The following is a 57,671-nucleotide window of genomic DNA, read 5'->3' on the forward strand; positions in this document are numbered from 1 at the left end:
GCCAGCTTGCGTCGTATTGCTCATTACGACTATTGGCAAGAAAAAGTACGTCGTAGCGTATTATTTGACGCTAAAGGCGATATTTTAATTTATGGTAATGCCGAACGCCCGTTAGTTGAAGTAGCGCATCGTATCGCTGCGGGTGAAACCATGGATACCATACAAGATGTGAGAGGCACGGCGGTTATTCGTAAAGAGCCTTTACCCGGTTGGCGTGGCAGTGATTCAACAGCCATTGATAAAATTGGTAAAATAGACCCTATTCCTAATCCTTATGGTGCGGATGATGTTGGTTGTGCTAAATCAGAATTTAAGCAAGCGGGTATTGATTTAAAAGCCGAAGCTGCAAAACCAATTACCATTCAGCCTGCGCGCCCTAAGCCATGGGAAAAAACTTACGTTAAGTTACCCGCTTTTGAGCAGGTCAGTGTTAATAAACCATTGTATGCTCATGCATCGCGTATTTTGCACCAAGAAACCAACCCTGGTTGTGCAAGAGCGTTGTTTCAGCGTCATGGCGATCGCTCTATCTGGGTGAACCCGCCAGCTTATCCACTTGAAACCCAAGAAATGGATGATGTTTTTGGTTTACCGTATCAGCGTATTCCGCACCCAAGTTATGGCGATAATAAAATTCCTGCTTACGATATGATTAAAACGTCGGTAAATATAATGCGCGGTTGTTTTGGCGGCTGTTCGTTTTGTTCTATTACCGAGCATGAAGGGCGAATAATTCAAAGCCGATCTCAAGAATCAATTATTGAAGAGATTGAGCAAATTAGAGATAAAGTGCTAGGCTTTACTGGGGTTATTTCTGATTTAGGCGGACCAACCGCAAATATGTACAAACTGCGTTGTACCAGTAAAAAAGCAGAGAGTACCTGTCGCCGCTTGTCGTGTGTGTATCCTGATATTTGTAAGCATATGGATACTGATCATACCCCGACTATCGATTTATATAAAAAGGCGCGTGAGGTTAAAGGGATCAAAAAGATCTTAATTGCTTCAGGTGTGCGTTATGACCTTGCCGTACGTGATCCTCGTTACGTTAAAGAGTTAGTAACTCATCATGTTGGTGGGTATTTAAAAATTGCACCAGAGCACACTGAAGATGGCCCATTATCTAAGATGATGAAGCCGGGTATGGGTGCTTACGATGAATTTAAAGCGCTATTTGATAAGTACTCTAAAGAAGCGGGTAAAAAGCAGTATTTAATTCCATACTTTATTTCTGCTCACCCAGGGACTAAAGACGAAGACATGGTTAATATGGCTTTGTGGCTGAAATCGAATGACTTTAAGCTTGATCAAGTGCAAAACTTTTATCCGTCACCGATGGCTAATGCGACCACCATTTATCATACTGAAATGAACTCGCTACGCAATATTAAAAATAATACTGAGCAAGTTGCGGTGCCAAAGGGCGCGCGCCAGCGTCGTTTGCATAAAGCGATTTTGCGTTACCATGATCCTGCCGGTTGGCCAATGATCCGTGAAGCCCTGCGTAATATGGGCAAAGCTAAACTCATTGGTAAAGGTCCAAATTGTTTAGTGCCAGAAGAAGGCAGAGATGAAAGGCAAAGCAAAGGCGGTAAAGGCAATAAGGGCGGTCGTCCTGCGCTTACTCGTCATACTGGCTTTAGTCAGTTTAAAAAAGCCAACACTAAACCTAAGGTAGGCGGTAATCGCCAGCGCGCTAAGTAGCCTTAACTTATGTAAAGTAATTATCGGCTTAAACAAAAAACACCGCGTATTGACGCGGTGTTTTTGTTTATAAAAAGATTGAAGCCTAAATCAATAACCAAGTTGCAGTGCCTAAAAAGGCAAATATACCAACAATATCAGTTACTGTGGTTAGTACCACACTGCCTGCAAGTGCTGGATCTATTTTCATTTTTTTAAGCAATAGTGGGATACTAGCACCCGCAATACCTGCTGCAACTAAATTCATAAACATAGCAAACGCTAAAACACCACCGAGTTTGAAATCCCATTGCCAAAGCGCAACGACACCGGCAATTAGGATAGACCAAACCATACCGTTTATCGCGCCGATAGCGAGTTCTTTTAATAATAAAAAACGTTGGTTAGTTTGGTTAATATGACCTACCGCAATACCGCGAATAACCAAAGTTAAAGTTTGGCTGCCTGCAACCCCACCCATTGACGGGACAATGCCATTGAGCACAGCAAGAATTGGTAATATAGCTAAGGTGTTTTCAAAAAAGCTCGCCACAATTGCAGCCAGCAATGCAGTTAGTAAGTTTACACCTAGCCAAATTGAGCGCTTTTTAGAGCTTTTTAAGACCGGCGCAAAGGTATCTTCTTCATCATCAAGACCCGCTAAGCTTAATAAGCTATGCTCTGCATCTTCACGGATAACATCAACGATATCATCAATAGTAATACGACCAAGCAAATGCGCGTTGTCATCGACAACTGGTGCCGATATCCAGTTATGCCGTTCAAATAGTTGCGCTACTTCGCTTTCATCCATTGAAATAGGAATAGATTCACACTCTTCATCCATTAAATCCTGAACAATTTTCTCTGGAGGATTAGTTAATAAAGTGCTTAGCGATAAGGCGCCTAAAAAACAGTTATGTTTATCTACAACGTATAAGTCATCGGTGCCTTCTGGTAGCTCACCGCGTAAGCGAATATAACGTAGTACAACATCTAGAGTTACATCTGGGCGAATAGTTACGGTATCGATATTCATCAAGGCGCCAGCAGAGCGCTCCTGATAGGATAGAGCTTGTGTTGCACGTTCTCTATCTTGAATATCCATAGCGCTGACAACGTCTTTATAAACGGTGTCAGGCAGGCTACGTAGTACTTCCCCTAAATCATCATGGCCCATGTCTTCTGTTGCAGCCGCAATGTGCTCAGGTGCCATTTGCGCAATAATACCCAAACGTACGTCTTCAGAGAGCTCTTCAAGTACATCGCCCTGTACATCAGGATCAACCAGTTGCCAGAGCATGCGACGAATTTTATGGGGAGATGATTCTAAAAGAAGTGCGGTATCACAAGGTGCCGTTTTTGCTAGCATGCGCCTAACTTGAACAAATTGACCACTATTTAGTGACTTAGTCACCTGTTTTAGTTGTTGTAGTGGAATATCTTGTTCTAAAGCTTCAGGCATTGGCGTCCTTAATTAAATTTTATTACATAGTGGAAGGGTTATGAATGCTATTCAATTTTAGTTTATCTTACTTTATATGAGCAAACTACCTCAACCACTATTAACCTTAGCTTAGGATGATGATTTAATGATGAACTATTTTATTCTTGCTCATTAAATCGTTGGTCAATGAGCTCACCAATTGCATTAAGTGCAGGTTCTGCGTCAGGGCCTTCACATACTACCTTCACTTCTTTGCCTTGACTGCTCTCTAGTAACATAAGTGCTAATACACTATCGCCAGCGGCTTGTTTATCGTCTTGAAATAAAGTGATTGAGGCATCAAATTGCACAGAAAGCTGTGCCAGTACTGTTGCCGCTCTGGCATGCAGGCCTAATTTGTTTTTTATTAAAAATGTGTTTTCTAACCGCATTACTATTCTCTTTGATGTTATTCTTGTTCTCTGTGACGAATTTTTACATTAGGATGACTCATTGCAAAACTTTCACCTATAGTTTGCGCTAAGTAAACAGAACGGTGTTGCCCACCAGTACAACCAATGGCTATGGTCAAATAGCTGCGGTTATTTCTTTCTAAATGCGGCAACCATGTTTGTACAAAGGTTTGAATTTGCCATGTAAATTTTTGTACTATGCTGTGGCTGGCTAGGTAGTCTTTTACCGGTTGATCTAGCCCTGTGAGTGGCTTAAGTTCAGGCTCCCAATGCGGGTTTGGTAAAAATCGGGCATCGAATACGTAATCTGCTTCTTTGGGTATACCGTGCTTAAAACCAAATGACTCAAAGGTAATGATCAGTTGTTTGTCTTTTTTACCGAGTATTTTTTCACGGATAGACTCAGCCAGCTGATGCACACTTAAATCAGTGGTATCAATCATATGATCAGCATGATTGATCAAAACATCCAGTAGTTGTTTTTCTTTTTTTATTGCTAAATCAAGCGGTAGAGAATCAATAGAAAGAGGGTGAAGACGCCTAGTTTCCGAAAAGCGTTTAATTAATGTTTGATCGTCACTGTCTAAATAAAACACCGTTGGTTTAGTGAAACCAGGTAAATATTCAATGATTTCATTAAACTGTTGCTGCTCTTTAGGTAAGTTACGCACATCAACACTTACGGCAATTTTGTTGTAGCTGTCGGAAACACTTCGAACAAGAGATGGTAATAAATTTAAAGGAATATTATCTACACAATAATAACCTAAATCCTCAACAACCCGTAACGCAACAGATTTACCAGAACCTGAGCGACCACTTATTATTATTAATTCCATTTATCACCCTTTATTGTTACTACGGTTGACTGACAATGACTTGATACAGCTCATTGTCGGATTTTGCCGCCCGTAATTGCTTACAAAATTCTTTATCGTTGAGCTTATCTGCAATGGTAGCTAAGGTCTTTAAATGCTGTTGATTGTCACCGTCTGGGACAATTAAGGCAACAAAAATGTCGACCGGTCGGTTATCTATCGCATCAAAATTAATAGCCGTTTCGCTCACCAGTATAAGTGCAAGAGGCTCTTGTGCACCACTCATACGACCATGTGGAATTGCAATTCCTCGGCCTATACCTGTACTCCCTAGTTTTTCTCTGGCGGTTAACGCGTTAAGAATATCTTGTTGTGTTAAATAGGGCAGTTTATTGTGAGCCAATTCACTGATAAATTCTAAAATTCTTTTTTTACTATTAAAAAGGACCGCAGCTTTACTGCAGTCCTGACAGATAAGTGAGCTTAGTTTCATAGTGTTAGTGTCGAGCAAGTTTCTCTTTGTGTTTAATTACTTGACGATCTAGCTTGTCAATCAGCGAGTCTATAGCGGCATACATATCTTGGTGTTCAGTAGAAGCAAAAATCTCAGCGCCACTAACATGAACGGTTGCTTCGGCTTTTTGGTTTAGTTTTTCTACATCGAGAATAACGTGCACATTCGTTATGTGATCAGTGTGCCTCTGCAGCTTTGCAAATTTACTATTTACGTAGTCTCTAAGCGAGTCAGTAATATCTACATGGCGACCAGTTAAGTTCAGTTGCATAAACATTTTCCTCTTTGTTGTACGCCTTAAATCAAACTTTTTCGTTGATTCGACGGGGGAATAGCTAGAGATTCGCGATATTTTGCAATAGTTCTCCTTGCTACTTTAATTCCTTGCTCTGCCAATATATCTGCAATTTTACTATCACTCAATGGTTTAGCTGAGTTTTCTGCAGCGATTAATTTTTTAATTAATGCGCGTATTGCTGTAGATGAACATTCGCCACCATTTTCAGTGCTTACATGGCTTGAAAAGAAATATTTAAGCTCAAAAATACCGCGTGGTGTGTGCATGTATTTTTGCGTAGTAACACGTGAAATAGTCGATTCGTGCATTTCTACCATTTCGGCCACGTCATTAAGTACCATAGGCTTCATCGCCTCAGGACCATGTTCAAAAAAGGCCTGTTGTTGCTGCACAATACAGTTAGTTACTTTAAGTAGCGTGTCGTTTCTACTTTCTAGACTTTTTATAAACCATTTTGCTTCTTGCAAGTGTGAGCGAATAAACTGGCTATCACCACTTGATTTAACAGTACGTGACATAGCCGCATATTGGCTGTTTACCCTAATTTTAGGCATGCTATCAGGGTTTAGTTCAACCACCCAACGCCCTTTAATTTTTTTAACCGACACATCAGGAATAACATACTCTGACTCTTCTCTGACAATAGTGTCCGCCGGTTTTGGGCTAAGGGTATGAATTAACGTCATGATCTCTTTAAGCTCATCTTCTTTGAGCTTAGTTTTTTTCATTAACGTGCGATAATCACGTGCAGCCAGCAAATCAATATGATCGGTTAAGATCATTTTTGTTTCGTTTAAAAAAGGCGTGTCTTTATCAAACTGATTAAGTTGAATACACAAGCACTCTTGTAAACTACGCGCGGCTATTCCTACCGGATCAAATAATTGAATACGCTTTAATACCGCTTCTATTTCATCAAGTTCAACTTCATCTTCGTCATCGTTTTCTTGATTAAAGCTCTCTAAAATTTCTTCACAGCTAAGGGTTAAAATACCTGAGTCGTCCACGGCTTCTACTATTGCAATCGCAATGGCTTCATCTGTAGGACTAAATGGCGTCAGTTGCAATTGCCACATTAAATATTCATGCAGCGTTTCAGTTGAAGAGCCTTGATAAATTGATTCATCTTCAGGCATCGGTCCCGATGAAGAGACAGGTGCTGCGCTCATGTATTCATCCCATGTAACATCCATTGCCATATCATCGCTAATGGTGTCTTTGCTCATGGCTTCGCCGCTGTCTTGCTCATACTCGCTAGGTTTTTCGTCAGCTGAAGCACTTAGCGTTGATTCATTGTTATCGGCTTTTTGTTCGTTTTTACCCGCAGCATCTTCGCTGTAATCTTGTTCTTCAACTTCAAGCAAGGGATTGCTATCGAGCGCTTCTTGAATTTCTTGCTGGAGATCCAATGTACTGAGCTGCAATAAGCGAATTGCTTGTTGCAACTGTGGAGTCATTGTAAGTTGCTGGCCCATGCGCAGCTGTAATGATTGCCTCATTTATCTCTAACAATCCTTTTAAATTACGGTCTGTTGACCTTTACGGATTAAAATTCGTTCAAACTAGGGGCGGTTTAATCGCGGCGCGAGGTTTGTAACCTAGTGGGCTAAGTCAAAACCGAGCAACAAAAAGTAAATCGTCCCTAGGCAGAACCCGAAGGGCAGCGCCTGTTTGGCATTGATGCTGCGTTATCGCCTATTTATGGGGAATACCACATCACATAGGCTCTGCCTTGCCTAAATACCAAACAGACTGCTGCAAATTCAACCTTGAAAGGTCAACAGACCTAAGTATAATTAATCTTAGCAGATGCTTAGTGGAATAACACACATATTAGAGCTTGAACTGCTCGCCCAAATAAACATCGCGTACTGTTTTATCGTTTAATACATATTCTGGAGTGCCTGATGCAATTAACTCCCCATGAGAAACTATGTAGGCTTTTTCACAAACATCAAGTGTTTCGCGTACGTTGTGATCTGTGATCAATACGCCAATCCCTCGATTCTTAAGGTGCTCTATAATCTTTTTAATATCTAATACAGAGATAGGATCAACCCCTGCAAAGGGTTCGTCTAATAGTATAAATTTAGGGTTTGCTGCTAATGCCCGGGCAATTTCAACGCGGCGACGTTCACCGCCTGATAGGGCCATACCTTGGCTTTCACGAATATGCTGAATGCTAAATTCATCAAGTAAATTATTTAAGGTATCTTCACGTTGTTGTTTATTAAGCTCTTTACGTGTTTCTAAAATAGCCATTAAGTTTTGGTAAACCGTCAGCTTTCTAAAAATCGATGATTCTTGTGGTAAGTAACCAATCCCTAGGCGAGCTCGGCTATGCATAGGTAATAAAGTGATATCTTGATCATCTATTGATATTTTACCTTTATCGCTCGGTACAAGACCTACAATCATGTAAAAGGTCGTGGTTTTACCTGCGCCATTGGGGCCAAGTAAACCGACAATACTGCCAGCTTCAACTTCTAGGCCAACATTTTTCACCACTTCACGGCCTTTATAGCTTTTTGCTAATAGCTCTGCTTTTAATGTGCTCATGGTTGGCCTTTATCGTCTTCTTTTTTGTTTTCAACAGGCACCAAAATGGTGTGTACACGATCGGTTGAATTTTCATCTTTTTCTGCGCTAATCAACTGCTGCTCTATATCGTAGGTGATACTTTTAGCGGTAATTTTTTGACCTGCTTGAGCGATACTGGCATCACCGATTAAGGTTAAAAAACGTTGCGATACATCATAGCGAACTTCATTGGCACTGGCGCTCATGATGGTGCCATCAGCTTGTGTTTCTTCAAAGTAAGCAGGGCTACCTGTGGCAATTAAAAGTTGCTTATTCTCGCCTAAGTCATCACGTTTATGTACTTCTAAACGATCGGCGGTAATGCGGCGATTACCATGAATAATTTCAACATTTTTCTCAAAAATGCCCACGTTTTCTTTTAATTGACCTTCCTGTCTGTCAGCACTAATTGAAATTTGATTAGCCGCAGGGGCTTCAACGGCCTCCTCTGCATGGCTTTGAAATGCAATCAGTAGTGAAGGAACAATTAAAATTTTAAATAGGTTATTGGTCATAATATAGGGTTCGCGTATGGTTAATAAGTTTAATCACTTCGGTTTTTAAATCGGCTTCAAGGCCTTTACCGATGATTTTTAAATTCGGTCCTGTAATAACGACTGGCTGCTGTGACTGCATAGTCAGTAGTTTTATATCTACATTGATGCTATCGGCTGTGATCGTATCGATCATTGCGTTATCGACTAAATTTAGCGCTTTCACATTACCCTCTAACACCAGTTGCCGATCGTCGTAGAGGGTGGCTTCATCAGCGTTAATACGCCATGTTTGCTGTTCGTTATATAACGTAAATATAGGTTTTTCAAAAAAGGTAAAACCGAGTTGTTGATATAACTCCATTTTTACCGCAGTCACTTTATGGCTTACTTTACCTTGATCATTGTAAGCGGTTTGTTTTAGCTCAATCGCGGTATAATCGGGTTTAGCAATAACTTGAGTTTGTTCATCCGCAACAATATCTACCTGAGTAAAGTAAGGATACCAAAGCCAAACCATACAGCTTATGAATAAAACGCTCAGTATAATGCGCGCCACATTCATGAACTGGTTCCTTGGCTGGTAAGTGGCTTATTGTTTTCAAGCATTAGTAAGTCTGTTAGTTCTCTCACTGCGCCAAAGCCGCCAGGCAGCTGAGTAACATAATGCGATAAACGTTTAATCAGCGGGTGGGCGTCGTTCACGGCTACTGCAAACCCGACTTTTTCCATTACTGGCATATCAGGGCCATCGTCGCCTATGTAGGCAATTTGCTCATCGCTAAGCGCTAATTTTTGTTTTAATTCTTGATAGGCGATGAGTTTGTCTTCTTGGCCTTGGTATATATGTTGTACGGTTAAACTACTCATACGTTGTTGAACTATTTGTGAGTGACGACCTGTGATCACGGCAACTTCAAAACCACTATTAATAAGGGCTTTAATGCCAAATCCGTCTTTGGTATTAAATGCTTTGAGCTCTTCACCTTGGTTACCAAGATAAATACGCCCATCAGAAAACACACCATCAATGTCGCAAATTAATAATTTTATTTTTTTGGCGCGCGCTTTTGCATCATCACTTAACGGTTGGTAAAGATCTTCAAACTGCATTTATAGCACTCCCGCTTTTAGTAAGTCTTGCATATTTAGTGCGCCAATGGGCTGATTATGCTCATTAATCACAATTAAACCATTAATACGTTTTTGTTCCATAATGTTCAGTGCTTCAGCCGCGAGCATGTCTTGTGTGGCTGTTGTGCATGATTTAGTCATCACAACATTAATTTCTGTGCTGTGTATATCAACACGTTGCTCTAAAATACGGCGTAAATCACCATCGGTAAACAAACCAGATAATTGTTGGTTACCATCTATAATAGCGGTCATGCCGAGTCCTTTGGCTGACATTTCAATTAGGGCGTCTTTAATGGTTTGCGTTTCATTAATAATAGGCGTGTGAATACCGCTATGCATTACATCTTTTAAGGTTAACAGTAAGCGTTTGCCTAAACTGCCACCTGGATGCGACAGAGCAAAATCATCTGCGGTAAAGCCACGGGCTTCTAATAATGCTACCGCCATTGCATCACCCATAGCGAGTGTTGCCGTGGTACTTGCCGTTGGCGCTAGGCCTAATGAGCAGGCTTCTTGTTCAACTTTAATACACACATGCACATTTGCCAATGTTGCCATAGTTGACGTTTCGTTACCTGTCATAGCAATCATTTTAGCGCCAATGCGTTTTAATACCGGAATAATATTAAGCACTTCACTGGTTTCGCCAGAGTTAGAAATAAGCATAACTACATCACTGGCAGTGATCATACCTAAATCACCATGACTCGCTTCACCAGGGTGAACAAAAAATGCGGGGCTACCAGTACTCGCTAAAGTGGCTGCTATTTTATTACCGATATGGCCCGATTTACCCATGCCAATAACAATAATACGGCCTGAGCAGTCATACATTAATTGACACGCTTGGTTAAAGCTTTCATTAACGTATTGTGCGATATCGTTGAGTGCTTGGCGTTCTATATCAAGGACGCGTAAGCCTTGTTGAATAAAATTTAGCGTTGCCATGGATCACCCTACTTGACTAAAAATATAACCTTGGTAAATCATAAATGCGACGATGAGCAAGCCACCTTCTAGTCTATTGATACGTCTTTGACCTCTAAAGTTCAATGACATAGCAATAAGTGCCAAGGTTGCACCTATCATAATGATAACATCACGGTTAGCTACTGATGCGTCAATAACTGATGGGTTAATTAATCCTGCCAGCGGTAATACCGCTAAAATATTAAAGATATTTGAGCCAACAATGTTACCCAGTGCTAGGTCATCTTCATTTTTAAGAACACCCGCAATAGAGGCTGCAAGTTCAGGTAAGCTGGTACCTATGGCTATTATGGTTAAACCAATTACTAAGTCACTTAAGCCAAAGTATTTAGCAATATCGACGGCTGAGCCAACTAAAAAGTGTGAGCTAACCGGCAGTAAAATCATACCCACTACCAACCAAAAAACGGCTTTTTTGGTTGGTACGTTGTCAGGTACTTCATCACAGGCTTCGCTAACAAAGGGGTCGTCTTGGTTTTTTGCTCGCAGTGATACAAAAATAAGCCCACCAATAAAAACAACAAAACCAAACAGTAAGGCTGCGCCTTCAAAAAACGAAAAGTAGTTATCTGAAAAAATATACCAAGTGGCGATAGACACCAGTAATACCAGTGGAATTTCTCGTTTTAATGTACTTGAAGAAACTGAAAGTGGTCTTAAAAGCGCTGTAATACCTAATACTAATAGTATGTTAGTTATATTTGAACCTACCGCATTACCAACCGCCGTATCGGTTTTATTAGCCAAAGCAGCTGAAGCGGATACCATCATTTCAGGCGCCGATGAGCCCATAGCTACCACGGTTAAACCTACTATTAATGTTGGTACGCCAAAGTTTTTAGCCAGTGCAGCTGCACCATAAACAAACCTGTCTGCACTCCATACGAGAGCTGCAAAACCGAGAATTAAAATGACAAACGAGGTAACCATTGTGATAAGCCAGCTAGTGTAAATTCAGATAGCGCGAATAGTAACAAAAGCCACCATAAAAGTATAAGTAAAAGAGTAAGCTGTAATACATTAGACGGTTATTAAAATAATTTTTTACTAAGTTGATTTGGTTGTTTAAGCGTCGGTTAAGTCAATTTATCGCAGTCTTATAACTGTTTTGGCGGCGCTATTACAAAATCTTACGAATTGTTTTTTCCATCTTGACTAAAAAACCCTTAAAATAGAAATATGAGAGAATATTGTTATGGAGAGCGACTTGTCGCAATCAATAGTAGAAGTAAAGGATGTTACCTTTTCTAGAGGCGATAGGGTCATATATAAAAATATGAGCTTTGATGTCCCAGAGGGTAAAATTACTGCCATTATGGGGCCAAGCGGAATTGGCAAAACCACGATGCTGCGCTTAATTGGTGGCCAGCTCAAACCTGACTCCGGTGATATTTTATTTAAAAAAGACAGCATAGTCGCCATGTCGCGTAAAGAACTCTACGCGGCACGTAAACGCATGAGCATGTTATTTCAAAGCGGTGCTTTATTTACCGATATGTCGGTGTTTGACAATATCGCATTTCCTATCCGCGAGCACACACAACTCAGTGAAGACTTAATCCGTCTAGTGGTTTTAATGAAACTTCAAGCCGTTGGCTTACGTGGTGCTAAAGATTTAATGCCTTCAGAGTTATCTGGTGGTATGGCACGTCGTGCAGCTTTGGCTCGCTCTATAGCGCTTGATCCTGAACTTATTATGTATGATGAGCCTTTTGCAGGACAAGATCCCATTTCAATGGGAGTGTTGGTTAAGCTGATTAAGTCATTAAATGAAGTGCTTGGTTTATCTTCTTTGATCGTTACACATGATGTGAATGAAGTAATGAGCATTGCCGACCATGTTATTATTATTGCCGAGCAAGGTGTGATTGGAAGCGGCACGCCAGATGAAATGCGTCAGCATGAATCACCACTGGTGCAACAATTTTTAAAAGGGTTATCAGATGGGCCTGTACCATTTCATTATCCAGCACAAACCTATGCAGATGAACTGTTAGGAGAGCCGCAGTAATGTTGGATTTACTACAAAAAATAGGCCATAAAACACTGGGTCGTTTTGCTGCACTAGGGCGTTCAACGCAAATGTTGGCAAGTGCATTATGGCATTTACCCAATTTAAAAAAAGGTACGCCTCTGCTAGTGCGCCAACTCTATATGGTTGGCTCACAGTCATTATTGATCATTGTGGTGTCAGGATTGTTTATCGGCATGGTTTTAGCTCTGCAAGGTTATACCGTTTTAGTTGATTATGGTGCAGAAGACAGCCTTGGACCTCTAGTGGCGCTTAGCTTGTTACGTGAGCTGGGGCCTGTGGTTACTGCATTATTATTTGCAGGCAGGGCAGGCAGTGCGTTAACGGCTGAAATCGGTTTAATGAAAGCCACCGAGCAGTTATCGTCGCTAGAGATGATGGCTATCGACCCGCTTAGACGTATTATCGCGCCGCGATTTTGGGCTGGCTTAATTAGTATGCCGTTACTGGCGTTAATTTTTTCAGCGGTCGCTATTATTGGTGCTCACTTGGTGGGTGTTGATTGGCTAGGCGTTGATACCGGAAGCTTTTGGTCAATAATGCAAGCTCAGGTGTCGTTTGAAAAAGATATACTAAACGGTTTAATTAAAAGTATCGTATTTGCGATTGTTGTGACTTGGATTGCGCTTTATAAAGGGTATGACTGTATTCCTACATCAGAAGGGATCAGCAAGGCAACAACAGAAACAGTGGTGCACTCATCACTGGCGGTATTAGGTTTTGACTTTATTTTGACAGCGGTAATGTTTACTAGCTAATAGGGTATTAAATAATGAATTCACGGAAATTAGAAATTTTAGTTGGTTTTTTTGTCGCACTAGGTATTTTGGCGTTTTCAATGCTAGCGCTTAAAGTGGCCAATTCAGGTATTAGCGGCTCAGGTGAAACCTACACATTAAACGCCAAGTTTGAAAATATAGGCTCATTAAAAACTCGCGCGCCTATTAAAGTAGGGGGAGTTGTTATTGGTCGTGTCGAGTCAATTTATGTGCACCCGCAAGAGTTTTTACCTGTGGTGAACATGAGTATTGATGCGCAGTATTTATGTCGTTTTTCAGACACCAGTTCTATCTCAATTTTAACCTCGGGTATTTTAGGCGAGCAATATTTAGGTATTAACCCTGTGATCGCCTCAGATTCAGCTAAACAACGTTGTTTAGGCGAAGATGTTGCAAACAGTGCGCAAGACCAAGCTATTGACGATTTATTTGGGGTGCAAAGCAAAGCATTAGCAAGTGGCGATTCAATCACTGATACTAAGTCGGCATTGGTACTTGAAGAATTAATTGGCCAGTTTTTATTCAACCAAGGTAGTGAGTAATTATTATGTTGAAAACATTTTTAGCAAATGTCGCATTGGTAAGTTTAATGCTAGTACAAAGCGTGCATGCCGATGAAGTTAAATTGGTTGATCCGAATAAAATGGTGCGTCAGGTTGCTGATAATACTTTTGAGCGTATTACCAAAGACCAGCCATTAATATCTACCAACAAAGAACATTTAAGGGTCATCGTTGAAGAAGAGCTGATGCCTTACATTGACTACAAATATGCGGCACTAAGAGTGTTAGGTAGTGAAGTGTCAAAGGTACGCGCGATTACCGATAAAGCAGAAAAAGCTAAAGCAATTAAAGATATTCAGCGTTTTATTGGTGCGTTTAGAGAGTACCTAGTTGCCACTTATGCAGGTGTGTTTACCCAGTACACTAATCAACAAGTTGAATTTGCTGCTGAGCAACCTTTTAAAGGTAAAGATGTGGTGGTGGTAAAAACCAAAATTGTAGAAGCCGGTAAACCCGACATTAAAATTGATTTTAAAGTACGTGAAGACCGAAGCGGTGAATGGCGCGCTTACGATATGATTGCTGAAGGTATTAGTTTACTTGATGCAAAGCAAAGCGAGCTACAAGGTATTTTACGCCAACAAGGTATTGACCATGTTAGCGACTTACTAGAGCAAAAAAGTAAGTTACCGGTTCAGTTTAGAGGCAGCGACACAAATGAGTAAATTGGCAATCAGCCAAGTCGATGAGCAGCACTTAAGAGTCAGTGGTGAATTGACTCATAATTCAATTGGCAATGAACGGCTTCTGAACACCAAGCGACAAACTAAGCATAAAACCCTTTATTTTGACCTAAGTGAGGTCACAAGGGTTGACACAGCCGGCTTAGCTTGGTTAATTCACTCTTTTACAGAATTTAAGCAGCAAGGCATTCGCCTTGAATTGCAAAACCCACCTGAACAACTGCAAAACCTTATGCAGTTGGGTCAGGTTACAACCCTATTTGAGTGAGAGTTATGGAAACGAGTCAAGTCGAAACATTATTACGCGACGAACTTCAGTTAGCTGAAGTACATGTAAAAGCCAATGGCAGTCATTATGAAGTAATTGCAGTTGGTGAATGCTTTGACGGATTAAGTCGTGTTAAAAAGCAACAGTTAGTGTATGGCCCATTAATGAATACTATTTCAGATGGTACCATTCATGCTGTTTCTATCCGCGCTTTTACTCCGACTGAGTGGAAACGTGAGCAAAAATTCATTTTACCGCAATAAATAAGGCCCCTTAGATGGATCAATTTGTAATTCAAGGTGGCACTTCGCTGGCTGGTGAAGTAACTATTTCTGGCGCTAAAAATGCGGCACTGCCTATTTTATTTGCAGCCTTATTGCCCGAGGGTAAAAGTACCTTTACTAATGTACCGCGCCTTCGCGATATTATTACTACAGAAGCTTTATTAAAAACCTTAGGCGCTGATGTTCAGTGGCAAGGTGATTCACTGATTATTGATGGTGCAACAGTAAATAGTACGTTAGCGCCTTATGACTTAGTAAAGCAAATGCGTGCGTCAGTGCTTGCACTTGGCCCTTTAGTCGCTCGCTTTGGTGAGGCACAAGTATCGTTACCTGGTGGCTGTGCTATTGGTGCTCGCCCAGTCGATATTCATATCCAAGGTTTAGAGCGCATGGGCGCGCAAATAACGGTGGAGAATGGTTATATTAATGCCAAAGTAGATGGACGCTTAAAAGGCGCTGAAATTTTCATGGAAATGATCAGTGTCGGCGCGACTGAAAACTTACTGATGGCGGCAACGCTTGCAGATGGCAAAACCGTTTTAGAAAATGCAGCGCGCGAGCCTGAAATCATCGACTTAGCTAATTGCTTAATTGCAATGGGCGCTAAAATCACCGGTGCAGGCTCTAGCCGTATTGAGATTGAAGGGGTTGAGCGTTTATCGGGTTGTGAACACCGCATATTACCGGATCGTATTGAAACCGGCACTTTTTTAGTGGCCGCCGCGATGGCCGGTGGTGAAGTACTATGTAAAATGACCGACTTTCATTCACTTGAGCCGGTAATAGAAAAGTTACGTGCAACCAATGCATTACTAGAAGTACATGATGACAGTATTTATCTTGATATGCGTGGCCGAGAGCTTAAAGCGGTTAATATTAAAACTATGCCGCATCCAGGTTTTCCAACCGACATGCAAGCTCAATTTACCGCTTTAAATGTAGTAGCTAATGGCAGTGCGACCATTACCGAAACTATTTTTGAAAATCGTTTTATGCATGTACCTGAGCTACAGCGTATGGGTGCTAATATTCGTCTTGAAGGCAATACGGCTTTTTGTGGTGAAACACAAAGCTTATCGGGTGCGCAGGTTATGGCAACCGATTTACGAGCATCTGCGAGCCTAATTTTAACGGGAATTGTGGCTCAAGGTGAAACGGTTGTTGATCGTATTTATCATGTAGATAGAGGTTATCAGCGTATTGAAGATAAACTCAGTGCGTTAGGTGCTAACATCAAACGCAAAAGCAATTAGTTAGTCAAAGACATAAAAAACGCGATGATCTATCGCGTTTTTTTATGTCTAATGCCAAAGTATAAATAAGCGCTTTATAGCTTGGTTTCTAGTTCAGCAACCGTCACCATTATTTTTTGTATTTTACCGTTACGGTATAGCTCAAACTCAATCTCTTTACCTGGCTCGGTACTGCCTATCTTTTTTAATACATTTTGTGGATTAGCCACAGAAAGTCCGGCAATTTTAATCACAATATCTTGTTCTTCAATGCCCGCTTGCCATGCTGGACCTAAAGGGTCTAAGTTGGTAATACGCATGCCTGCAACGGGTGTTAGGCTATCATTGACCTCTTTACCTGTACTATCTACTGCGGTACCTTCAAAGCCTAAATAACCGCGTACAACTCGTCCATGGCGAATAAGTTTACCCATAACTTCTTTAGCAAGGGTGTAAGGTACAGCAAAAAATATTCCCTGAATGTTTAAGTTCTCGCGGGTTTTAAATTGGGCAGAAGTGATCCCCACTAAGTCGCCATTAGAATTTACCAGTGCCCCCCCTGAGTTGCCCACGTTAATGGCAGCATCCATTTGCAATAAATTATTGTAGGGGCTGTCAGTAATTTTTTGCTTACCGGTGGCGCTAATGATCCCCTGAGTAATCGTTTGCCCTAAATTTAATGGGTTGCCAATTGCTAACACCAAATCACCGACACTTGTGGTGTAGTTGTCATTAACAGGGATAACGGGGAGGTGGTTGGCATTTATTTTTAATAATGCTAAATCGGTAATGGTATCAAAACCAATAAGTTGCACATCAAAAAAGCGCCTACCATCGGTAAGAATGACCAGTATTTGATCGGCATTATTGATCACATGGTAGTTAGTTAATATATAGCCATCGGGTGACATGATCACGCCAGAACCGAGCTCTTGCACGGTATTTTGGCGCTTATAGCGTGGCTCTTTAGAAATACTCTCTGAAAAAATAGTGACAACCGATGGTGCCGCGCGTTTAACCGCATCCGAAAAGCTTAAATGGCTTGTGGTCATTGCGCTTGGCAGGGGAACATTAGGTAGTAATGCAGTACGCATGTTAGGGCTGAAAAAAACCACTAAAAAAGCAATGCCTAAACCGGCAAACAAAGGAGGAAGTACAAATTTTAGAAGTTTTAGCACGATATTCTTATTGTTAGTGAGCAATCCCTTTATGATGGCACAAAAAAAATAACAGCGGCAAGTGCCGCTGTTACTTTTATTGTATTATTACTGAATTAATACAAAGATAGACTCGCGTCCGCGTTTAACACCTAACACAATATTACCTTGAATATCGTCGATAATTTGGTTCATATCGCGAATGCTTTCTACCCGTTGACGGTTTACTTGCACAATAACATCGCCTTCTTCAAGGCCAACTCGTGCTGATGGTGAACGAGGATCGACAGAGGTTACCTCAATCCCTTTCATTTTGTTTTTCTTTACGTTTTCAAGTGTTGCACCTTGGAATGCTGGGTGTAACTCTTCACCTGCAGCGGTAATTCCTGATGCGCCATCTAGGGTAACTTCAACGTTTTTAACTTTACCGTCACGGTAAATTCCTAGCTGCACTTCACGGCCTTCACCTAAGGTGGCTATTTTGCTTCGCAGTTCATGGAAGCCACTAATTTCACTGCCATTAATGCTAATAATCACATCGCCTGCTTTAATACCGGCTTTGCTGGCAGCTGTATCATCGAGTACCTGCATAACGTAAGCACCTTGTTTAACATCAAGCTGCTGTGCTTTGGCAAGGCCTGCATCAAGAGGGCGGCCTGAAATACCTAGCGAGCCACGGCGTACTTCACCATGTTCTACAATTTGATCAACAAGGTTTTTCATCATATTTGATGGAATAGCAAAACCAATCCCCACATTACCACCCGATGCACCTAAAATAGCGGTATTAATACCAATTAACTCACCGTTTAAATTAACTAAAGCGCCACCTGAGTTGCCTTGGTTAATCGCGGCATCGGTTTGAATGAAATCTTCGTAACCTTCAATATTTAAACCACTACGGCCTAGTGCGCTAACAATACCTGAGGTAACTGTGTGGCTTAAACCAAAAGGGTTACCAATAGCTACAGCAAAATCACCGACACGTAAGTCATCTGAGTTAGCAAGTTTTACCGCGGTTAATTCATCTGCGTCTATTTGTAGTAGCGCAATATCAGACTCTTTATCGCTGCCAATTTTTGTTGCATCATATTCGCGACCATCTTCGAGGGTAACTACCATTTTTTCGGCGTCTTGTACTACATGGTTGTTGGTAACCACATAGCCTTTGTCGGCATCAATAATAACTCCAGAGCCTAAACCACTAAACTGTCGCTTTTGGCTACGTGGCTGCGGGTTACCAAAAAAGAAATCGAGTGGGTCACCGCGTCGACGCACTTCTTTAGAGCCTGAAACCTGAATACTCACTACACCCGGGGTGATTTGCTCAAGCATAGGGGCAAGTGTTGGTAATTGTTGACCATTAACGGCAACCGGCAACTTAGCAAACGAGGCGGTTGGACTTAATAATAAGCTAGTAGATAAAATAGCAGCACTGATAAGTGATAATTTCATTTTCATAGTCAGGGTTTACTCCACTTAAAAAGCAAAAGGCTGCAATAAGCAGCCTCAAAAAAGTATATCAGTAAGATAAAACAACAAAGCTGTTATATCTAAAGACTATGGGGTCAAAAAAAAGTTCATCAAGATGCTTTAGAAGTATTCACATCACCTGCAAATAATCCTGATTTACCCGACACATAATCAGCTGGTTGAGCATCGGCGTTTGAGCGGTCAGAACTACGTTCTTTTAATGACGCTTGTAATTGCTCTGTGGTTTCTTTAGAGAAAAACGGCTCAGCAGGGGCTTTATTTCTGTCTTCAAGTAACAGTTGATTGGTTTCTTCAACATGACTTAATAACTGATCGTAGTTTTCTTTCATTTTGTTTACTAACTTACCAGTATTCGCTAAATGATCAGCAACATCTTGACGATACTGCTCAAGCGAATGCTTAGCTTGCTCTGCTTGTTGCTCTAACTCATCTTGCTTAAACTGTTTTTTAGTGACAAAGGCACCAACGAAAAATGCAGCAATAGCAACTACTACCACTAATCCTACCCATGTAAATGTACCCATAAATTCACCTCTATGCGAAAATAACTAAAAAATTAAAATGCTACTAAGTCTAATATACCCTGAGTATTGATGCGTGTTAATATGCTTTACAAATTAAACTGTGTTTTAACTGTAAATAGATATGACTCCTTGGCAAACATACCAGCAAGACCTTCAACGCGATGACTTTGTACATGACGCAGCACAAGAAAATGCAGTTCGTCATTTACAGCGTTTATACGACGATTTAACACAAGCCAAACCACAATCTAAAGGTTTTTTTGCAAAGCTTTTTAATAAAGCAGAGCCAGCTCCTATTAAAGGTTTATACTTTTGGGGTGGCGTAGGCCGTGGTAAAACTTACCTTGTTGATACGTTTTACGAAGCGCTACCGAGTGATAGAAAAATGCGAGTGCATTTTCACCGCTTTATGCACCGAGTACACGATGAACTTAAAAAGTTAAATAACACTGCCAACCCTTTAGAAACAGTAGCAGATATTTTTAAAGCAGAGACAGACATTATCTGTTTTGATGAATTTTTTGTTCAAGACATTACCGATGCCATGTTGCTCGGTGGTTTAATGGAAGCATTATTCGCTCGCGGTATTGTACTGGTTGCCACGTCAAATATTATACCTGACGACTTATATCGCAATGGTTTACAGCGTGCCCGTTTTTTACCAGCTATTGCCTTAGTGAATAAGCATACTGAAATAGTTAATGTAGATTCAGGCGTTGATTACCGATTACGTACTCTTGAGCAAGCAGAAATTTTTCATAGCCCGCTTGATGAACAAGCCGATAAAAACCTATTCGAATATTTTGACAAGCTCTCGCCAGAAGTCGGTAAACTAGATACCCCAATAGAAATAGAAGGGCGGATGATCAACACTCGCAAAGTATCTGACTGCATCGTTATGTTTGAATTTAGCGAACTGTGTGAAACTGCCCGTAGCCAAGTTGATTACATGGAAATAAGCCGGTTATATAACACGGTGATTTTATCTAATGTAAAACAGCTAGGGCAAAATAATGATGACGCAGCAAGGCGCTTTATTGCGTTAGTAGATGAATTTTATGAGCGTAATGTAACGTTAATTATCTCTGCAGAAAAACCCATTACCGAGCTGTATACACAAGGCAATTTAAACTTTGAATTTAAACGCTGTATTAGTCGTCTGCAAGAAATGCAATCGTTAGAGTATTTAGCCCGAGAGCATTTAGCTTAAAATACGAAGGTTAGAGTTAACGGGCTACGAGTTGAAATTACGTAGCAGCGGGTTTACCCCGCGTAAATTTGGTCTTTTCTCGAACCCGGAGGCTTTATCCTGCGCAAGATTTTCTTCTCTGTGTAGCGTGCAGCGCCTCGGTGCACTCTGTGGTGCAAAAAATTAAAACATCATTTACCACAGAGGTCACAGAGTCCACAGAGGAAGAGATTAAAGGCAAAGGTTTTAGGCAGAGATTAAGCCAAGCACAGTGTTTGGCTTAAACGGCGGGGCTTTACGCCGCGCACATGTAGCAGCGGATTTATTCCGCGTCTTTTTTAAAGGTCAAAGCGAAAGGTAAAGAGCGACGGGCAACGGGTCTCTAGCAAAACATCTAACTTCTAAATAAAAAAACCTTGCGATGTTAACCGCAAGGTTTTTTTATTTCTCGAACCTCGAACCTCGAACCTCGAACCTCGAACCTCGAACCTCGAACCTCGAACCTCGAACCTCGAACCTCGAACTTACCTCATGGTAACAAACTCTTCAGACCCGGTTGGGTGTAGTGCAACCACGGCGTCAAAATCGGCTTTAGTGGCGCCCATTTTCATGGCGACTGCAAAACCCTGAATCATTTCATCAACGGTAAAACCAATACCGTGTAAGCCCACAACTTTTTCATCATCGCCTACACACACAAGCATCATGTTACATGCTTGGCGGTGCTGAGTAACTGCGGTGTACATAGCTGCAAAGCTCGATTTATATACTTTTACATTTTCGCCGCCGTACTGAGAAATAGCTTCTTGCTCAGTTAAGCCAATTGTGCCGATAGGTGGATGGCTAAATACTACGGTTGGTACTAGGCTGTAGTCCATTTTTAAATCGTTCGGCAATTCTTTATTAAATAAACGCTCCGATAGAGTACGACCCGCTTTAACAGCAACCGGTGTAAGCTCAATACCATTTTCGATAATATCACCCACAGCGTATACATTTTCAGCTGTGGTGTTTTGGTATTCATCTACTTTTACATAACCGCTTTCGTTTACTTCTACGCCTGCTGCAGCAAGGTTAATTTTATCGGTTGTTGGCGTGCGGCCTATAGCCCAAATAACCTGATCAACATTTTCGCTGTAACCATTCTCGAAATGAATCGTTAAGCTGCCATCAGCCTCTTTTACCACTTCTTTTGGTGAACACTCAGTGTGCAGTGTTGGGCCTTCTTTTGCCATAATATCAACCAGTGTGTCGATAATGTATGGGTCAAAGGTACGCAGTGGCTTGCTCTTACGAACAAATAAGTGAGTTTGTGTACCTAAGCTGTGCAGCACACCGGCAATTTCTACGGCAATATAACCGGCACCAACAACAGCAACGCGTTTAGGTTGTTCGTTCAGCTCAAAAAAGCCGTTTGAATCAATACCGTGTTCAGCACCTGGAATATTAGGGATAGTAGGGCGGCCACCAACGGCAACTAAAATGTGATCGGCAGTATAGTGCTCGCCATCTACTTCAACGGTCTTACTATCAACAAATTTTGCAAAACCTTTAATCACGGTAACGCCATTTTTAGCTAAACCGTTATCATAGCCTTTATGAATACGACCAATATAAGCTTCACGACTTTCTACTAGTTTTGACCAGTCAAAGCCTTTTACTTCTACATCAAAACCGTAATCAGGAGCATAAAGATTAATTGCTTCAGCAACTTGAGCACCGTGCCACATTACTTTTTTAGGAACACACCCTACGTTTACGCAGGTGCCACCCATGTGTTTTGCTTCAATAAGTGCTACTTTTGCGCCACGCATTGCTGCACGGTTAGCTGATGCAATACCACCACTACCGCCACCAATTGCAATGTAATCAAAATGCTGAGCCATGTTTAATCCTCTAAATGTGTTTAACAATGTTTTACCGATAATATCATATGCGATGAACAAGTCACTTGTTCAGGTTTGCTAAAATCTCTACCATCAAACGAAAATCAAGCTAGTTAAGATCAAGGTATTAGTAGTCGAGCGTATATTAAGCTAAGAGCTGAACACTTCCCCTTGTATTTACGTATTTTGCCCCAACTTCATTTTTATATTTGCATAAACTGAGAATGACTATGAGCAATGCACAAACAAATCCCCTTATTGGGCTTGAAGGACTTCCTCCTTTTTCAAAAATAAAGCCTGAGCATGTAGTACCGGCATTAAAAAAAGGTATCGAGCACTGTCGCAGTGCGATTGAAAGCGTATTAGCAAAGCAATCTTTCACCTGGAATGATTTAGTACTACCGCTTGAAGAAGCCGACGATAAACTATCGCGATTATTTTCACCGGTATCACATTTAAACTCAGTAATGAACAACGATGAACTTCGCGAAGCTTACGAGCAGTGTTTACCGCTTATTTCTGAATATTCTACTTTTGTTGGCCAACACCAAGGTTTATATGAGGCTTACAGCGCGCTTTATAATAGCGATGAATTTAAAACTCTCACCACCGCCCAGCAAAAAACCATTACTAATGCGTTGCGAGATTTTAAGCTATCAGGTATTGCGTTAAATCCTGAGCAACAAAAACGCTATGGCGAAATCAGTGCGCGTTTATCAGAGCTTGCCTCAAAATTTGGTAATAATGTGATGGATGCAACACTTGCATGGCATAAGCATATTACCGATGAAAGCCAATTGGCTGGTTTACCAGAATCAGCACTGGCATTAGCGGCCGATACAGCAAAAAGTAAAGAGCTAGAAGGCTGGGTATTTACTCTCGATTTTCCATCTTACTTACCTATAATGACTTACGCAGACGACCGTGAGCTACGCAAAGAAACATACACCGCGTTTTCTACTCGTGCATCCGATCAAGGCCCTAATGCAGGTGAGTTCGATAACTCGGCGATAATGAGTGAAGAGCTGGCACTGCGTCATGAGTTAGCACAATTACTTGGCTTTAATAATTACGCCGAAAAATCGTTAGCGACAAAAATGGCAGAATCACCTGCACAGGTATTTTCATTTTTAGAAGATTTAGCCGCTAAATCTAAGCCACAAGCAGAGCAAGAGCTTAAAGAGTTGCAACAATATGCAGAGCAACAGTACGGTATTAGTGAACTACAGGCATGGGACTTTGGTTATTACAGCGAAAAGCTAAAGCAAGAAAAGTACGCGATTTCAGATGAAGTATTACGCCCATACTTCCCTGCCGATAAAGTGCTCAGTGGTTTGTTTGAAACCGTTAACCGTTTGTTTGGTATTACTGTTAAAGAGCAAAAAGACATTGATACTTACCATAAAGATGTGCGCTTTTTTGAAATTTACGATAGCAACAATATTTTACGTGGTCGTTTCTACTTAGATTTGTACGCCCGCGACCACAAGCGTGGTGGTGCGTGGATGGATGACTGTATGGGTCGTAAAGTGCGTGCTAATGGTGAACTTCAAACACCAGTTGCTTACTTAGTGTGTAACTTTAATAAAGCGATTGGCGATAAGCCTGCTTTGTTTACCCATAATGAAGTAACCACACTGTTCCATGAGTTTGGTCACGGCATTCACCACATGTTAACTCAAGTAGATGCAGCGCCTGTTGCTGGTATTAATGGTGTGGCATGGGATGCCGTTGAATTGCCAAGTCAGTTTTTAGAAAACTGGTGTTACGAGGAAGAAGCCCTAAGCTTTATTTCAGGCCACTTCGAAACCGGTGAGCCATTACCAAAAGAGCTACTAGATAAACTATTGGCCGCTAAAAATTACAACTCAGGTATGCAAATGCTAAGACAACTTGAGTTCTCGTTATTCGATTTTAAAATTCACCATGACTACGTGGCAGACAAACCATGTAACATTCAAGCTGTACTTGATGATGTACGCAGTCGTACCTCAGTCATTAAGCCGCCAGCGTTTAACCGTTTTCAGCATGGCTTTAGTCATATTTTTGCGGGCGGTTATAGCGCGGGGTATTACTCGTATAAATGGGCTGAAGTACTTTCGGCAGACGCCTACTCTAAATTTGAAGAAGAGGGGATTTTTAATCCACAAACGGGTCAAGCGTTTATGCAGCATATTCTTGAAAAAGGCGGCAGCGAAGAGCCAATGGCATTGTTTAAAAACTTCCGTGGTCGTGAGCCAAGTGTAGATGCACTACTGCGCCACAGCGGAATCGCCGCTTAGGGTCTGTTGACCTTTGCGGATTAAAATATAATTAAAAAAGCGCCCCAGAGGCGCTTTTTTATTGCCTAAAACACAGTGCTGTTAAAGAATATTTTGAATAAATTTTAGTAGTTTTAACATCGCGTACTATGCTTTGAACAAAGTACTAAAAGGGACTAACGCATGGCAAAGTTAATACTGGCAATTGATGACGATAAATTAATGCACCATATTATTGAAGAATCTTTAGCTGGGTTTTGCAAAGTGATCCATGCCAAAAATGGTGAAGATGGCATAAGACAAGCGATAAAATATAACCCCGATATTATTTTGCTTGATGTTGAAATGCCAGGCATGTCTGGTTATGAGGTTTGCCAAACTATTAAACAAAATAAAGCCACAACAGATATTCCGGTAATGTTTTTATCATCCAGAGTGGGGCAAGCTGAACGTATTAAAGGGTTTAGTGTTGGCGGGGCTGACTACATTTTGAAGCCTTTTAACGCACAGGAGTTGATGGCACGGATTAAAATTCTTTACCAGTATCGCAAGCAGTGTGCAACACTGCAGTATGATATAGCAAAGGCCAATAAAACAGCTGAAATGGCGATGATTGAAACCGGTGACATGGGGCGCATTATGCGTTTTGTTTGTCAAAGCTATCATGCAGATAATTTAGAATTATTAAGTGAATACTTTTTAGGTTTTTTTACTCCATTACACCTCAATGTCGTGGTTGTTTTTTGGCAGAATAACCAGGGAATGTTTTATAGCCAAGAAACAGGTGTATGCCCATTAGAGCAAGAGCTACTCATACAGCATAAAAATGCAGAACGCTTTGTTGATATTGGTCATAGTACTATTATAAATTACCCTAATATTTCACTATTAATTAAAAATATGCCTGTAGATACGCCATCACTTTATGGCCGCTATAAAGATTTATTTCCGCATATTTTAGAAGTAACTAACGAAAAAGTAGTGACTATACAGCAGCACCAATATCGACTAATGCGCGATAATGAGCTAACCCTTGCTTTTCAAGATATTGTTGCCCAGCTTAAAAATCAAAACGCCATGCAAACGAGTGCAATTAGCCAGCTTACAGAGCAGCTTGAGCAACTCCAATCGCTAATACAAACACTCAACGAGATACCAGCTTCGCAATTTAATCAGCAAATAACTCAGCTTAGTCATACATCACAGCAGCTGGTTGCAACCACTAATGATTTAGCCTTTATTAAGCACCAACTAAAAACAACCACTCAACAGCGTGATGACTTAATTACTCAAACACAACTAAGTAAACAACAAACGCAGCCAGAACCTGAGAGCGAAAATAACGATATTGAGTTGTTTTAAACTAGAGATCGTATATTGGCTTTGTTTGGGTATAATAACGGTGAAATTTATCATCGGAGTGTGAAGTGGTTATACAGTGTGCGTTTAAAGAGTGTCGACCTTATTTAAATGAGTTAGAAGCACGCTTTAGGCTTGCTCAATGGGCAGAGCAAAGCAGTGGTTTTAGCTTGCATTACGATGATAAAGGACTAAGCCTGTATAAAACTGACGAGCCAAAATTAGGTGCTATTAACGTAGACTTTGTAACTGGTGCCGTTGCACATAGGCGTAAATTTGGTGGTGGTAAAGGGCAATCAATTGCCAAAGCGGTTGGCCTTAATAAGGGCGCAACGCCAGTGGTACTCGATGCCACAGCAGGCCTTGGACGCGACGGTTTTGTGTTAGCCTCGCTAGGCTGTAAAGTAATTCTACATGAGCGCCATCCCGTGGTTGCTGCACTGTTATATGATGGCTTACAACGTGCTTATAACGATAGTGAAATTGGCCCATGGATGCAGCAAAATATGAGCCTTATCTTTGGCTCAAGCCATACCTTACTTGCCCAATGTGACAGCATGCCCGATGTGGTTTACCTTGATCCTATGTTTCCGCACCGTGAAAAATCAGCACTGGTTAAAAAAGAAATGCGGGTATTCCAAGAGTTAGTGGGTGGCGATACCGACGCCGATGATTTACTCGATTTTGCTTACCCCCTTGCCAGTAAGCGTGTAGTAGTGAAACGCCCCGATTACGCACCATTTTTAAATGATAAAACTCCAAGCATGCAAATCAAAACCAAGAAGAACCGCTTTGATGTATATGTAAAAGCCGCGATGGTTTAGGTTAAAGAACAGTTTTTAGTCTTCAGCTGTCAGTTGCCAGCAAAAGATTAAGCCAAGTACGGTGTTTGGGTTAAACGTAGGCGGAGCTTTACGCCGCGCAGGTAGTTTGACATGTTGTGAAAGTGCGCGAGGTAAACTCTCGCCTATAATATAAAAACTGGGCTTGCATAAGGCTCGGTGTTTAATTTTACTACCTGACCGCTGACCGCTGACCGCTGACCGCTGACCGCTGACCGCTGACCGCTGACCGCTGACCGCTGACCGCTGACCGCTGACCGCTGACCGCTGACCGCTGACCGCTGACCGCTGACCGCTGACCGCTGACCGCTGACCGCTGACCGCGAACTGATCTTTTAGATCTCGACTATTGAATATAGGATCTCAGCGCGTTTTCATGCTAGAATTTGCGCAATTTTTTTGTACTCGATAAGTAGCACTGTAATGATCTTAGATGATATCCGCATCGTTTTAGTTAATACCTCACATTCTGGTAATATTGGTTCTGCGGCACGCGCCATGAAAACCATGGGATTATCAAAGTTATACCTTGTAGATCCTGCCTGTGAAATAGATAGCCATGCCAGCGCACTGGCTGCAGGTGCTACTGATGTTCTCGGAAATGCGGTTATTGTTGATACGGTTGCCGATGCCATTGCTGATTGTGCATTAACTATTGGTACTAGCGCTCGCTCGCGTACATTGTCGTGGCCTATGGTTGAGCCGCGTGAATGTGGTGAAAAGCTTGTTGGCGAAGCTGTAAATGGCCCTGTAGCACTTGTATTTGGTCGTGAAAACAGTGGCTTAACAAACGAAGAATTACAACTGTGTAATTACCATGTGTGTATTCCTGCTAACCCAGAATACAGCTCGCTAAATTTAGCCATGGCAGTACAAACCTTATGTTATGAAACGCGTATGGCATTTCTAAATCAACAGCCTAAAGCGGAACAAGAAGAAGACGAAACCCTATATCCATCGTCTAAACAAACAGAGCTGTTTTACGAACATCTTGAAGATACCTTGTTTAAAACAGGCTTCATCATTAAGCAGCACCCAGGCATGGTAATGACTAAGCTACGTCGCTTGTTTAATCGTGCTCGCCCTGAAGATGCTGAAATGAACATATTGCGAGGTATTCTTACCTCAATTAATAAGTCTATAAAATAGCAATTAGTTATAAATAGCGCCCTTTATTACTCCACTAATACTTGACTAAATTACTCAGGTAATTACAATAGACCCAATACTTGACCAAAACAGTCGGGTATTACAAGTTTATCGGTGGCCGTTTGAGGCTAGCCAATCAGGATAATACTTGACTAATCTACTCTGGTAATTAAAATTTGCACTCTTTTGTGCGGGGGGCGTTATGAAGTTAACATCAAAAGGCAGATATGCCGTTACAGCCATGCTGGATGTTGCACTACATGCAAATATAGGCCCTGTAGCGCTTGCAGATATTTCGCAGCGCCAAGAAATTTCTTTGTCTTATCTTGAGCAGTTATTTGCCCGTTTACGTAAGAATGGGCTAGTGAGTTCTGTTCGAGGTCCTGGTGGGGGCTATTTACTAGGACGTGAGGCCGATGTGATTTCAGTTGGCGATGTTATCAATGCGGTAGATGAATCTGTTGACGCTACTCGGTGTCAGCGAAGCAATACTGGTTGTCAAAGTGGTATGCGTTGTTTAACCCATACATTATGGTCAGACTTAAGCGCACGAATTGAAGAATTTTTAAATAATATTACCTTAGCTGAACTGGTTGAAAAGTCGGACGTTAAAGCGGTCGCTCTTCGCCAAGAAAACAGCGTTAATGATGCAATTAAGCAGTTGGAAAATATTCAAGTAAGCTGTCAACTTTAAGGTTGACCTGCAGCGGAGAGAGAAATGAAGTTACCGATTTATTTAGATTACGCAGCAACTACGCCCGTTGACGAACGAGTTGCCAAAGAAATGATGCAGTGCCTGACTATGGACGGTAATTTTGGTAATCCAGCATCGCGTTCACACCGTTTTGGTTGGCAAGCTGAAGAAGTCGTTGACCAAGCACGCACTGACATTGCTGATTTAATTAATGCAGACCCACGTGAAATCGTATTCACATCGGGTGCAACAGAATCAAATAACCTTGCTATTAAAGGTGCGGCTCAGTTTTACAAGAAAAAAGGTAAGCATGTTATTACCGCTAAAACTGAACACAAAGCAGTTATCGACACATGTCGTGAGCTTGAGCGTCAAGGGTTTGAAGTAACTTATATGGACGTTGAAGAAAACGGCCTACTTGATCTGCAAAAATTAGCAGATACGATGCGTGACGACACTGTGCTTGTAAGCATTATGCATGTAAATAACGAGCTAGGTGTAATCCAAGACATCAACACTATTGGTGAAATGTGTCGCGAACGTAAAATTATGTTCCACGTAGATGCAGCACAAAGCGCAGGTAAAGTTTTAATCGATGTGCAACAAACCAAAGTAGATTTCATGTCATTCTCGGCGCACAAAGTATACGGCCCTAAAGGCGTAGGTGCTTTGTATGTTCGCCGTAAACCACGTGCACGTTTAGAAGCACAAATGCACGGTGGCGGCCATGAGCGTGGTATGCGTTCTGGTACATTAGCAACCCATCAGTTAGTAGGTATGGGCGCAGCATTTAGAATTGCAAAACAAGATTTTGAAAAAGATCACGCACACATCAGTGCGTTACGTAAACGCCTAATCGACGGCATTTTAACAGATATGGACGAAGTGTACTTTAACGGCACACAAGACCAATCAGTACCTGGTATTGTTAATATCAGCTTTAACTTTGTTGAAGGTGAGTCGTTACTAATGGCCGTTAAAGATATTGCGGTATCGTCAGGTTCAGCCTGTACATCTGCAAGTTTAGAACCTTCTTACGTATTACGTGCATTAGGCCGCAACGACGAATTAGCACATAGTTCAATTCGTTTTAGTATTGGCCGTTTTACCACAGAAGAAGAGATTGATTACACCGTTGAGCTAATGAAAAACTCGATTGGCCGTTTACGTGAAATGTCTCCTCTTTGGGAAATGCACCAAGAAGGTGTTGATTTAGATTCAGTTGAATGGGCACACCACTAATTAGTGGAGCCCATACCTAGCAGGTAGTGAGGATAGAATTATGGCTTACAGTGATAAAGTAATCGACCACGTAGAAAACCCACGTAACGTAGGTGCTCTAGATAAAAACGATCCGTCAGTGGCAACGGGTATGGTAGGCGCACCAGCATGTGGTGACGTAATGAAACTGCAAATTAAAGTGTCTGCAGAAGGCGTGATTGAAGATGCAAAATTCAAAACGTACGGCTGTGGTAGTGCAATTGCTTCATCTTCACTGGTAACAGAGTGGGTTAAAGGCAAAACACTAGACGAAGCGTCTACTATCAAAAATACCGATATCAGCGCAGAGCTAGAATTACCACCAGTGAAAATTCACTGTTCAATTTTAGCAGAAGATGCAATTCAAGCAGCAATTGCAGATTACAAAAGCAAACATACAAACTAAGAGATATTCATGGCAGTGACATTGACAGATGCGGCAGCAAACCGCGTACAATCATTTTTAGCAAACCGTGGTAAAGGCATTGGCCTGCGAGTTGGCATTAAAACGACGGGCTGTTCAGGTCTTGCTTATGTATTAGAGTTTGTTGATGAGCTAAACGATGACGATGAAACATTTGCGGCTAAAGGCGTTACCTTAATTGTTGACGCTAAAAGCTTAGTTTATATCGACGGCACTGAGCTCGACTACACTAAAGAAGGCTTAAATGAAGGGTTTAAATTTAATAACCCTAATCAAGCTGATGAGTGTGGTTGTGGTGAAAGCTTTACCGTTTAAGCTCAAACTTGTTTTGAATACCTAAGCTACTTGGGTATAACTAAGCCCTGCCAATTAATGTAGGGCTTTGTCATTTGTGAGAAGTTATGCGTTATTTTGAGTTATTTGCAATTCCCGTTGACTACAATATTGATTTAGCAACGATCAACAAGCACTACTTAGAACTTCAACGTGCTGTTCATCCTGATCGCCATGCTAATGCCAGCAGCCGTGATAAATTAATGGCCGTGCAAAGTACTGCCGAAATTAATGATGCACTGCAAACACTCAAGCACCCCGTTAAACGTGCAGAATATATGCTGAGTGAGCTGGGCGTTGATATTCGCGCTGAGCAGCAAACATTGCAAGATCCCATGTTTTTAATGCAGCAAATGGAGCTTCGCGAAGAACTTGAAGAGTTAGCGACCACAAGCGATCCTGATTCTGCTATTGCTCATTTTGAAAAACAAATAAAGCAGCTTGATCAGCAATATAGTGCGCAATTGGCAGAGCAGTTAGCAAGTAACGATGAGCAGCAATATCAACAAGCAGCAGACAGCATTCGTAAGCTAAAGTTTGTCTATAAGTTACGCGACGAACTAGAACGCATAGAAGACAGTTTATTTGATCAGTAATACCAATAGCATTTAATAATTGGTTAATAATTCACTTGCTGCAAAGCGAGCAACACGAGTTTAAAGAGCATTATGGCATTATTGCAAATTGCTGAGCCGGGGCAGAGCGCGGCACCACATGAACATAAATTAGCAATTGGAATTGACTTAGGTACCACAAATTCATTGGTTGCGACCGTACAAAGCGGTGAAGCACGCACAATTACTGATGAATCAGGCGAAGCAATGTTGCCGTCTGTAGTGCGTTACCAAGCTGGTGGTATAACCGTGGGTGCAGACGCAATGCAAGCAGCTACACTCGATCCGGTTAATACACTCATTTCAGTTAAGCGCTTTTTAGGTAAAACCCAAGCCGAAATAGAACAAAGCTATGGCCAACTACCTTATCAATTTTGCGATGATAACGGTGCACTGGCTATAGTAACTGAAGCCGGGAAAATCAGCCCAGTAAAAGCATCAAGTCATATTTTAGGTGCCTTAAAAGCACGTGCAGAACAAAGCTTTGGTAATCAAGATATTTTAGGCGCGGTTATCACCGTACCGGCCTATTTCGATGATGCACAGCGCCAAAGCACTAAAGATGCGGCTGAACTTGCCGGCATTAATGTACTGCGTTTATTAAACGAGCCAACCGCGGCTGCCGTTGCTTATGGTTTAGATTCAGGCCAAGAAGGCATAATTGCTGTTTATGACTTAGGTGGCGGAACATTTGATATTTCTATACTGCGCTTAAATAAAGGCGTGTTTGAAGTATTGGCCACTGGTGGCGATTCAAGCCTAGGCGGCGACGACTTTGACTCATTATTAGTTGACTACCTCAAACAAGAAACTGGCGTGACGGGCTTATCTCCTTCGGTATTACGTTTATTTATAAATAAAGCCAAAGCCTGTAAAGAAGCACTCAGCCAATACGAAAAAGTAAATGTTGGCCTTGAGTTTGACGATGAAAAATACATGGTTGAAGTAACGCGAGAGAAGTTTAACGAGCTGGCTATGCCACTGGTTAAAAAAACGCTCCGCTCATGTCGTCGTGCAGTAAAAGATGCCGGTATTGAAAACCAAGAAGTATTACAAGTGGTGATGGTTGGCGGTTCAACCCGCATGCCGTTGGTACGTACTCAAGTTGGCGAGTTTTTTGATAAACAACCACTCACTTCAATTGACCCTGATCGTGTTGTTGCTCTGGGTGCCGCATTACAAGCAGACGTATTAATTGGTAACAAGCCAGATTCAGACATGTTACTGCTGGATGTGTTACCGTTGTCGCTAGGCCTTGAGACTATGGGTGGCTTGGTTGAAAAAATCATTCCACGCAATACCACTATTCCAGTTGCACGTGCGCAAGAATTTACTACGTTTAAAGATGGTCAAACGGCCATGTCGTTGCATGTATTACAAGGCGAACGTGAACTGGTTGACGATTGTCGATCGCTGGCAAAATTCAGCTTAAAAGGCATTCCTCCTATGGCGGCGGGGGCGGCGCATATTCGCGTTACCTTTAAAGTAGACGCTGATGGTTTACTAAGCGTATCGGCTATGGAAAAATCAACTGGCGTTCAAGCAGAAATACAAGTAAAACCGTCGTTTGGTTTGTCTGACGACCAAGTTGCTAATATGCTTAAAGAGTCGATGAGTAACGCTAAAGGCGACATGCAAGCGCGTATGCTTAAAGAGCAACAAGTTGAAGCGCTTCGTGTAATAGAAGCAATGGAAGCCTCTTTAGCAGCTGATGGCGATTTACTTGAGCCTGAGCAACTAGCGGCGCTAAAAGTGGAAATAAACGAACTTGCAAAAGTACGCGAGAGTGCACAAGAGCCAAGCGAAATTAAAGCAGCCATTGAAAAAATGGACAATGCGAGTAGTGATTTTGCCGCGCGTAGAATGGATGCATCAATTAAAAAAGCCTTAACAGGCCAGTCAGTAGACAATATATAAGAGAGATTAGAATGCCACAAATTGTTTTTCTTCCCCATCCGGAGTTGTGTCCTGACGGTGCTGCAATAGAAGCGCCCGCTGGCGAAACGGTACTTGATATCGCGCTTAAAAATGGCATTAGCATTCCTCATGCCTGTGAAAAATCATGTGCATGTACAACCTGTCACTTAGTGATCCGTGAAGGTTTTGACTCATTAGATGAAAGTGACGATCTAGAAGACGACATGCTAGATAAAGCCTGGGGTTTAGAACCAGAGTCACGTTTAGGTTGCCAAGCAATTATTAGAGATGAAGACTTAGTGGTTGAAATACCTAAGTACAATCTCAATATCGTTAATGAAGAACACTAGTTTTTAATTAACGACTATTATATTAAAAGCCGCTGTTTAATACCGCGGCTTTTTTGTTTGTATTAAGTAGCAGCGGGTTTATCCCGCGTCTTTTTAAAGGTTAAAGGTTACGAGCGGCGGGCTGCGAGACGCGGGTAAGCCAAAAGCTCTATAAGTGCGTTAGGTAAACTCCCGACTAAAAGGTGGCGAACATTGTTTTGTAGGCGAGGCTTTTCGCCGCGCAAGTTTTTCTTCTCTGTGTAGCGCGCAGCGCCTCGGTGCACTCTGTGGTGCAAAAAATTAAAACACTATTTACCACAGAGGCCACAGAGAATGAGATTAAAGACAAAGGTTTTAGGTTAAAGGTTAAAGGCAAAAGGTTACGAGCGACGGGCTGCGAGGCGCGGGTAAATTAAAATAGCCTGTAGGCAGGGCTTTACGCCGCGCACATGTAGCAGCGGATTTATTCCGCGTCTCGAAACCCGAAGCCCGAAACCCGAAACCCGAAACCCGAAGCTCGAAGCTCGAAGCCCGAAACCCGAAACCCGAAACTTATTCCGGAGGTATATTTTGAGTGATCTTATTTTTTCAGACTCGTTTATAAACGGTGAATTTTATAAAACTAGCACACGCTTTAGTGTTAATGATCCCGCCACCGAACAAAGTATTGTTGAAGTAAGCGATATTGACGAGCAAGGTGTAAATACTGCTATTAATGCGGCAAAAGATGCATTTGTAAAATTAAAAGCCACCAATGCAACCGAGCGAAGTGACACTTTGATGCGCTGGTATGAGTTGGTGATAAAACATAAACAAACGTTAGCTACACTTATGACCAAAGAGCAGGGAAAACCGCTTAAAGAATCTCTCGGTGAAATAGATTATGGCGCCGGCTTTATTAAGTGGTTTGCTGAGCAAGCTAAACGTAGCTATGGGGATGTGATCCCTGCAACCGACAATCAGCATCGCTTAACCAGTTATAAACAACCTATTGGCGTGGTTGCCGGTATAACACCATGGAACTTTCCTGTGGCTATGGTAACGCGAAAAGTAGCCCCTGCTTATGCTGCTGGCTGTAGTTTCATTTTAAAACCTTCTGAACATACACCACTATGTGCTATTGCTTTAGCGTATTTAGCTGATCAGGCTGGCTTTGTAAAAGGTGCATTTAATGTATTGGTATCACAAAACGCTAAAGACGTTGGTAAAATGTTGACTGACTCAGAGGTGGTACGTAAGTTTACCTTTACTGGCTCTACAGGTGTAGGTAAGCAGTTACTATCACAGTGTGCACAGACAATTAAAAAAACATCAATGGAATTAGGTGGCAATGCGCCGTTCATTATTTTTGATAATGCCGATATTGATGACGCTATTGATGGCCTAATGGCAGCTAAATTTAGAAACAGTGGCCAAGCGTGTGTAGCGGCAAACCGTATATTCATCCAGCGCAGTATATTAAATGAAGTGCTTGAAAAAATTACACCCAAAGTCGCTGCGCTCAACGTTGCAAACGGTTTTGATGAAAATGCCGACATAGGCCCGCTTATTTATCCCAAAGCAAAAGAGAAAGTGCAACAACTGATTAAAGATGCTCTCGATAAAGGCGCTACGCTAATTGGAGATAACAGTAATTTAGGTGGCAGCTTTCAAAACCCATTAATAGTTACTAATGTCACTACACAAATGGATATTTATCACGAAGAAGTGTTTGGCCCTGTATTAACGGTGATCCCATTTGATGAAGAAAGCGAAGTCCTTGCACTTGCTAATGATGTCCCTTATGGATTAGCTGCGTATTTTTATAGCCAAAACATTAAACAAATCTATCGTATAAGCGAAGGGTTAGAGTTTGGCATGATAGGTGTAAATGAGGGGGTTATATCAAACCCTGTAGCACCGTTCGGTGGGGTAAAACAATCAGGTCTTGGAAGAGAGGGGGGTCACCAAGGTTTAGATGAATACCTAGAAGAAAAATACGTATGTATTAGAGTTTAACTCTATAAACTGTTCCGATGAGTTAACCGTTTAGCGTTTTAAGTTGCTTGAAACGGGTGTAAATGCTACCTTTCAAAAAAATGTTTAAGTAAACAAAAAGTAAAAAATTTCTATAAGTAGAAATACCCCCGTGTGTAAATGCCACCAATTGGTGGCATTTTTTTATTCTTATTTTTGGCTGATTTTTTGGCGTCCTTTATCTTTAAAGTCTAAACTATCCTTAGCTCAGTCATATTTTGCTAAAATCTTATTTTAAAACCGAGCTTTTCGTAATTATAATTCTTTATTGTATATGTGTTTTTTTGTAACTGTATATTTTTAAATGTATATTTTTAGTATGTAAATGAGTAAAGTGAAGTTTCAGTAGTTTCAAAACCATTAACATATAGTAAGAATGTATAATTGTGTTTTGTACATTTATAAATTAACATCTCGAAAATTCACCCATTAAAAAATAATGAAGCACCCACTATGAGTAGAAGAAATCAAGCAACGGTAGACCAGGAAGTTTCGTTTGGCATTGACGAAGAGTTAGTTTCTACAACAGATTTACGAGGGGTTATCACCTATGCAAATGATAGCTTTTGTAAAGTTTCAGGGTATACCATTAATGAGTTAAAAGGGAAAAACCATAACATGGTTCGCCACCCAGACATGCCTCCTGCGGCATTTGGTGATATGTGGTCTAATTTAAAAGGCGATACCGCATGGCGAGGAGCGGTAAAAAATAGATGTAAAGACGGGCGTTATTATTGGGTTGATGCATTTGTTACCCCTATTTATGAAAACGGTAAAAAAGTAGGTTATCAATCAGTTCGTCAACAACTCCTTCCAGAATATAAACACCGCGCAGAAAAGCTTTACCAACGTTTAAACAACGGTCAATCAATTACGCCTTTAAGTGAAAAATTAGCCGCATTTAAATTGCCTCTATTTATTGGGTGTGCTGCTTTAATTGCTTGGTTAACAAGTTACATGTTCTGGTTATGCTTGCTGTTTGTTCCTCTGCCTTTTGTTATTTTTTATGAAGAGTTAATTCGTTCGCCAAGCAAAATCAAAAAAAACAAAGCAGGCCCAGATAGCGTATCTCGCCATATTTATTCTGGTAGCGATAGCCTCAGCTATAGTGATTTTCAGATTAAATTACTTGAGGGTAAAGTAACGACCATTGTTGGGCGTATTATTGATGGCACTTTAAGCCTTAGCAAAGGAGCTGATTCGCTTAAAGTTTGTGCTGAAGCTGCGCAGGCTGGCGTTGAAAAAGAAGCGTCTGAATTACATCAGGTATCGTCTGCGGTCGAAGAAATGGTGCATTCAATTGATGAGGTCGCTAAAAATACCTTAGTAACCAACCAACGTGTTCAACAAGCTCATCAAGACTGCGAAAATGCAACGCAAGCTATGTCAGGCACCATGCGTGAAGTATCGTTACTCGCAACAGAAGTTGATAACTCAGCAAGTTCAGCGAGCGAGCTAGCAACAGAGGCTGAAAAAATTGGTGGTATAATGCAAGAGATACAAGGGATTGCCGACCAAACAAATTTACTTGCACTTAATGCGGCTATAGAAGCTGCGCGTGCCGGTGAGCACGGTAGAGGGTTCTCAGTTGTTGCTGACGAAGTACGTGCGCTTTCAAGCAGAACACATACCGCTACAGAGCAAATCCAAATATCTATATCTGAAATGCAATCTACGCTTTTAAATTGGTCAAAAACCATGGAAGCGGGTAAAAATGCGGCAGAGAGTTGTGTGAAAGAAACCCGTAATACCCAAGATATCGTCTCCAAAGTATACGCTGCAATTACTGATATTTCTGATTTAGCAACGCAAATATCAACCGCTGCAGAAGAACAAAGTATGGTATCGCAAGAAATTAGCCGTAATATTTCAAATATTAGCAGCGCATCGTCAGAAAACCTAGCGCAAGCGCATTGTGTAGGTGCTGAGTCTGATGCAATCGAAAAGCACTCTAAAGCATTAGCGTCTCTAGGTCTTTCTTTTAAAGTAGGTTAATAACGTGAGCAAGGATAGCAAACATTCCGATATAGGCGCAGCCTATAATGCACCGTATTCTCAATGCGCAAACCTAAGTGCGCAATTGAGTGCCTTGCAGCAAGAAATAAAAGCCGATTACTTATTTATTGCCTCTGTTGATGAAGATAAATTAGCCACTACGCAGTTAGTTTTATGCAATGCCGAGGTGGCTGAAAACTTTTCTTACAGCCTTGAAGGTTCGCCCTGTGAGCCACTTTTAACCCAAAGTGTATGTTTTGTTACCCATGATTTACAGCAAAGTTACCCTGAAAATAGGCTGTTGCAGGCAATCAATGCCAATACCTATATTGGGGCTGCTATTTTAAATGATGATGGCTTACTAACAGGTGTATTAGTGGGCCTGTATTTTAATGCGCATCAAAATTTAGAATCTTATAAATCAACCCTGTTAAGTTTTGCTAACTATACTAGTGTTTATTTACAAAAATGTTTCTTTGAAAATAAATCAAGTTCGCAAAAGCTGCTGACTGATGCAGTTGAAAGTATGGCAAAAGTGGGGAGTTGGCAATATACAGTTTTAACTGATGAATTATATTTTTCGCCTGAGGTTTATAAAATATATGCACTTGCTGCTAATACTAAAATAAATACGACTCAAGCCATCGCTCACTATGCGGGTGAAAAAGAACAAGCGCGTATAAACCAGTTGTTTAAGCGACTACAAACACTAGGGCTTCCTTATTGTGAGGACTTTGAGTTTGTAGATGCAAAAGGGCGAAAAAAATGGGTGCGTACTAGCGGGCAACCTGTTTTTGATATTAATAATGACTTAACTGCCGTTCAAGGTGCTTTTGAGGATGTTACCTTAGAGTACGAATTAAAAGCTAAAGTTGAAGATAAAAATAACCGCCTTGAAGCCATTTTAGATAATCTCAACGACGCTGTTATTACCATTAATCAAAAAGGCGTTATTGTTCATTGTAATAAAACAGCACTGACTATGTTTGGTTACGATGACAATGAAATGCTGGGTTTATCAATCAATAACTTAATGCCAGAACCCTATGCCTCAAAACATCACTCTTATATGCGAAATTATGAGCAAACAGGGGAAGCTAAAATTATTGGTGTTGGTCGGCAACTACCTGCTCGTAAATGCGACGGTACTATTTTTCAAATAGAGTTGTCGCTTACTAAAGCGGTAAATGACTCATCCATTGAATATATTGGCGTAGTAAGAGATATAAGCGAAAAACTGAAAGCACAAGATACTATTTATAATTTAGCTTATTCAGATCCCATCACCGGTTTAAAAAATAAACGCTGGTTTGAACGTGAATGTAGAAGTTTACTGCAAAGTGCCAGTTTAAATAGCAGTTATATTTATGCTGCGTTGCTAGATATGGATAAATTATCTCAGTTTAATTTTAAGTATGGGATTGAAGCAGGAAATGAAGCACTTATTTTAACGGCAAAAAAACTATCTAAAGCCGTTGAAGGAGAGTACAAACTGTATAAAAGTGGTGTTGATTCTTTTTTAATAATAAGCACTTACCCCAATCGCAACTTATGTGATTTAGAGCTACAACAACCGATAATTGACTCTAAAATATTAGCCTTGACTAACTTTTCCCATAAGATCAATGATCTTGAAGTGGTACTAAGCGCCTCGTTGGGCAGTACAATTATTAATGCGAGTAGAGACTCCTATAGCTCTATGTTTGATAAGTTGGAATACGCACTAAAACAAGCCAAAAAGTTGTCTCCTTTTGGTTATTACTTTGCAGATTTAGATGCATTAAAACGTTACGAACGTACCAATATGATTCGCTATTTACTAATAAATGTTGATAAAAGTGATGAATTAACACTGGTACTACAGCCACAATTTATTAATGAAAATACCTTTAATTCAGCCGAAGCATTATTACGTTGGGATTCTGAGGAATTAGGCGTAATAAGCCCTGGGGAATTTATACCCCTAGCAGAAGAGAGTGAAGCCATTATTAAAATTGGCGATTGGGTGGTTGATCAAGTATGTAAGTTGCTGCATGAAGTCAGCCGAGCAGGAAAAAGCACCTGTATTGCCATTAACATTAGCGCTAAACAAATTGTAGCCCCCGATTTTACAGAGAAATTGCTCACTAGTGTTCATAAGTGGCAAGTGTCACCACGTAACTTAGTGATAGAGCTGACCGAAACGACTTTAGTGTCAGACATCGAACTAGTAAAAGAGACTATGCTTGAACTTAATAAAAAGGGCTTTAGGTTTTCAATTGATGACTTTGGAACGGGTTATTCAAGCCTGAGTTATTTGAAAGAGTTGCCAATTTCTGAGCTTAAAATAGATAAATACTTTGTCGATGGCATTATGGATACTGATGATTATTCAAGTAAAACTATTGTGAATATGATCATCGACATGGCCAGTGCTTTAGGTGTAAATAGCGTTGCTGAAGGCGTTGAAGAACCTGCGCAATTTAATTATTTAAAGCAGCGCGGTTGCAACTTATTTCAAGGCTACTTATTTTCAAAGCCACTCCCTGTAGAACAGTGGAAAGAACGCCTTTAATAATATGTAGCAGCGACTTTATGTCGCGTCTTTTTAGGTTACGTGCTCAAAGCTTACGAGCGACGGGCTGCGAGGTGCGGGTTAAGATTGATTGGTGTAGCAGCGACTTTATGCCGCGTCTCGAAACTCGAATCCCGAACCCCAAGCTTGCATATTTACAGTAGCAGCGGGTTTACCCCGCGTCTCGTAACCCAAAGCCCGCAACTCGAAGCTCGAAGCCCAAAGCTCGAAACCCGCAACTCGAAACCCGCATATTCATAGTAGCAGCGATTTTACATCGCGTCTTTTTAATGGCACGTTACGTTAAATAAACTCCGCTACATGGGTTATTAATTTTTCCAATACATTGAAAATTTAGCGCCTCCTAATGACGCTGAGCGTCCAGCATCAAGTTTTGACTCATGCCAAAGAGCAATTTGATTTACAATATACAAGCCCAAACCATAGCCATTACTATTTTTTTGCTCAAATTTATTTAAAGGTTCAAAGTCCTTAGCTAGCCCTGGGCCATCATCTTCAACTATTAACTGATGGCTTTGTTCGTTTGAGTAAAGAGTGAGCCTTATTTCTTTTTTTGCATAGCGAAGTGCATTAGCGATTAAATTTTGAAATACAATTTTTAATGCTTGCTTGTCACCAAAAAGATTTTCACTTTGGCATTGGTAAGAAATAATGCATTGTGTTGTACATAGTGTAAAACCATTAATTATGTCCTTAATAAAAGGCTCTGAGGCAAAGCTAGAAAACTGCTTATCTTGTAAATAGTCAATGCGCGAAAAAGTAAGGTAACTTGTTGCTATTAGTTCTATTTCATTTAGATCGCTTTCGATCAATGTTAGATAGGGCGACTCTCGTTGTTTATTTTCTAAGTTAATAGCAAAACGCATGCGTGCAATAGGTGTTCTAACCTCATGAGATATCGTTTGTGAAAGTGATTGGTGCATGTTTATAAACTGTATAACTTGCTTTGACATCTTATGCATTGTATTTGCTAATGGTGCTATTTTTGAGGTGCTTTTTAGCTTAACGGGTAATACTTGAGGTTTTTTACCAAAGCTTATAGCTTGATATTGTAATAGATGTAAGTCTCTGAACACAGGCCAAATTAATGTGAGTACAACTAAGATTAAGCCCAGATAAAAAGCGACGACCAGTAATGTAAGAGTACCTTGTTGTGATTTTTCAATATTAACAGGACCTATTTCAAATAGTATCCCAGCTGCATTGATTCTATAGTAATATATAGAAGCTTCATTATGACGTAACGCTATGGTTTGCCCTTTTTCTAATTGTTTTTTTAGATGAATAGGTATAGCTAAATCATTGATATTTATTGCTTGTATAGTGGCACTTCCTTCTTCAGAAGTGAGCAGTTGCTCAACTGTAATTAAATATTTACCGCTGTCAGGATGATGTCGAAGCACTAATTGAGAAAATATTAAATAAACCACAACCGACAAAGTAATCAACGATAATATTAGTTTGCTGAACGGCCAAAGCATCTATTGCTCGCTTAAAGAGAGTCTGTATCCCTCTCCATGAACAGTCACTATATCGACAGATTGTTTTGCATAAGTTTGTAATCGCTTGCGTAAGCGACTAACTTTTAAATCAATACTACGGTCTACGCCGTTATAAAATCGTCCCAGACATATTTCAAATAAGTACTCTCTAGATAAAGTTTTTCCACTATTAGTGGCAAATAACCAAAGTAACTCGAATTCTTTTGTTGTTAAGCAATATACTATATCGTCATAAATAATTTCATGGTTTGCTTGTTTTAGAGTCAACTTACCAACAGTGATTTTATCCGTTACTATGGGGTTGAACTTACGAAGGTTCGCTTTTATTTTTGCTAACAACAGCTCAGGTGAGATAGGTTTTGTTATGTAATCGCAAGCCCCTAGCTCAAGACCTCTTAGTTGATCGTTATTATCTATGCGTGCTGTTAAATATAACAAAGGACATGCGTAGCTGCGTGTTAATAGTTGCAATCCATGAAAACCAGACATACCTGGCAGCATTATATCGCAAATAATTAAATCCATAGGTATACCTGAACGCGGCTTTAAAGCTAACTCAATAGAGTTAAACACCTCAATATAAACGCCATTTTGACGTAAATAGGTGGCAATTAGTTCGGCTAATACTTTATCATCTTCGATAAGTACCAAGTTTATTTGATCATTTCTCATAAAATATTCCAACCAATACCACGGCGAAAACGTTTTGGGGGCTCATGATGAAGAACTTTAAACTCTTTCCTAGCGATGATATTTTGCTCGTTATCACGAAGTTGAAAATAAATATCTTTTTTAGTGTTGGTTTTAAACCTAAATTGAATGTACTGATTTGCAGCAAAGCATTGCAAAAGTGTATTTTTATTTAAATACAAACACGTTTTTGTGGGTAACTCTGCTGGATAGCTTATACTTACCAGCTGCTGGCAGTATGGTGATTGCTTTTCTGGCACACAAATACGTGGTTGTAATTGTAACTCTAGTTTTTGTGCAATACTTTGATTAGAAAGTGTTAACGCCATAAATAATAAAGAGTAATGACATGTACTTAACATATTTAAATTACGTTTATAAAAACTAAAAGTCATAACTAAAACCGAAGAAATAACCTAAATAATCTTTTTCCACTATAAGCTGACTACGCTGAATTGCTTTAGCTAGATAATTGTACTCTGCAATAGCAACGACACTCCAACGTGTATTTAATGGAACTTTTGTAATTAAGCGTATATGCCCGCTAATACGTTCATCATCTTTGTAAGTAGATTCAAAATATTGTCTGTCTTGCGGGGTCAAAGCATAATAATAATTAAGTAACTCATTACTTTTATAGGTAATGCCTATTTCATATGCAACAGCAAAATGCTCGAAGTTGAACGTATGGTTTAATTTAGCTTGAACTTCATGTCCGTTATGAACATTAGAAATATCTTGGTAAGCACCAATAGAGAAATTTGTAAACCTCATTGGAACAGCAATATAAATACCAGCTAAGTATGAAATTTTTCGAGTGATATTTGTGTAACGAGGAGAGGCATCCTCAAAACCAATATTATTAATGGGCGCATATCCGAATATATCGCTCATTAACACATGCTTTAGGCCATCAATTTTAAAGTGGAATGCATCTTCATTCAGCTTAGATTGAATATCAATTATTAGTTTTTCTGACTCGTATAAACTATAGCCTAGCGTGGTATTTTCGAGATAAAACTTATCACTATAATAGGCAATGCTTGGAAGTATGTAGGCGTGTGTACCATCTGATTTTATTCGAGGACTCTGTTGATAACCATAACCTACTGCAGCAGAGATATACCACTGATCAGTTTTGACTTTTTGTAACTCAGAAAGATCTGCTAATACTGAAAATGTAGATGCAGTAAAAAAAAGCATAAATATTTTTATTATTTGTTTCAATGGCAAACCTACACAAGAAAAACCTAATTTACTCACTCTATTCCTTTGCACTATTTATGTCGCGAACTAATGCCATAATGATACAAAATGCTACATTAACATGTTGGCTATTATTCGTTCACATATGATTTAATCTTTTTACCTTGTCGACATAATAACTCGGTAAAGGTAATTGATAAATAACTATATTTCATACAGGACGTCTAACGTGAAGACTAAAATAATAACAACAGCAGTACTCTCAGCACTTTATAGTGCTGGTACGCTTAACGCAGCGGTGCCCAATATAAGTGCGCTTGATAATCTACAACATACTTTACAAAAACCAACCTTTGACCCTAAAAAAATAATTGAGCAAAGTTTAGGGAAGAGTCGCGAGGGGTACAGCGTTTTACAAAACAATGGATTAAACGTATCTATAAATTCAAAAAATAGTAAGTTCATCAAAGAGGACGGCTTGACTGGGGAGCATGTGTATATTATTCGACTTCGTTCTCCAGCACTGTCTGAGCAAACATTTTCTCAAAATACTCGTATGCGAGGGACGGGGAGCCAAAAGCTTTTTTCAGCAGGAGAGCCCGTTAACAATGAGGTCTCTTTGGCTAAGTCGGCTATTTTACATAAACAAAGTGAAGTATTTAATGAATTAGCAGCCCATACTGGAGGTGCTAAAATACGTCATCAGTATACGACCGCATTAAATGGATTTTCTTTGAAGCTGACTCAAGAGCAAGCTGAAAGAGTAGCTACAAACCCACAAGTATTGTCAGTTCAGCGTTCAAAAACCTACCAAATGCACAGTGATGTTGGCCCACAACTAATTCAGGCTGATCGTGTTTGGAGTGGCGAAGCATCTCAAGGTATTCAGTATAAAGGTGAAGGGTTAATTATTGGTGTTGTTGACTCTGGAATAAACTCCGATCATGAGTCTTTCAAAGAGGTTGCAGCTGATGGTTATAAACATATAAATCCATTTGGTGATGGCGTTTTTGTTGGCGATTGTGAAATAAAAGAATTTGCGGATCGTTGTAACGATAAACTAATTGGTATTCGTAGTTACAGTGTAATAACTGATGCATTTACCACCGGAGAGTTAGGCGGTTTTGCCCCCGCTATTGGTGAAGATTACCATGGACACGGAAGTCATGTTGCAGCAACTGTTGCGGGTAATGTTCAATATAATGCACCACTTTCAACGCCTGATGTTAGTAATGCAAGCGATGGTAGTATTTTAAAAGAAAACTTTTTTGAACAAATTAGTGGTGTAGCACCGCGTGCTAATATTATTTCTTACCAAGTTTGCCAACCATTATCTTCGGCTGTTGGCGGTTGTCCGGGTGAAGCGTTAATTGCAGGTATTGAAGACGCAATTACAGATGGTGTTGATGTAATAAACTTTTCAATTGGCGGCCAAGATTCACACCCTTGGAGTGATGCAATTGAAATGGCTTTTTTAGGCGCACGTAAAGCCGGAATATCAGTAGCGGCAGCAGCGGGTAATTCAGGTCGTTCAGGACAATATGAAGAAATGTTTGGTGCAATTGACCATGCATCACCTTGGTTATTAAATGTTGCTGCAACCACTCATGGCCGTGAGGTTATTGTTGAAACAACAGCCACAACGCCAAGTTTCATTGACGAAACACAAGCAGGAACACTTCCAGGCTGGACCGAGCTAAAAGGTGGGGCAATTAATACAGAGTCTGTTACTGGTGTTGTATTACAAGCTAAAGACTATCCTGATATAAATGGCGAGTACAGCGCGTATTGTGCCAATGAATTTGCTGAAAATACTTTCGATTTTTACCCAGATGGAAGTCCTATTTTAGATACGCAAGGACAAACAGCCAATACCATTGTAGTTTGTGCTCGCGATTCATTAAGTAACGCAAATGGTGTGGCTCGTGCATTAAAAGCATCAAATGTTGAAGCGGGTGGTGCTGATGGTTTTATCTTATATAACTACGGGTGGGACGATCCAATTAGCTACACTAGCAAATACTCCATACCTTCTGTGCATATTTCATATGGTAGTTGGCATGGTGATTACACAAATGGTTATTCAGCGTTAAAACAATGGCTAACTAATAATGGCAAGGGGCACACTTTGACCATAACGCCTACGCTAATAGAAAGTGAAATTGTTGCTGAAAATGTTGACAAATTGGCTGATTTCTCCTCACGTGGTCCAAGCCCTTCAACCCCTGAAGCACTAATTCCTGCGGTTGCAGCACCAGGAGTAAATGTTTATGCAGCTTGGGCTGATGAGCATCCTTTTGCAGAAATTAGTCAATCGGGTGACTATAACTTTTTAAGTGGTACATCAATGGCATCACCGCATGCTGCAGGAGCACTTGCGTTAATAAAGCAAGCTAACCCTGATTGGTCACCATCTGAAATTCAATCAGCTCTAGTATCTACTGCAGATGAAACAGTAAAATATAATTACTTTAATCGACCTGGTGGAGAGCTAATTGATGTATCAACTTACCGAGCTGGTACTGGCCGCATTAACGTAGCAAACGCTGTTGAAGCTGGATTGCTGTTAGATGAAACGGCTGATAACTTTGCCGCTGCCGATCCTAATAATGGTGGTGCGGTTCATAGATTAAATCTACCACAATTAGTGAACTTTAACTGTCAACCAACTTGTTCATGGCTTAGAACAGTCAAAGCAACAAAAGATGGTACATGGAAAGTACAGTCAGATGATGTTAAAAACTGGGCATTTGATGCTAAAAAGCAATATCAACAAAATGGGGTAACAATAACTACGCAACCTTCTGAGTTTTCTTTAAAAGCCGGTGAAACACAGACTATTATCGTCACCGCATCAGTGATGGATACTCAGGATCTATTTAGTAACTCTGAGGTTGAGCTTCATTCTACATTACGCTTTAATGAAGTGAATAATGTAAGCCCAGATATGCATTGGCCAATGGTATTTAAATACGATGCTAATGATATGCCATCAAAGCTTGATGTTGTGGCACATCGCAATGATGATAAGCATGAGTTTCATGGTATAAAATTACCAGAAGGCGATAATGTAGGGCGAGTTTATAAACCTACAAAAGCTAAGCAAATCACATTATCTTTACCCAAAGATAAAGATAGTTACCGCCCTTGGACGACCAATGACGAAAAGGGGACATACGAACAGCGAGTAGACGAGTCAACTCACGTAGAGTGGGTTTCTGTTCCAGCAGGAAGCAAACGCCTAGTAGCAGAGGTGACAGAGTTAGTAGAGTCTGAATTAAAAGGTCATCAAGATCTTGGTAATTTAGCGGTCTTTATTGGTAAAGACTACAATGGCGACTCTGTAATTGACTTAGATGATGAAATACTTTGTGTTTCTTCACATACTTTATATGACAACTTTTGTAATATAAATAATCCTGAAGAGGGCGATTACTGGGTTATATTCCACAATGGAAAGCGTGGCTTTAATGATGTGAACTACGATGACATTATTGAAACCTCAAAAGTGGCTATAGCTGTAGTTGAAGATGCTCCTGCAGATAATATGAGTCTAGAGGTTCCATATTCAGACGGTAAGCAAGGCACTTCTGTTGTTTTAAATTGGTCTGATTCGCAAATGCAAGAGGGTGATATTTATTACTCACTCATTGACTTTGGAACATCACAAGTTAATGCCGGTAACATCGGTAAAACAGCGTTAAAAATCGTCAGAGGCAAAGATGATGTAAGCTTGAGTGCATCACAAACAGCGGCCAAAAAAGGCGACATAGTTAAATATACATTTGATATTTTAGCTAACCAATCTGGGCAAGAGCGCGAATATGAAATTGCGACAACACTGCCTGAAGGTCTAAAAGTAGCTAATATTACCTCTAATAGAGAAAAATATACCTCTGAAATAAGCCAGGATGGTCAAAATGTAGTTATTAAAGGTATACAAGGTGACTCAAGCACTATTGAGCCTAACTATGTTATTACCACAAATGCAACCGATCAAAGTTGTGTAACGCCTAACTTTGGTAGTGAAAGTTCAGGTGGCTATGTCGATTTAGCTGCGTTTGGTATTTTACCTGTACTGGGCGGATTTGCGCCTATTGAGGAAGGTGAAGATGGTTACGTATTACCTTACAAAGATGGAATGATATACCATCAAGAAGGTATTATTTTACCTGTATCAACACTTTTCCAAGGTCAATATGACAACGTTCATTTATACAATAACGCTGAGTACTTAAATGTAGGTAAAAAGAACGCTATTGAAATTCGTTCAACAGGTATGATTGCCTTTATGGCAGGCGCCCCTATATTTGGACCGTTCCACTACCCAATGCCTAATAACGGTTTACCGTACGAGCAAATTGCACCGCTTTGGCGTGCAATGGACTTTTCAACAGAATATATGATGAGTGTTCCTCTATATCAAAGTCCATTTGATCCTGAAGGCATTTCAATTGCAACAACAGCATCAGGCTGGGGTATTATTGAATTTGATAATGCACGCTCATATGGTTTTGCTGGAATGCAGCAAAATGGTGCTTACTCGTGGGAAGAGCAAGATGACCGTTTTGATTTTGAATTACTATTTAATGTAAATACACTTCATGGCGATGGTGATTACGAGCTAATTATGGCGTATGACAACATCGATTTTGGTTCGCAAAATGGTCGCGGTTCAATTGGCCTGCAAGGTTATAGAGGTCCATCGCATACTTATGGTCCTATCGAAGGCTTTTTGGGTGAACAATTTGCTTATGACGAGCTAGACACGGTGTTAAGCGATGGCCTTGTTGTTTGTTATGATTACGAAGGCCCTGAGTCATCAGCCTTTAAAATCTCACTTTGGGCTGAAGTAGAGGCTTCAGGTGTAGGTAAAGACTTAACACTATCTGCAACGAGTAAAGTGAGTGGTATTGCTGATATTGAGTTAACACATACCTTAAGTAGTCCATCAAACATTGTTGTCGGTGGTATTAATGCTCAATCAATAGATGAAAATACTTCACTTAACAATCTTGTTATTTATTACAATGATGAAGAAAACAGTGTGAATGCAATCACTATTAGCGGTGAGAATGTAACTGCAGTTGTCGATAGTCATGAACCTGGTGCTGTAGCAACAATCACTCCTACCAAAGACTTCAATGGTGAAACTGAAATAACAGTCACTGTGAGTGATGTTGAAAATCCTTCTGATTCAAACTCAACTAGTTTTATGCTAACAGTTGTATCAGATGGCGTTGAACCTTCAACAGGTAGTGAAGCAGTTGAAGAACCAATAGAAAGTGATAATGATTCATCGAGCGGTAGCTTTGGTGGTTTATTAGCTATGTTAGCAGGAATGCTATGGTTTAGACGCCGTATGCGTTAAAAGCCTTTGTTATTAAGTATGTTATAAATAAAACACCGACTACTGCAGTCGGTGTTTTTTTGTGGTTGAAAAATAAAGAGCAGTTTTTAGCCGTCAGCTGTCAGTAAAAGGTTAAGCCAAGCATGGTGTTAGTATTGAACGTAGATACAAGGCGGGGCTTTATGCCGCTGCTACACGTCGGCTGTAATATTAAACATAAACGCAATCCCAATAAGGGTAATCTGCAACATTGGCTATTAACTTTGCCCTCAAAGGATTGGCAATAATATAACGAGCGCTTGCTATAAGATCTTCTTCATTACGAATTAAATGATCGTAATATCCTTTTTGCCAAAATCTATAAACCTCAAACTGATAAAAACTAGCGGCAGTTCTACCTTTAAAAAGACGAACTATATTTGAAAGCGTATTGTTAGAAAGTATTTGAAATTGCCAATGTAAGTGCTCTGGCATAATAACAAATGCGATCGATTTTATTCGTTGTTCTCGTTCTAGCTCTTGCATATGTTTTATTAAACAACGATTCATATTAAGTTTAGTGAAAAGCTTATTACGATTATGGGATACCATAGTGACAATATAGTAATGATTAGTTAAAGAGACCCTCCCTTTCCTGAGTCGATAAGCCTTCTTCATAGCGAGTCCTTGCGCACAAAGAGTAAAGTGTAGCAGCGATTTTACATCGCGTCTTTTTTAGGCTCTGTGACGCGGAATAAATCCGCTGCTACAGGTGATGTTTGTAAATCTATAGTAGCAGCGACTTTATGTCGCGTCAGGGTTTTATAAAAGTATAAGTTAAAGTGAGACGCAGGGTAATATTTATAGTAGCAGCGACTTTATGTCGCGTCAGAGTTTCATATAAGTATGAGTTAAAGGATATAAGCAAACGCTGAGTAAAGACGCAAATAAGCTTAAGAAAACGGATAAGTCAGTATTATTTCTTTATTTAAGGTTTTTTTGGCTTTAAGCCGAGTAAATATAACTAAAAGATTAACTTTGGACATTACTGAGGGAACTTAGAAAATAGTGGGGCGATTGACGGGGCTCGAACCCGCGACAACCGGAATCACAATCCGGGGCTCTACCAACTGAGCTACAACCGCCACTACATACACCTTGTTTGGTGTGGCGCGCATAATACATAATATCCCTATGCTTGTGAAGCAAAAAATCAAAAAAAATTAAACTTATTATAAGTATTCTATATTTAAGCTATTGGCAACGGGCAACGGGCAACGGGCAACGGGCAACGGGCAACGGGCAACGGGCAACGGGCAACGGGCAACGGGCAACGGGCAACGGGCAGCTCGCGGCTCGAATCCCCAATCCCGCTTTATACCGCGCAAGATTTTCTTCTCTGTGTAGCGCGCAGCGCCTCGGTGTACTCTGTGGTGCAAAAAATTAAAACACTATTTACCACAGAGGTCACAGAGGAAGAGATTAAAGACAAAGATTTTAGGTTTTAGGTAGAGATTAAGCCAAGCATGATGTTTGTATTGAACGTGAGCGGTGGTTATCCCGCGCATTTTACTAAACCCTGCGCGAGGTAAACTCCCGCCTATGGGTATAAAAAACCTTTCTATATTAACCGCAAGGTTTTTAAATTCCTAGAACCTAGAACCTAGAACCTAGAACCTAGAACCTCGAACCTCAATAAAACGCTGTTGCAAACACCTATTAAAGATTTACAATACAACAAACAATATCGCTAAACTGCTAAATAACACTATCAGGAGTTAATATGGATTCAATACTCAATTGGCTGAATGAAAATTCAGGCTTAATTTTACACTATGGTATTCAAGCAGTTATAGCGCTTGTTATATTTTTACTGGGTGGTCGAATTGCCAAGTTTTGTGCAAATTTAACTGCTAAAGCATTCGACAAGAAAAAAGTAGATAAAGCGGTTTCATCGTTTGTCTCTAGTATTGTGTATGCCATTGTATTTGCTGCCACTATTTTAATGGCGTTGTCACAAATTGGCATCGAAACCACGTCATTCATTGCTATTTTAGGTGCTGCAGGTTTAGCGGTTGGCTTAGCATTGCAAGGGTCGTTATCTAACTTTGCATCAGGTGTGTTAATTATTTTACTACGCCCATTTAAATCAGGTGATTATGTTGAAGCAGGCGGTAAAGCCGGTACGATTAAAAAAATCGAAATATTCTCAACCGAAATGCGCACTCCTGACAACAAAGTAATTGTAATGCCTAATTCAAAAATAATGTCAGATGCGATCATTAACTACTCACGCGAAGCAACGCGCCGCGTTGACCTTGTGATTGGTGTTGGCTACGACGCCGATTTACGTAAAGCAAAAGAAGTACTTAAATCAGTACTAGATAACGAGCCACGTATTTTAAAAGATCCTGCATACAACGTATCGGTTTCTGAACTTGCCGATTCAAGTGTTAATTTTATTGTGCGACCGTGGGTTAACTCTGAAGATTACTGGCCAACATACTGGTCATTAATGGAAAATATTAAAATAGCGTTAGATGACGCCGATATTACTATTCCGTTCCCACAAATGGATGTTCATTTACATAAGCAAGACTAATTTTTAAAATATTTATTTTATTAAGGCAGCGATCATATGAGATTGGTTAGCATGTGCGCTGCTTTTTTAATAAGTATACATATTATATTTACAGGGTTATTTTTTAATGAAACTTAAGCTTTTATCAATTTTAGTAGCAGCCACAGCTACAACCAGTGCATTTGCATCAGAAGAAGAACAAAAAACCTGGGAAGTAACCAGTGAAGTGGGTGCTATTATTACCAGTGGTAATACAGAAACAACTACCCTAAAAGGTGGCATTAAAGTTTTACATAACTTAGAAAGTTGGAATAATGAGTATAAGTTAGACGGCATCTACAAAGAAGATGAAGTAGAAAACGACGACGGCACAAAAGAAAAACAGCGCACTAACGAAAAGTACTCTATTTCAGCGCAAGGTAACTACAAGCTAAACGAAAAACATGCTCATTTATTCATTTATGGGTCGCACGTTTCTGATTACTTTGGTGCATACCGAAGTGAATCAGTTATTTCAGCAGGTTATGGTTTACGCTTATTAAACGAGTCAAACATGAAACTAAACGCTGAAATTGGTCCGGGTTATAAGTATTTTAAATACCCAGATATTAGCGACGAGGTTGATGAAAACGGCAACTCATTAGCAGGTGAATACGAAGGCGAAGTAATTGCCTTAGGTAAAATGGACTTTAGCTGGAAAATTTCAGACAACGCGCGTTTTACTCAATTAGTGTCAGTAGAATATGGTGATACAAACACTAAAACTCGTTCAGAAACAGCACTGCTAACTAAAATTAACGGCTCACTACAAATGAAAGTGGCTTATAATATAACCAATAACTCAGATGTTGCTGATGATAAAGAAGCAACTGATACAGAAACCTCATTAACATTGGTTTACAGCTTTTAACAACAAGTGGTAAATTAATTGTAATAAAACTATAAAAGGGGCTAAAGTCCCTTTTTTATTTACTGATAAATAATGTATGATACCCACCAATTTTTGGTTGTAGACCTAGGGAAATACCTACTCGTGAACGTTATTAAATATTTATTAAGTACTTTTGTACTTATTTGTAGCTTTAGCACATTAGCATTTGCGCCAACAGCCGCTCAACTTGAGCAGTTTCAAAAGTTACCTAAGTCACAACAACAGGCACTGGCAAAGCAATATGGCGTAGATATTTCAAGCCTTGAAGGTGCCGGTAGTGCAAGTGGCAAAAATAACGAGCAAGACAAACCCACAGTAGGTGAGCGCAATACAACTGACGAGCAACCACTCACAGATGAAGAACGATTCAAACCTGAAAATGACGCAGTAAAACCATTCGGTTATGACCTATTTGCTGGCGAACCAACCACATTTATGCCTAATGAAAGCGCTCCCGTTCCTGATACGTACCTAGTAGGGCGTGGCGATCAGCTATTAATCAACTTTTATGGTAAAGAAAGTGAAAGCTTTGAGGTTATTGTTGATAGAGAAGGGCGTATTAATATTCCCGACTTAAGCCCAGTACAAGTAGCGGGTTTAACGTTTGCTGAAGTTAAAGAACTAATTAAAGTAAAAGTAGAACAAGAGGTTATTGGCGTTAAAGCGTTTGTATCGCTTGGTAAACTACGTAGTATTCGTATTTTGGTTTTAGGTGAAGCATACAAGCCAGGTAGTTATAGCGTATCGTCGCTCACTACTGTGTCACATGCATTATTTATTAGTGGTGGCGTGTCGGATATTGCATCGCTGCGTAATATTCAAGTAAAGCGTGGTGGTAAACTTGTTGCTAATTTTGACCTATACGATTTACTTATTCGTGGTGATAGCAGCAACGATATTATTTTAAAACCTGGCGATGTGGTGTTTATTCCATCGGTAGGAGAGCAAGTAACGGTTGAAGGTTTAGTGAAACGCCCTGCTATTTTTGAGCTGAAAAAAGGCGAAACAGCAAAACAATTATTAAAAATGGCAGGTGGAATTAAACCCAATGCTTACGCTAAAAGTGTGATTGTTGAGCGCTTTAACAACCAACACAAAGAAGTACTTTCGGTCGATTTTAGTAAAAAACAGGTTAACTACATTCCACAAGATGGCGATCGTATTCGCTTTAGCGCGATTGGTGAGCAGTACCAAACTTCAATTAGTTTAATTGGTGCTGTAGTACGCCCTGGTAATTACCAGTGGTACAAAGGTAAACGTATTTCAGATATTTTAGGCTCAGTACGTGGTGACTTATTACCACAGGCCGATTTAGACTATGCATTAGTAGTGCGTGAAACTAACGTAAATGGCGATATTGAAATTCACCAATTCGATTTAGCAAAGGCCATTACAAAAAACACTGAAAACAACTTACAGTTAAATCCTAACGATAAAATTATTGTATTTAGTCGCTTTGAAGATAAACAACGTGAAGATATAGCCCTTGCAAATTTAGCGTTAACTAAAGAGCAGCAAAACCAACAAAGAAAAGCAGAGCTTTGGCATGAATACCAACAAAAAGAGTTCGACAAATTCGTTGGTGTATCTACCAAAAAGGCAGAGTTTGAAAAGCCTAATCCAAACTTAAGCATGTCGCAAATGCTAGAGCTAAAGCTTAAAGAGCAAGAAGAAAATGCAAAAAGCTATGCACTATTTAGCCGCCATAATTTACTTAAACCGATAATAGCTAAGTTAGAGCAGCAGGCTGGTGTAATGCAGGCTATGCAGATTACTGAAATTAGTGGCAGTGTAATGTACCCAGGTATATACCCACTTATGGAAGGCGGTGAAGTTAAAGACCTAATAACTGCTGCAGGCGGCCTTTTAGAGTCGGCTTATACACAAGAGGCCGAAATAACAAGAATTGCCACTAATGATGTATCAAACATTGAGCATATTAAGTTTGATTTAAAAAGTGCCATGCAAGGTAAAGCCGCATCTAATATTTCATTACAAAGTAAAGACAGCGTAAATATATTTGCTATACCAAATTGGCAAGAAAACCTAAAAATAGAGCTAAAAGGTGAGGTTAAATTTCCGGGCACCTATACTATTCGTCGTGGTGAAAGCTTAAGTAACTTACTAGAACGCGCAGGTGGCTTTTCTGAGTTTGCAGCCACTAATGCCGCTGTATTTACTCGCCAATCTATTAAAAAGCAAGAGCAACAGCAACTTGCGCGTTTATCAACCGAGCTTCGCCGTGATATAGCATCTAAAAGCTTCCAAAGTTCAGTAAGTAGCAACACGCTTACCTACGATGAAATGAACAAGCTGTTAAAAGACTTAGCCAACGTAGATGCTTTAGGTCGCTTGGTTATAGACTTACCGCTGATTGTTAAAAACCAACAAAACTTAGTACTGCAAGATGGCGACGTACTTTATGTACCGAGCAAGCGTGACTCCATTAGTGTAATGGGTGAGGTTAATTACTCTACATCACACTTATACAAAGAAGGTATAAGTGTAGACGAATACATAGACCTAAGTGGTGGTTTAAAAGAGCGCGCAGCTGATGACCGTATTTACATAATAAAAGCCAACGGCTCGGTAACAATACCAAATACAGGCAACTGGTTTGCAGTTAATAACTCAAACCAACTTGAACCAGGCGACACCATTGTTGTCCCACTAGATGCCGGCCATATGGATAAGCTAACGCTTTGGAGCACCGCAACACAAATTCTATATCAATTAGGTGTAGCAGTAGCAGCCATAAGCGGTATTTAATATAATGTAGCACGGGTTTTCCCGCGCAACCGTAGCAGCGACTTTATGTCGCGTTTGTTAGTGATCTTATTCACCACAGAGGGTAAAGAGAACACAGAGGAAGAGATTAAAGTTAAAGGCTTTTATCAATATGAGCTTTTCTTCTCTGTGAAGCGCTTAGCGCCTCAGTGTACTCTGTGGTTCAAAATGATTTTGTAGACGGGGGTTATCCCGCGTATACGTAACAGCGACTTTATGTCCGTCTGTTAGTGATTTTATTTACCACAGAGGGTAAAGAGAAGCCGTTAGGGATTAAGGAAGTGACGAGTTGCGAGCTTCGGGGTTTAAATAGCCTGTAGGCGGGGCTTTACGCCGCGCAAGCTTGTTTCTCTGTGAAGCGCGCAGCGCCTCGGTGTACTCTGTGGTTAAAAATGGTTTTGTATGCGGAGCTTTATGCCGCGTAAATGTAGCCGCAGGTTTGGTGTTACGAGGGACGAGCTAAAGTTCCTAAAACCTAAAACAATAACTTGACCTAATGTTCTTGTTATACAATTTTTTGATAGCTGATAGCTGATAGCTGATAGCTGATAGCTGATAGCTGATAGCTGATAGCTGATAGCTGATAGCTGATAGCTGATAGCTGAACTTATGAGATTTAAATGGAAAACAACTCAAATAATCTAAACCAAGTAAATATGCCAATGCAAAACAACATTGCCGATGACGAAATAGACCTTCGCGAACTATTTACCGCTATTTGGCAAGGTAAGTGGATAATTGTTGCTATAACCACTTTGTTTGCTGTGGCATCTGTTATTTATGCCATAAACCAGCCTAATATTTATCAGTCTGAGGCGTTACTTGCTCCTGCAGAGCAAGAACAACAAGGTGGTTTAGGTGCATTAGCGGGCCAGTTTGGTGGCCTAGCAAGTTTAGCTGGGGTTAACTTAGGCTCAGGTGGTGGGGTCGATAAAACGCAAATGGCGCTTGAGGTACTAAAATCGCGTCAGTTCACCAGCGAATTTATTCAAAAACACAATATACTACCCGACTTAATGGCAGCTAAAGCATGGAACCGTGAGACTAATACAGTTATTTATGATGAAGAGCTTTATATTGCAGATCAAAATAAATGGATTCGCGAAGCTGAATTGCCTTTTAAACCAGAGCCTTCAGTGCAAGAGGCGTATAAAAAAATCAAAAAGGTTGTTTCAGCTAATATTAATAAAGAAACTGGCATGGTCACAATTGCCATAGAGCATGTATCACCTTATGTAGCGCAACAATGGGTAAACTGGTTAATACAAGATATAAATGCCACCATGAAGCAACGCGACGTACTTGAGGCAAACAAAAGTACTACTTTTTTAACTCAGCAGCTAGAACAAACTAAAATTGCTGACATACGAACTGTGCTATACAAGTTAGTTGAAGAGCAAACAAAAACAATTATGTTTGCTAATGTGCGTGATGAATATGTATTTAAAACTATAGATCCTGCAATAGTGCCTGAGCAGAAGTTTAAGCCCAAAAGAGCACTAATATGCGTACTAGGCGTTTTGTTGGGTGGTATGTTTAGTGTAATGATAGTATTGATCAGGTATTTTGTGAGCGAGGATGAAGCCTAGCATTCCCTTTAAGTACCTATCATGCGTTTTAAATGCATATACATAGCATTGCAAGTAAATAATTAAAATTAGTGTCTCACTTTATAAAAAATGTTCCAGTGAGTTGAGATAAAAAGAAATACTAAATTGATAAAATACAACTTCAAATAAGTAACTAGAGCTTATAGCTAAACTTAATTTAAAGTGTTTAATAAGAATCGAGTATCGGTAAAAACAAACCAAGGATATCTAATGAACAAAATGTTGTCACTTATTGGCCGTAAAAAAGCATTGTTTACCCACGATATAAGTAAACATGAAAAAGAGCTTGGTAATATTGTTTCAAGTTCTCGCTTTCTAGTTTTAGGTGGCGCTGGTTCTATTGGTCAAGCCGTTACAAAAGAAATATTTAAGCGTAATCCTGCGAAGCTTCATGTTGTCGATATTAGCGAAAATAACATGGTTGAGTTAGTTCGTGATGTTCGTAGTTCGTTTGGTTATATAGAAGGTGACTTTCAAACTTTCGCACTTGATATTGGCTCAGTTGAGTATGATGCATTTATAAAATCAGATGGGCAATATGACTATGTATTGAACTTATCTGCGCTTAAACATGTTCGCAGTGAAAAAGATCCATTTACATTAATGCGTATGATTGACGTAAATGTATTTAACACAGATAAAACGATTCAGCAATCGATTGATTGTGGTGCAAAAAAGTACTTTTGTGTATCTACAGATAAAGCAGCTAATCCAGTTAATATGATGGGCGCGTCAAAACGTATTATGGAAATGTTTTTAATGC

General features: G+C 40.3%; 51 protein-coding genes and 1 tRNA gene (2 of these 52 only partly in view). 29 read left to right on the plus strand and 23 right to left on the minus strand.

The genetic code is table 11. The features are described from left to right. Nucleotides 1–1,704, plus strand: the 3' portion of a protein-coding gene (locus B1F84_RS02115; RefSeq protein WP_131690437.1) for a YgiQ family radical SAM protein. Its footprint begins 480 nt before the window's first position; only the last 1,704 of its 2,184 coding nucleotides appear in the window; the start codon falls outside the window, past its left edge; it ends in the stop codon at nucleotides 1,702–1,704. 85 nt (nucleotides 1,705–1,789) lie between these two features. On the opposite strand, the gene mgtE is transcribed toward B1F84_RS02115, so the two are convergent. The 12 genes from mgtE to B1F84_RS02175 all read right to left on the minus strand — a co-directional run bounded on the left by mgtE (nucleotide 1,790) and on the right by B1F84_RS02175 (nucleotide 11,343). Further along, entirely contained in the window at nucleotides 1,790–3,148 is a 1,359-nt protein-coding gene (gene mgtE / locus B1F84_RS02120) for a magnesium transporter (protein ID WP_008115512.1), read from the minus strand. 140 nt (nucleotides 3,149–3,288) lie between these two features. Continuing rightward, nucleotides 3,289–3,561: an HPr family phosphocarrier protein gene (locus B1F84_RS02125; RefSeq protein WP_008115514.1), complete on the minus strand. Its 273-nt coding sequence runs from the start codon at nucleotides 3,559–3,561 to the stop codon at nucleotides 3,289–3,291. Between the two features lie 17 nt (nucleotides 3,562–3,578). Continuing rightward, nucleotides 3,579–4,421, minus strand: a complete 843-nt coding sequence (gene rapZ, locus B1F84_RS02130) for an RNase adapter RapZ (protein ID WP_008115516.1) — start codon at nucleotides 4,419–4,421, stop codon at nucleotides 3,579–3,581. Between the two features lie 19 nt (nucleotides 4,422–4,440). Beyond that, nucleotides 4,441–4,893 (minus strand): PTS IIA-like nitrogen regulatory protein PtsN, encoded by a 453-nt coding sequence (gene ptsN, locus B1F84_RS02135; RefSeq protein WP_033104262.1) that lies wholly within the window; start codon nucleotides 4,891–4,893, stop codon nucleotides 4,441–4,443. A gap of 4 nt (nucleotides 4,894–4,897) precedes the next feature. Next, on the minus strand, nucleotides 4,898–5,185 hold the full coding sequence (gene hpf / locus B1F84_RS02140; protein ID WP_008115519.1) for a ribosome hibernation promoting factor: 288 nt from the start codon (nucleotides 5,183–5,185) through the stop codon (nucleotides 4,898–4,900). Nucleotides 5,186–5,211: 26 nt separating this feature from the next. Then, a complete protein-coding gene (locus tag B1F84_RS02145) occupies nucleotides 5,212–6,711 on the minus strand; it encodes an RNA polymerase factor sigma-54 (protein ID WP_131690438.1) in 1,500 nt (499 codons plus the stop codon). Nucleotides 6,712–7,045: 334 nt separating this feature from the next. Beyond that, nucleotides 7,046–7,771 (minus strand): LPS export ABC transporter ATP-binding protein, encoded by a 726-nt coding sequence (gene lptB / locus B1F84_RS02150; RefSeq protein WP_131690439.1) that lies wholly within the window; start codon nucleotides 7,769–7,771, stop codon nucleotides 7,046–7,048. Then, a complete protein-coding gene (lptA, locus tag B1F84_RS02155) occupies nucleotides 7,768–8,307 on the minus strand; it encodes a lipopolysaccharide transport periplasmic protein LptA (protein ID WP_131690440.1) in 540 nt (179 codons plus the stop codon). The genes lptB and lptA overlap by 4 nt, the downstream gene beginning before the upstream one ends. Further along, nucleotides 8,297–8,851, minus strand: coding sequence for an LPS export ABC transporter periplasmic protein LptC (gene lptC / locus B1F84_RS02160; protein WP_008115526.1), 555 nt, complete (start codon nucleotides 8,849–8,851; stop codon nucleotides 8,297–8,299). Before lptC ends, lptA begins: the two co-directional genes overlap by 11 nt. Further along, nucleotides 8,848–9,399, minus strand: a complete 552-nt coding sequence (gene kdsC, locus B1F84_RS02165) for a 3-deoxy-manno-octulosonate-8-phosphatase KdsC (protein WP_008115528.1) — start codon at nucleotides 9,397–9,399, stop codon at nucleotides 8,848–8,850. The genes lptC and kdsC overlap by 4 nt, the downstream gene beginning before the upstream one ends. Beyond that, entirely contained in the window at nucleotides 9,400–10,371 is a 972-nt protein-coding gene (locus B1F84_RS02170; protein ID WP_008115530.1) for a KpsF/GutQ family sugar-phosphate isomerase, read from the minus strand. 3 nt (nucleotides 10,372–10,374) lie between these two features. Next, entirely contained in the window at nucleotides 10,375–11,343 is a 969-nt protein-coding gene (locus B1F84_RS02175) for a calcium/sodium antiporter (protein ID WP_131690441.1), read from the minus strand. 265 nt (nucleotides 11,344–11,608) lie between these two features. Between B1F84_RS02175 and B1F84_RS02180 the strand changes: the two genes are divergently transcribed. The 7 genes from B1F84_RS02180 to murA are packed head-to-tail and all read left to right on the plus strand — an operon-like array spanning nucleotide 11,609 to nucleotide 16,275. After that, entirely contained in the window at nucleotides 11,609–12,424 is an 816-nt protein-coding gene (locus B1F84_RS02180) for an ATP-binding cassette domain-containing protein (RefSeq protein WP_076918908.1), read from the plus strand. After that, the gene (gene mlaE / locus B1F84_RS02185) at nucleotides 12,424–13,203 is read left to right on the plus strand and encodes a lipid asymmetry maintenance ABC transporter permease subunit MlaE (RefSeq protein WP_131690442.1); all 780 of its coding nucleotides are present in this window, start codon (nucleotides 12,424–12,426) and stop codon (nucleotides 13,201–13,203) included. Before B1F84_RS02180 ends, mlaE begins: the two co-directional genes overlap by 1 nt. A 14-nt stretch (nucleotides 13,204–13,217) precedes the next feature. Continuing rightward, nucleotides 13,218–13,766, plus strand: a complete 549-nt coding sequence (mlaD, locus tag B1F84_RS02190) for an outer membrane lipid asymmetry maintenance protein MlaD (protein WP_008115537.1) — start codon at nucleotides 13,218–13,220, stop codon at nucleotides 13,764–13,766. A gap of 5 nt (nucleotides 13,767–13,771) precedes the next feature. Then, complete coding sequence (locus B1F84_RS02195) at nucleotides 13,772–14,452, plus strand: ABC transporter substrate-binding protein (RefSeq protein WP_008115538.1); 681 nt, start codon at nucleotides 13,772–13,774, stop codon at nucleotides 14,450–14,452. Beyond that, nucleotides 14,445–14,738 carry an STAS domain-containing protein gene (locus tag B1F84_RS02200; RefSeq protein ID WP_076918909.1) on the plus strand — a complete coding sequence of 98 codons (294 nt, stop codon included), beginning with the start codon at nucleotides 14,445–14,447 and terminating at the stop codon, nucleotides 14,736–14,738. The genes B1F84_RS02195 and B1F84_RS02200 overlap by 8 nt, the downstream gene beginning before the upstream one ends. A gap of 5 nt (nucleotides 14,739–14,743) precedes the next feature. Next, nucleotides 14,744–15,001 carry a BolA family protein gene (locus B1F84_RS02205; RefSeq protein ID WP_007378312.1) on the plus strand — a complete coding sequence of 86 codons (258 nt, stop codon included), beginning with the start codon at nucleotides 14,744–14,746 and terminating at the stop codon, nucleotides 14,999–15,001. A gap of 14 nt (nucleotides 15,002–15,015) precedes the next feature. Then, the gene (gene murA / locus B1F84_RS02210; protein WP_131690443.1) at nucleotides 15,016–16,275 is read left to right on the plus strand and encodes a UDP-N-acetylglucosamine 1-carboxyvinyltransferase; all 1,260 of its coding nucleotides are present in this window, start codon (nucleotides 15,016–15,018) and stop codon (nucleotides 16,273–16,275) included. 74 nt (nucleotides 16,276–16,349) lie between these two features. On the opposite strand, the gene B1F84_RS02215 is transcribed toward murA, so the two are convergent. The 3 genes from B1F84_RS02215 to B1F84_RS02225 form a co-directional block, all read right to left on the minus strand. Further along, a complete protein-coding gene (locus B1F84_RS02215) occupies nucleotides 16,350–17,432 on the minus strand; it encodes a trypsin-like peptidase domain-containing protein (RefSeq protein WP_131690444.1) in 1,083 nt (360 codons plus the stop codon). A gap of 87 nt (nucleotides 17,433–17,519) precedes the next feature. After that, nucleotides 17,520–18,872, minus strand: a complete 1,353-nt coding sequence (locus B1F84_RS02220; RefSeq protein ID WP_054202364.1) for a Do family serine endopeptidase — start codon at nucleotides 18,870–18,872, stop codon at nucleotides 17,520–17,522. Between the two features lie 122 nt (nucleotides 18,873–18,994). Further along, complete coding sequence (locus B1F84_RS02225; RefSeq protein WP_054202363.1) at nucleotides 18,995–19,429, minus strand: YhcB family protein; 435 nt, start codon at nucleotides 19,427–19,429, stop codon at nucleotides 18,995–18,997. Nucleotides 19,430–19,550: 121 nt separating this feature from the next. On the opposite strand from B1F84_RS02225, the gene zapE reads away from it, so the two are divergent. After that, nucleotides 19,551–20,639, plus strand: coding sequence for a cell division protein ZapE (zapE, locus tag B1F84_RS02230; RefSeq protein WP_131690445.1), 1,089 nt, complete (start codon nucleotides 19,551–19,553; stop codon nucleotides 20,637–20,639). 503 nt (nucleotides 20,640–21,142) lie between these two features. Here zapE and gorA read toward each other — a convergent pair. Continuing rightward, nucleotides 21,143–22,504, minus strand: coding sequence for a glutathione-disulfide reductase (gene gorA / locus B1F84_RS02240; RefSeq protein WP_131690446.1), 1,362 nt, complete (start codon nucleotides 22,502–22,504; stop codon nucleotides 21,143–21,145). A gap of 230 nt (nucleotides 22,505–22,734) precedes the next feature. On the opposite strand from gorA, the gene prlC reads away from it, so the two are divergent. The 3 genes from prlC to B1F84_RS02255 all read left to right on the plus strand — a co-directional run bounded on the left by prlC (nucleotide 22,735) and on the right by B1F84_RS02255 (nucleotide 26,948). Then, nucleotides 22,735–24,786, plus strand: coding sequence for an oligopeptidase A (prlC, locus tag B1F84_RS02245; protein ID WP_131690447.1), 2,052 nt, complete (start codon nucleotides 22,735–22,737; stop codon nucleotides 24,784–24,786). A 162-nt stretch (nucleotides 24,787–24,948) separates the two neighbouring features. Beyond that, nucleotides 24,949–26,127: a response regulator gene (locus tag B1F84_RS02250; RefSeq protein WP_131690448.1), complete on the plus strand. Its 1,179-nt coding sequence runs from the start codon at nucleotides 24,949–24,951 to the stop codon at nucleotides 26,125–26,127. Nucleotides 26,128–26,192: 65 nt separating this feature from the next. Then, nucleotides 26,193–26,948, plus strand: a complete 756-nt coding sequence (locus B1F84_RS02255; protein ID WP_131690449.1) for a class I SAM-dependent methyltransferase — start codon at nucleotides 26,193–26,195, stop codon at nucleotides 26,946–26,948. Between the two features lie 15 nt (nucleotides 26,949–26,963). Here B1F84_RS02255 and B1F84_RS18070 read toward each other — a convergent pair whose 3' ends face one another. Then, nucleotides 26,964–27,323, minus strand: coding sequence for a hypothetical protein (locus B1F84_RS18070; RefSeq protein ID WP_346427240.1), 360 nt, complete (start codon nucleotides 27,321–27,323; stop codon nucleotides 26,964–26,966). A 66-nt stretch (nucleotides 27,324–27,389) separates the two neighbouring features. On the opposite strand from B1F84_RS18070, the gene trmJ reads away from it, so the two are divergent. From trmJ to B1F84_RS02315, 11 genes are all read left to right on the plus strand, one after another. Continuing rightward, nucleotides 27,390–28,115 (plus strand): tRNA (cytosine(32)/uridine(32)-2'-O)-methyltransferase TrmJ, encoded by a 726-nt coding sequence (trmJ, locus tag B1F84_RS02265; RefSeq protein ID WP_131690450.1) that lies wholly within the window; start codon nucleotides 27,390–27,392, stop codon nucleotides 28,113–28,115. 202 nt (nucleotides 28,116–28,317) lie between these two features. Next, the gene (gene iscR, locus B1F84_RS02270; protein WP_008113921.1) at nucleotides 28,318–28,809 is read left to right on the plus strand and encodes a Fe-S cluster assembly transcriptional regulator IscR; all 492 of its coding nucleotides are present in this window, start codon (nucleotides 28,318–28,320) and stop codon (nucleotides 28,807–28,809) included. 24 nt (nucleotides 28,810–28,833) lie between these two features. Beyond that, on the plus strand, nucleotides 28,834–30,051 hold the full coding sequence (locus tag B1F84_RS02275) for an IscS subfamily cysteine desulfurase (RefSeq protein ID WP_008113922.1): 1,218 nt from the start codon (nucleotides 28,834–28,836) through the stop codon (nucleotides 30,049–30,051). A 40-nt stretch (nucleotides 30,052–30,091) separates the two neighbouring features. Then, a complete protein-coding gene (gene iscU, locus B1F84_RS02280; protein WP_054202356.1) occupies nucleotides 30,092–30,475 on the plus strand; it encodes a Fe-S cluster assembly scaffold IscU in 384 nt (127 codons plus the stop codon). A 9-nt stretch (nucleotides 30,476–30,484) separates the two neighbouring features. Continuing rightward, nucleotides 30,485–30,808: an iron-sulfur cluster assembly protein IscA gene (iscA, locus tag B1F84_RS02285; protein ID WP_008113924.1), complete on the plus strand. Its 324-nt coding sequence runs from the start codon at nucleotides 30,485–30,487 to the stop codon at nucleotides 30,806–30,808. Nucleotides 30,809–30,894: 86 nt separating this feature from the next. Next, on the plus strand, nucleotides 30,895–31,422 hold the full coding sequence (gene hscB, locus B1F84_RS02290) for a co-chaperone HscB (protein ID WP_131690451.1): 528 nt from the start codon (nucleotides 30,895–30,897) through the stop codon (nucleotides 31,420–31,422). A 72-nt stretch (nucleotides 31,423–31,494) separates the two neighbouring features. Beyond that, entirely contained in the window at nucleotides 31,495–33,357 is a 1,863-nt protein-coding gene (hscA, locus tag B1F84_RS02295; protein WP_131690452.1) for a Fe-S protein assembly chaperone HscA, read from the plus strand. An 11-nt stretch (nucleotides 33,358–33,368) separates the two neighbouring features. After that, a complete protein-coding gene (gene fdx, locus B1F84_RS02300; protein ID WP_008113929.1) occupies nucleotides 33,369–33,707 on the plus strand; it encodes an ISC system 2Fe-2S type ferredoxin in 339 nt (112 codons plus the stop codon). A 549-nt stretch (nucleotides 33,708–34,256) separates the two neighbouring features. Beyond that, complete coding sequence (locus B1F84_RS02305) at nucleotides 34,257–35,684, plus strand: NAD-dependent succinate-semialdehyde dehydrogenase (RefSeq protein WP_131690453.1); 1,428 nt, start codon at nucleotides 34,257–34,259, stop codon at nucleotides 35,682–35,684. A 471-nt stretch (nucleotides 35,685–36,155) separates the two neighbouring features. Then, complete coding sequence (locus B1F84_RS02310) at nucleotides 36,156–37,697, plus strand: PAS domain-containing methyl-accepting chemotaxis protein (protein WP_131690454.1); 1,542 nt, start codon at nucleotides 36,156–36,158, stop codon at nucleotides 37,695–37,697. A 4-nt stretch (nucleotides 37,698–37,701) separates the two neighbouring features. Further along, nucleotides 37,702–40,251 (plus strand): GGDEF domain-containing phosphodiesterase, encoded by a 2,550-nt coding sequence (locus B1F84_RS02315; RefSeq protein ID WP_131690455.1) that lies wholly within the window; start codon nucleotides 37,702–37,704, stop codon nucleotides 40,249–40,251. Nucleotides 40,252–40,580: 329 nt separating this feature from the next. Here the strand turns inward: B1F84_RS02315 and B1F84_RS02320 are convergent, their stop codons facing one another. Genes B1F84_RS02320 through B1F84_RS02335 form a run of 4 tightly spaced genes read right to left on the minus strand, consistent with a single transcriptional unit; the run spans nucleotide 40,581 to nucleotide 43,727 of the window. Beyond that, nucleotides 40,581–41,702, minus strand: a complete 1,122-nt coding sequence (locus B1F84_RS02320) for an ATP-binding protein (RefSeq protein WP_240702020.1) — start codon at nucleotides 41,700–41,702, stop codon at nucleotides 40,581–40,583. A gap of 51 nt (nucleotides 41,703–41,753) precedes the next feature. Beyond that, nucleotides 41,754–42,446 (minus strand): response regulator transcription factor, encoded by a 693-nt coding sequence (locus B1F84_RS02325; RefSeq protein ID WP_058550624.1) that lies wholly within the window; start codon nucleotides 42,444–42,446, stop codon nucleotides 41,754–41,756. Continuing rightward, entirely contained in the window at nucleotides 42,443–42,859 is a 417-nt protein-coding gene (locus B1F84_RS02330; RefSeq protein WP_131690457.1) for a DUF3019 domain-containing protein, read from the minus strand. The genes B1F84_RS02325 and B1F84_RS02330 overlap by 4 nt, the downstream gene beginning before the upstream one ends. Further along, the gene (locus B1F84_RS02335; RefSeq protein ID WP_131690458.1) at nucleotides 42,849–43,727 is read right to left on the minus strand and encodes a MipA/OmpV family protein; all 879 of its coding nucleotides are present in this window, start codon (nucleotides 43,725–43,727) and stop codon (nucleotides 42,849–42,851) included. The genes B1F84_RS02330 and B1F84_RS02335 overlap by 11 nt, the downstream gene beginning before the upstream one ends. A gap of 172 nt (nucleotides 43,728–43,899) precedes the next feature. Between B1F84_RS02335 and B1F84_RS02340 the strand changes: the two genes are divergently transcribed. Then, complete coding sequence (locus B1F84_RS02340; protein ID WP_131690459.1) at nucleotides 43,900–49,041, plus strand: S8 family serine peptidase; 5,142 nt, start codon at nucleotides 43,900–43,902, stop codon at nucleotides 49,039–49,041. Nucleotides 49,042–49,230: 189 nt separating this feature from the next. Here the strand turns inward: B1F84_RS02340 and B1F84_RS02345 are convergent, their stop codons facing one another. After that, the gene (locus B1F84_RS02345; protein ID WP_131690460.1) at nucleotides 49,231–49,677 is read right to left on the minus strand and encodes a transposase; all 447 of its coding nucleotides are present in this window, start codon (nucleotides 49,675–49,677) and stop codon (nucleotides 49,231–49,233) included. Nucleotides 49,678–50,068: 391 nt separating this feature from the next. Beyond that, nucleotides 50,069–50,144, minus strand: a tRNA-His gene (locus B1F84_RS02350). Between the two features lie 638 nt (nucleotides 50,145–50,782). Here B1F84_RS02350 and B1F84_RS02355 point away from each other — a divergent pair. From B1F84_RS02355 to B1F84_RS02380, 5 genes are all read left to right on the plus strand, one after another. Then, complete coding sequence (locus tag B1F84_RS02355) at nucleotides 50,783–51,601, plus strand: mechanosensitive ion channel domain-containing protein (protein ID WP_131690461.1); 819 nt, start codon at nucleotides 50,783–50,785, stop codon at nucleotides 51,599–51,601. A gap of 106 nt (nucleotides 51,602–51,707) precedes the next feature. Then, the gene (locus B1F84_RS02360; protein ID WP_131690462.1) at nucleotides 51,708–52,490 is read left to right on the plus strand and encodes a DUF481 domain-containing protein; all 783 of its coding nucleotides are present in this window, start codon (nucleotides 51,708–51,710) and stop codon (nucleotides 52,488–52,490) included. A gap of 123 nt (nucleotides 52,491–52,613) precedes the next feature. Continuing rightward, nucleotides 52,614–55,280, plus strand: a complete 2,667-nt coding sequence (locus B1F84_RS02365) for an SLBB domain-containing protein (RefSeq protein WP_131690463.1) — start codon at nucleotides 52,614–52,616, stop codon at nucleotides 55,278–55,280. Between the two features lie 638 nt (nucleotides 55,281–55,918). Next, nucleotides 55,919–56,887, plus strand: coding sequence for a Wzz/FepE/Etk N-terminal domain-containing protein (locus B1F84_RS02375; RefSeq protein WP_131690465.1), 969 nt, complete (start codon nucleotides 55,919–55,921; stop codon nucleotides 56,885–56,887). 231 nt (nucleotides 56,888–57,118) lie between these two features. Next, nucleotides 57,119–57,671, plus strand: the start of a protein-coding gene (locus tag B1F84_RS02380) for a UDP-N-acetylglucosamine 4,6-dehydratase (RefSeq protein WP_131690466.1). It continues 638 nt past the right edge of the window; the window shows 553 of its 1,191 coding nt (coding positions 1–553); its start codon is at nucleotides 57,119–57,121; its stop codon lies beyond the right edge, outside the window.

The sequence above is a fragment of the Pseudoalteromonas sp. DL-6 genome, assembly GCF_004328665.1.
Classification (GTDB): domain Bacteria; phylum Pseudomonadota; class Gammaproteobacteria; order Enterobacterales; family Alteromonadaceae; genus Pseudoalteromonas.

What these genes read in the sequence shown, in the direction of transcription:
- B1F84_RS02275 (WP_008113922.1), top strand. Translation starts at nt 28,834, where the DNA reads ATGAAGTTACCGATTTATTTAGATTACGCAGCAACTACGCCCGTTGAC.
- hpf (WP_008115519.1), bottom strand. Translation starts at nt 5,185, where the DNA reads ATGCAACTGAACTTAACTGGTCGCCATGTAGATATTACTGACTCGCTT.
- B1F84_RS02175 (WP_131690441.1), bottom strand. Translation starts at nt 11,343, where the DNA reads ATGGTTACCTCGTTTGTCATTTTAATTCTCGGTTTTGCAGCTCTCGTA.
- B1F84_RS02195 (WP_008115538.1), top strand. Translation starts at nt 13,772, where the DNA reads ATGTTGAAAACATTTTTAGCAAATGTCGCATTGGTAAGTTTAATGCTA.
- B1F84_RS02180 (WP_076918908.1), top strand. Translation starts at nt 11,609, where the DNA reads ATGGAGAGCGACTTGTCGCAATCAATAGTAGAAGTAAAGGATGTTACC.
- murA (WP_131690443.1), top strand. Translation starts at nt 15,016, where the DNA reads ATGGATCAATTTGTAATTCAAGGTGGCACTTCGCTGGCTGGTGAAGTA.
- B1F84_RS02125 (WP_008115514.1), bottom strand. Translation starts at nt 3,561, where the DNA reads ATGCGGTTAGAAAACACATTTTTAATAAAAAACAAATTAGGCCTGCAT.
- lptB (WP_131690439.1), bottom strand. Translation starts at nt 7,771, where the DNA reads ATGAGCACATTAAAAGCAGAGCTATTAGCAAAAAGCTATAAAGGCCGT.
- gorA (WP_131690446.1), bottom strand. Translation starts at nt 22,504, where the DNA reads ATGGCTCAGCATTTTGATTACATTGCAATTGGTGGCGGTAGTGGTGGT.
- lptC (WP_008115526.1), bottom strand. Translation starts at nt 8,851, where the DNA reads ATGAATGTGGCGCGCATTATACTGAGCGTTTTATTCATAAGCTGTATG.
- B1F84_RS02325 (WP_058550624.1), bottom strand. Translation starts at nt 42,446, where the DNA reads ATGAGAAATGATCAAATAAACTTGGTACTTATCGAAGATGATAAAGTA.
- trmJ (WP_131690450.1), top strand. Translation starts at nt 27,390, where the DNA reads ATGATCTTAGATGATATCCGCATCGTTTTAGTTAATACCTCACATTCT.
- hscA (WP_131690452.1), top strand. Translation starts at nt 31,495, where the DNA reads ATGGCATTATTGCAAATTGCTGAGCCGGGGCAGAGCGCGGCACCACAT.
- zapE (WP_131690445.1), top strand. Translation starts at nt 19,551, where the DNA reads ATGACTCCTTGGCAAACATACCAGCAAGACCTTCAACGCGATGACTTT.
- mlaD (WP_008115537.1), top strand. Translation starts at nt 13,218, where the DNA reads ATGAATTCACGGAAATTAGAAATTTTAGTTGGTTTTTTTGTCGCACTA.
- B1F84_RS02345 (WP_131690460.1), bottom strand. Translation starts at nt 49,677, where the DNA reads ATGAAGAAGGCTTATCGACTCAGGAAAGGGAGGGTCTCTTTAACTAAT.
- iscA (WP_008113924.1), top strand. Translation starts at nt 30,485, where the DNA reads ATGGCAGTGACATTGACAGATGCGGCAGCAAACCGCGTACAATCATTT.
- kdsC (WP_008115528.1), bottom strand. Translation starts at nt 9,399, where the DNA reads ATGCAGTTTGAAGATCTTTACCAACCGTTAAGTGATGATGCAAAAGCG.
- B1F84_RS02220 (WP_054202364.1), bottom strand. Translation starts at nt 18,872, where the DNA reads ATGAAAATGAAATTATCACTTATCAGTGCTGCTATTTTATCTACTAGC.
- B1F84_RS02205 (WP_007378312.1), top strand. Translation starts at nt 14,744, where the DNA reads ATGGAAACGAGTCAAGTCGAAACATTATTACGCGACGAACTTCAGTTA.
- iscU (WP_054202356.1), top strand. Translation starts at nt 30,092, where the DNA reads ATGGCTTACAGTGATAAAGTAATCGACCACGTAGAAAACCCACGTAAC.
- fdx (WP_008113929.1), top strand. Translation starts at nt 33,369, where the DNA reads ATGCCACAAATTGTTTTTCTTCCCCATCCGGAGTTGTGTCCTGACGGT.
- B1F84_RS02170 (WP_008115530.1), bottom strand. Translation starts at nt 10,371, where the DNA reads ATGGCAACGCTAAATTTTATTCAACAAGGCTTACGCGTCCTTGATATA.
- iscR (WP_008113921.1), top strand. Translation starts at nt 28,318, where the DNA reads ATGAAGTTAACATCAAAAGGCAGATATGCCGTTACAGCCATGCTGGAT.
- B1F84_RS02375 (WP_131690465.1), top strand. Translation starts at nt 55,919, where the DNA reads ATGGAAAACAACTCAAATAATCTAAACCAAGTAAATATGCCAATGCAA.
- B1F84_RS02330 (WP_131690457.1), bottom strand. Translation starts at nt 42,859, where the DNA reads ATGACTTTTAGTTTTTATAAACGTAATTTAAATATGTTAAGTACATGT.
- B1F84_RS02310 (WP_131690454.1), top strand. Translation starts at nt 36,156, where the DNA reads ATGAGTAGAAGAAATCAAGCAACGGTAGACCAGGAAGTTTCGTTTGGC.
- hscB (WP_131690451.1), top strand. Translation starts at nt 30,895, where the DNA reads ATGCGTTATTTTGAGTTATTTGCAATTCCCGTTGACTACAATATTGAT.
- B1F84_RS02360 (WP_131690462.1), top strand. Translation starts at nt 51,708, where the DNA reads ATGAAACTTAAGCTTTTATCAATTTTAGTAGCAGCCACAGCTACAACC.
- mlaE (WP_131690442.1), top strand. Translation starts at nt 12,424, where the DNA reads ATGTTGGATTTACTACAAAAAATAGGCCATAAAACACTGGGTCGTTTT.
- ptsN (WP_033104262.1), bottom strand. Translation starts at nt 4,893, where the DNA reads ATGAAACTAAGCTCACTTATCTGTCAGGACTGCAGTAAAGCTGCGGTC.
- B1F84_RS02355 (WP_131690461.1), top strand. Translation starts at nt 50,783, where the DNA reads ATGGATTCAATACTCAATTGGCTGAATGAAAATTCAGGCTTAATTTTA.
- prlC (WP_131690447.1), top strand. Translation starts at nt 22,735, where the DNA reads ATGAGCAATGCACAAACAAATCCCCTTATTGGGCTTGAAGGACTTCCT.
- B1F84_RS02145 (WP_131690438.1), bottom strand. Translation starts at nt 6,711, where the DNA reads ATGAGGCAATCATTACAGCTGCGCATGGGCCAGCAACTTACAATGACT.
- rapZ (WP_008115516.1), bottom strand. Translation starts at nt 4,421, where the DNA reads ATGGAATTAATAATAATAAGTGGTCGCTCAGGTTCTGGTAAATCTGTT.
- mgtE (WP_008115512.1), bottom strand. Translation starts at nt 3,148, where the DNA reads ATGCCTGAAGCTTTAGAACAAGATATTCCACTACAACAACTAAAACAG.
- lptA (WP_131690440.1), bottom strand. Translation starts at nt 8,307, where the DNA reads ATGACCAATAACCTATTTAAAATTTTAATTGTTCCTTCACTACTGATT.
- B1F84_RS02250 (WP_131690448.1), top strand. Translation starts at nt 24,949, where the DNA reads ATGGCAAAGTTAATACTGGCAATTGATGACGATAAATTAATGCACCAT.
- B1F84_RS02200 (WP_076918909.1), top strand. Translation starts at nt 14,445, where the DNA reads ATGAGTAAATTGGCAATCAGCCAAGTCGATGAGCAGCACTTAAGAGTC.
- B1F84_RS02225 (WP_054202363.1), bottom strand. Translation starts at nt 19,429, where the DNA reads ATGGGTACATTTACATGGGTAGGATTAGTGGTAGTAGTTGCTATTGCT.